The 56,871-nt window shown below is 63.2% G+C and carries 49 protein-coding genes (2 of these 49 running past the window's edge); 19 read left to right on the top strand and 30 right to left on the bottom strand.

Annotation, left to right across the window (positions count from 1 at the left end; all coding sequences use genetic code 11):
• The 8 genes in view from DNK49_RS17075 to DNK49_RS17040 are tightly spaced (at most 16 nt apart) and all read right to left on the bottom strand, a layout consistent with a single transcriptional unit that may run on beyond the window.
• Window positions 1–209: the 5' portion of a hypothetical protein gene (locus DNK49_RS17075; RefSeq protein WP_110527212.1), read on the bottom strand. 1,108 nt of this gene lie to the left of the window's left edge; 209 of the gene's 1,317 nt are visible here — the first part of the coding sequence; it begins with the start codon at window positions 207–209; its stop codon lies beyond the left edge, outside the window.
• The gene (locus DNK49_RS23940) at window positions 206–1,228 is read right to left on the bottom strand and encodes a WD40/YVTN/BNR-like repeat-containing protein (RefSeq protein ID WP_133255117.1); all 1,023 of its coding nucleotides are present in this window, start codon (window positions 1,226–1,228) and stop codon (window positions 206–208) included. The genes DNK49_RS17075 and DNK49_RS23940 overlap by 4 nt, the downstream gene beginning before the upstream one ends.
• Window positions 1,229–1,231: 3 nt before the next feature.
• Window positions 1,232–2,443 carry an HNH/endonuclease VII fold toxin-2 domain-containing protein gene (locus DNK49_RS17065; RefSeq protein WP_110527206.1) on the bottom strand — a complete coding sequence of 404 codons (1,212 nt, stop codon included), beginning with the start codon at window positions 2,441–2,443 and terminating at the stop codon, window positions 1,232–1,234.
• 3 nt (window positions 2,444–2,446) lie between these two features.
• Window positions 2,447–2,836 carry a DUF4150 domain-containing protein gene (locus DNK49_RS17060; protein WP_110527203.1) on the bottom strand — a complete coding sequence of 130 codons (390 nt, stop codon included), beginning with the start codon at window positions 2,834–2,836 and terminating at the stop codon, window positions 2,447–2,449.
• 16 nt (window positions 2,837–2,852) lie between these two features.
• Entirely contained in the window at window positions 2,853–3,881 is a 1,029-nt protein-coding gene (locus DNK49_RS17055; protein ID WP_110527200.1) for a hypothetical protein, read from the bottom strand.
• On the bottom strand, window positions 3,878–4,975 hold the full coding sequence (locus tag DNK49_RS17050) for a DUF2169 family type VI secretion system accessory protein (RefSeq protein WP_110527197.1): 1,098 nt from the start codon (window positions 4,973–4,975) through the stop codon (window positions 3,878–3,880). The genes DNK49_RS17055 and DNK49_RS17050 overlap by 4 nt, the downstream gene beginning before the upstream one ends.
• Before the next feature lie 15 nt (window positions 4,976–4,990).
• Window positions 4,991–5,509 (bottom strand): DUF6484 domain-containing protein, encoded by a 519-nt coding sequence (locus DNK49_RS17045; RefSeq protein ID WP_133255116.1) that lies wholly within the window; start codon window positions 5,507–5,509, stop codon window positions 4,991–4,993.
• Window positions 5,499–7,715, bottom strand: a complete 2,217-nt coding sequence (locus DNK49_RS17040) for a type VI secretion system Vgr family protein (RefSeq protein ID WP_110527191.1) — start codon at window positions 7,713–7,715, stop codon at window positions 5,499–5,501. Before DNK49_RS17040 ends, DNK49_RS17045 begins: the two co-directional genes overlap by 11 nt.
• Window positions 7,716–8,371: 656 nt before the next feature.
• On the opposite strand from DNK49_RS17040, the gene DNK49_RS17035 reads away from it, so the two are divergent.
• The 3 genes from DNK49_RS17035 to DNK49_RS17025 all read left to right on the top strand — a co-directional run bounded on the left by DNK49_RS17035 (window position 8,372) and on the right by DNK49_RS17025 (window position 14,513).
• Window positions 8,372–10,057 (top strand): methyl-accepting chemotaxis protein, encoded by a 1,686-nt coding sequence (locus tag DNK49_RS17035; protein WP_165843358.1) that lies wholly within the window; start codon window positions 8,372–8,374, stop codon window positions 10,055–10,057.
• A gap of 142 nt (window positions 10,058–10,199) precedes the next feature.
• Window positions 10,200–12,032 carry an SLC13 family permease gene (locus DNK49_RS17030; RefSeq protein WP_110527183.1) on the top strand — a complete coding sequence of 611 codons (1,833 nt, stop codon included), beginning with the start codon at window positions 10,200–10,202 and terminating at the stop codon, window positions 12,030–12,032.
• Between the two features lie 117 nt (window positions 12,033–12,149).
• On the top strand, window positions 12,150–14,513 hold the full coding sequence (locus tag DNK49_RS17025; protein WP_110527180.1) for a TonB-dependent receptor: 2,364 nt from the start codon (window positions 12,150–12,152) through the stop codon (window positions 14,511–14,513).
• Between the two features lie 116 nt (window positions 14,514–14,629).
• Here the strand turns inward: DNK49_RS17025 and DNK49_RS17020 are convergent, their stop codons facing one another.
• The 4 genes from DNK49_RS17020 to DNK49_RS17005 form a co-directional block, all read right to left on the bottom strand.
• Window positions 14,630–15,595, bottom strand: a complete 966-nt coding sequence (locus DNK49_RS17020; protein WP_110527177.1) for a PDR/VanB family oxidoreductase — start codon at window positions 15,593–15,595, stop codon at window positions 14,630–14,632.
• A gap of 100 nt (window positions 15,596–15,695) precedes the next feature.
• Entirely contained in the window at window positions 15,696–16,766 is a 1,071-nt protein-coding gene (locus tag DNK49_RS17015) for an aromatic ring-hydroxylating oxygenase subunit alpha (RefSeq protein WP_110527174.1), read from the bottom strand.
• 33 nt (window positions 16,767–16,799) lie between these two features.
• Window positions 16,800–17,831: a TRAP transporter substrate-binding protein gene (locus DNK49_RS17010; protein WP_110527171.1), complete on the bottom strand. Its 1,032-nt coding sequence runs from the start codon at window positions 17,829–17,831 to the stop codon at window positions 16,800–16,802.
• 76 nt (window positions 17,832–17,907) lie between these two features.
• Window positions 17,908–18,693, bottom strand: a complete 786-nt coding sequence (locus tag DNK49_RS17005; protein WP_110527168.1) for a GntR family transcriptional regulator — start codon at window positions 18,691–18,693, stop codon at window positions 17,908–17,910.
• Between the two features lie 296 nt (window positions 18,694–18,989).
• Here DNK49_RS17005 and DNK49_RS17000 point away from each other — a divergent pair, with 296 nt between their 5' ends.
• From DNK49_RS17000 to DNK49_RS16985, 4 genes are all read left to right on the top strand, one after another.
• The gene (locus tag DNK49_RS17000) at window positions 18,990–19,394 is read left to right on the top strand and encodes a thioredoxin family protein (protein WP_110527165.1); all 405 of its coding nucleotides are present in this window, start codon (window positions 18,990–18,992) and stop codon (window positions 19,392–19,394) included.
• Window positions 19,395–19,460: 66 nt separating this feature from the next.
• Window positions 19,461–20,153, top strand: a complete 693-nt coding sequence (locus DNK49_RS16995) for a DUF3334 family protein (RefSeq protein ID WP_110527162.1) — start codon at window positions 19,461–19,463, stop codon at window positions 20,151–20,153.
• 229 nt (window positions 20,154–20,382) lie between these two features.
• Window positions 20,383–23,397 (top strand): ATP-binding protein, encoded by a 3,015-nt coding sequence (locus DNK49_RS16990; protein ID WP_110527252.1) that lies wholly within the window; start codon window positions 20,383–20,385, stop codon window positions 23,395–23,397.
• A 268-nt stretch (window positions 23,398–23,665) separates the two neighbouring features.
• A complete protein-coding gene (locus DNK49_RS16985) occupies window positions 23,666–24,589 on the top strand; it encodes a methylated-DNA--[protein]-cysteine S-methyltransferase (RefSeq protein WP_110527249.1) in 924 nt (307 codons plus the stop codon).
• A 41-nt stretch (window positions 24,590–24,630) separates the two neighbouring features.
• Here DNK49_RS16985 and DNK49_RS16980 read toward each other — a convergent pair whose 3' ends face one another.
• The 3 genes from DNK49_RS16980 to DNK49_RS16970 are packed head-to-tail and all read right to left on the bottom strand — an operon-like array spanning window position 24,631 to window position 26,492.
• Window positions 24,631–25,383: an SDR family oxidoreductase gene (locus DNK49_RS16980; RefSeq protein ID WP_243632416.1), complete on the bottom strand. Its 753-nt coding sequence runs from the start codon at window positions 25,381–25,383 to the stop codon at window positions 24,631–24,633.
• 37 nt (window positions 25,384–25,420) lie between these two features.
• The gene (locus DNK49_RS16975; protein WP_110527156.1) at window positions 25,421–26,152 is read right to left on the bottom strand and encodes an RES family NAD+ phosphorylase; all 732 of its coding nucleotides are present in this window, start codon (window positions 26,150–26,152) and stop codon (window positions 25,421–25,423) included.
• Window positions 26,112–26,492 (bottom strand): antitoxin Xre/MbcA/ParS toxin-binding domain-containing protein, encoded by a 381-nt coding sequence (locus DNK49_RS16970; protein ID WP_110527153.1) that lies wholly within the window; start codon window positions 26,490–26,492, stop codon window positions 26,112–26,114. The genes DNK49_RS16975 and DNK49_RS16970 overlap by 41 nt, the downstream gene beginning before the upstream one ends.
• A gap of 252 nt (window positions 26,493–26,744) precedes the next feature.
• Here DNK49_RS16970 and DNK49_RS16965 point away from each other — a divergent pair, with 252 nt between their 5' ends.
• Window positions 26,745–27,161, top strand: a complete 417-nt coding sequence (locus DNK49_RS16965) for a hypothetical protein (protein WP_110527150.1) — start codon at window positions 26,745–26,747, stop codon at window positions 27,159–27,161.
• Window positions 27,162–27,216: 55 nt separating this feature from the next.
• Here DNK49_RS16965 and DNK49_RS16960 read toward each other — a convergent pair whose 3' ends face one another.
• The 7 genes from DNK49_RS16960 to DNK49_RS16930 form a co-directional block, all read right to left on the bottom strand.
• The gene (locus DNK49_RS16960; protein ID WP_110527147.1) at window positions 27,217–27,513 is read right to left on the bottom strand and encodes a hypothetical protein; all 297 of its coding nucleotides are present in this window, start codon (window positions 27,511–27,513) and stop codon (window positions 27,217–27,219) included.
• Between the two features lie 186 nt (window positions 27,514–27,699).
• A complete protein-coding gene (locus DNK49_RS16955; RefSeq protein ID WP_165843357.1) occupies window positions 27,700–28,473 on the bottom strand; it encodes a GntR family transcriptional regulator in 774 nt (257 codons plus the stop codon).
• Window positions 28,460–29,290, bottom strand: a complete 831-nt coding sequence (locus DNK49_RS16950; protein ID WP_110527142.1) for an ABC transporter ATP-binding protein — start codon at window positions 29,288–29,290, stop codon at window positions 28,460–28,462. The genes DNK49_RS16955 and DNK49_RS16950 overlap by 14 nt, the downstream gene beginning before the upstream one ends.
• Before the next feature lie 16 nt (window positions 29,291–29,306).
• Window positions 29,307–30,101, bottom strand: a complete 795-nt coding sequence (locus DNK49_RS16945; protein WP_110527139.1) for an ABC transporter permease — start codon at window positions 30,099–30,101, stop codon at window positions 29,307–29,309.
• Entirely contained in the window at window positions 30,098–30,805 is a 708-nt protein-coding gene (locus tag DNK49_RS16940; protein WP_110527136.1) for an isochorismatase family protein, read from the bottom strand. The genes DNK49_RS16945 and DNK49_RS16940 overlap by 4 nt, the downstream gene beginning before the upstream one ends.
• A gap of 27 nt (window positions 30,806–30,832) precedes the next feature.
• Window positions 30,833–31,957: an ABC transporter substrate-binding protein gene (locus DNK49_RS16935; protein WP_110527247.1), complete on the bottom strand. Its 1,125-nt coding sequence runs from the start codon at window positions 31,955–31,957 to the stop codon at window positions 30,833–30,835.
• 402 nt (window positions 31,958–32,359) lie between these two features.
• Window positions 32,360–32,788, bottom strand: coding sequence for an HIT family protein (locus tag DNK49_RS16930; protein WP_110527134.1), 429 nt, complete (start codon window positions 32,786–32,788; stop codon window positions 32,360–32,362).
• A 187-nt stretch (window positions 32,789–32,975) separates the two neighbouring features.
• On the opposite strand from DNK49_RS16930, the gene DNK49_RS16925 reads away from it, so the two are divergent.
• Both DNK49_RS16925 and DNK49_RS16920 read left to right on the top strand, forming a co-directional pair.
• Entirely contained in the window at window positions 32,976–33,827 is an 852-nt protein-coding gene (locus DNK49_RS16925) for a tetratricopeptide repeat protein (RefSeq protein ID WP_110527131.1), read from the top strand.
• Window positions 33,824–34,312 (top strand): tetratricopeptide repeat protein, encoded by a 489-nt coding sequence (locus tag DNK49_RS16920; protein WP_110527128.1) that lies wholly within the window; start codon window positions 33,824–33,826, stop codon window positions 34,310–34,312. The genes DNK49_RS16925 and DNK49_RS16920 overlap by 4 nt, the downstream gene beginning before the upstream one ends.
• A 34-nt stretch (window positions 34,313–34,346) precedes the next feature.
• On the opposite strand, the gene DNK49_RS16915 is transcribed toward DNK49_RS16920, so the two are convergent.
• The 4 genes from DNK49_RS16915 to DNK49_RS16900 all read right to left on the bottom strand — a co-directional run bounded on the left by DNK49_RS16915 (window position 34,347) and on the right by DNK49_RS16900 (window position 39,245).
• Window positions 34,347–34,976 carry a response regulator gene (locus DNK49_RS16915; protein WP_110527125.1) on the bottom strand — a complete coding sequence of 210 codons (630 nt, stop codon included), beginning with the start codon at window positions 34,974–34,976 and terminating at the stop codon, window positions 34,347–34,349.
• Complete coding sequence (locus DNK49_RS16910; protein ID WP_243632415.1) at window positions 34,973–36,415, bottom strand: HAMP domain-containing sensor histidine kinase; 1,443 nt, start codon at window positions 36,413–36,415, stop codon at window positions 34,973–34,975. Before DNK49_RS16910 ends, DNK49_RS16915 begins: the two co-directional genes overlap by 4 nt.
• A 92-nt stretch (window positions 36,416–36,507) precedes the next feature.
• On the bottom strand, window positions 36,508–38,199 hold the full coding sequence (gene recJ / locus DNK49_RS16905; RefSeq protein ID WP_110527122.1) for a single-stranded-DNA-specific exonuclease RecJ: 1,692 nt from the start codon (window positions 38,197–38,199) through the stop codon (window positions 36,508–36,510).
• Complete coding sequence (locus DNK49_RS16900) at window positions 38,196–39,245, bottom strand: hypothetical protein (protein ID WP_110527119.1); 1,050 nt, start codon at window positions 39,243–39,245, stop codon at window positions 38,196–38,198. The genes recJ and DNK49_RS16900 overlap by 4 nt, the downstream gene beginning before the upstream one ends.
• 185 nt (window positions 39,246–39,430) lie before the next feature.
• On the opposite strand from DNK49_RS16900, the gene DNK49_RS16895 reads away from it, so the two are divergent.
• The 5 genes from DNK49_RS16895 to lolD all read left to right on the top strand — a co-directional run bounded on the left by DNK49_RS16895 (window position 39,431) and on the right by lolD (window position 47,241).
• Window positions 39,431–40,399, top strand: coding sequence for an ABC transporter substrate-binding protein (locus DNK49_RS16895; RefSeq protein WP_110527116.1), 969 nt, complete (start codon window positions 39,431–39,433; stop codon window positions 40,397–40,399).
• Complete coding sequence (locus tag DNK49_RS16890; protein ID WP_207807019.1) at window positions 40,396–42,912, top strand: putative bifunctional diguanylate cyclase/phosphodiesterase; 2,517 nt, start codon at window positions 40,396–40,398, stop codon at window positions 42,910–42,912. Before DNK49_RS16895 ends, DNK49_RS16890 begins: the two co-directional genes overlap by 4 nt.
• A 158-nt stretch (window positions 42,913–43,070) precedes the next feature.
• Window positions 43,071–45,206 carry a YgiQ family radical SAM protein gene (locus DNK49_RS16885; protein WP_110527241.1) on the top strand — a complete coding sequence of 712 codons (2,136 nt, stop codon included), beginning with the start codon at window positions 43,071–43,073 and terminating at the stop codon, window positions 45,204–45,206.
• Window positions 45,207–45,296: 90 nt separating this feature from the next.
• Window positions 45,297–46,553, top strand: a complete 1,257-nt coding sequence (locus DNK49_RS16880) for a lipoprotein-releasing ABC transporter permease subunit (protein WP_110527113.1) — start codon at window positions 45,297–45,299, stop codon at window positions 46,551–46,553.
• Window positions 46,546–47,241 (top strand): lipoprotein-releasing ABC transporter ATP-binding protein LolD, encoded by a 696-nt coding sequence (lolD, locus tag DNK49_RS16875; protein WP_110527111.1) that lies wholly within the window; start codon window positions 46,546–46,548, stop codon window positions 47,239–47,241. Before DNK49_RS16880 ends, lolD begins: the two co-directional genes overlap by 8 nt.
• Here the strand turns inward: lolD and DNK49_RS16870 are convergent.
• A complete protein-coding gene (locus DNK49_RS16870) occupies window positions 47,229–47,792 on the bottom strand; it encodes a DUF2062 domain-containing protein (protein WP_110527108.1) in 564 nt (187 codons plus the stop codon). The genes lolD and DNK49_RS16870 overlap by 13 nt on opposite strands.
• A 76-nt stretch (window positions 47,793–47,868) precedes the next feature.
• Here DNK49_RS16870 and DNK49_RS16865 point away from each other — a divergent pair, with 76 nt between their 5' ends.
• The 4 genes from DNK49_RS16865 (at window position 47,869) to DNK49_RS16850 (ending at window position 55,722) form a co-directional block, all read left to right on the top strand.
• The gene (locus DNK49_RS16865) at window positions 47,869–50,280 is read left to right on the top strand and encodes a DNA internalization-related competence protein ComEC/Rec2 (protein WP_110527105.1); all 2,412 of its coding nucleotides are present in this window, start codon (window positions 47,869–47,871) and stop codon (window positions 50,278–50,280) included.
• A 100-nt stretch (window positions 50,281–50,380) separates the two neighbouring features.
• Window positions 50,381–52,768 (top strand): serine/threonine protein kinase, encoded by a 2,388-nt coding sequence (locus tag DNK49_RS16860; protein ID WP_110527102.1) that lies wholly within the window; start codon window positions 50,381–50,383, stop codon window positions 52,766–52,768.
• Between the two features lie 90 nt (window positions 52,769–52,858).
• A complete protein-coding gene (locus tag DNK49_RS16855; RefSeq protein WP_110527098.1) occupies window positions 52,859–53,611 on the top strand; it encodes a substrate-binding periplasmic protein in 753 nt (250 codons plus the stop codon).
• Window positions 53,611–55,722, top strand: a complete 2,112-nt coding sequence (locus tag DNK49_RS16850) for a putative bifunctional diguanylate cyclase/phosphodiesterase (RefSeq protein WP_110527095.1) — start codon at window positions 53,611–53,613, stop codon at window positions 55,720–55,722. The genes DNK49_RS16855 and DNK49_RS16850 overlap by 1 nt, the downstream gene beginning before the upstream one ends.
• A gap of 72 nt (window positions 55,723–55,794) precedes the next feature.
• Here the strand turns inward: DNK49_RS16850 and DNK49_RS16845 are convergent, their stop codons facing one another.
• The 3 genes in view from DNK49_RS16845 to ettA are tightly spaced (at most 17 nt apart) and all read right to left on the bottom strand, a layout consistent with a single transcriptional unit that may run on beyond the window.
• Entirely contained in the window at window positions 55,795–56,019 is a 225-nt protein-coding gene (locus DNK49_RS16845; RefSeq protein WP_110527092.1) for a hypothetical protein, read from the bottom strand.
• Window positions 56,016–56,753, bottom strand: coding sequence for a rhodoquinone biosynthesis methyltransferase RquA (rquA, locus tag DNK49_RS16840; RefSeq protein WP_110527090.1), 738 nt, complete (start codon window positions 56,751–56,753; stop codon window positions 56,016–56,018). Before rquA ends, DNK49_RS16845 begins: the two co-directional genes overlap by 4 nt.
• A 17-nt stretch (window positions 56,754–56,770) precedes the next feature.
• On the bottom strand, window positions 56,771–56,871 hold the final stretch of the coding sequence (ettA, locus tag DNK49_RS16835) for an energy-dependent translational throttle protein EttA (protein WP_110527087.1). 1,564 nt of this gene lie beyond the right edge of the window; only the last 101 of its 1,665 coding nucleotides appear in the window; its start codon lies beyond the right edge, outside the window; the stop codon is at window positions 56,771–56,773.

Genomic DNA, 56,871 nt, shown 5'->3' with positions numbered 1-56,871 from the left:
GTTTCCCCGGCCACCTGGGTGCCGTCCAGATGGGCGTCGAGCAGGTGGTCGAAGCGGCGTAGTTCAGCCAGATCGACGAGTGGCGAATGCACCGAGCGGTCGTGCTGGGTCCAGTAGAAGGCGGCGTCGCCCACGTGGCGTTCGACCAGTGGGGGGATGACGGCAGCGGGGTCGCCGTCGTCGCGCTGCGCGAGATCGACCGGGCTCACAGACCGAGCGCCTGTTCCATCTTGAATGTATTGAAGATGAGCTGCCAATCGTTGCCGTCGTGAAAGGCGGCGCCGTGAGTGCCGGCCATGAGCATGACGCCGTCGGCCGCGGAGAGGTTGCCTGCGCACACGGCGATGTCCGAGGGCAGCTCGACGCGCACCAACTGGTCCTCCTCAAGGGACCACAGACCGTAGTCGCTGGTGCACCACAGGCGTCCGGCATGCCACACGATGTCCTTGAAGGGCAGGCTCATGTTGCCGCGCTCGATCATCTCCCAGTGCTTGTCACGACCACGAAAGAGGGTACCCGACTGTGCGCCGATATAGACGAATCCGTCGCCGGCGCAACACACCGATTCGAGCAGCATGTTCGAGGGGAAGGCGATCTGCCGCCACTGTGTTCCGTCGCAATGCCACACGACACCACGGCCGGCCACGGTGTAGAGGTCATCGGGGGCGAAGCCGTCGATGTCGTTGAAACCCATGTTCTCGATGATATCGACGTTGTCGAAGTCTCTCCGGGTCGGAACCGGCAGGTCGAGGCACAGCGATTCCCAGTCGTTGGGGCCGCGCCGGCGGCAGGCGGTGTGGGCGCCGCCCACTACGTACAGTGTTCCGTCAATCATGCGGATGCGGCGGACGCCGCCCCGGAGAGGGCCGTCTTTGCTTTTGGGGATGGGGGATTCGAACTCTTGGATCCCGCCTCCTGTAACCAGTACTTCACCATCTGATGATACGCATACAGCTTTGCTCGTCGGGACTTTCGTGGCTCCGACGACAAATTGTTCGTAGCCTTCAATCTCTACATGCCCCATCCGCTTTTCAGGCTCTTTTTGCGGCATGACCGCGACTACTCGCTTTGTAACGGTTGCCTCGGATATCACGCTTGCTCTTGCTGACTCTTCCACGTTTTTTGCCACAAAGTAGAAGAAGTCTCTGCTCCGAATCGTCGCGTCAGTGAGTGTAAACCCGCGAAGGTGCTCATCAAATTGTTGAGGGGAAATTAGCATTTCAGACATACCTCAGTCTTCAATAGATCCAGATTTTCTCTTTGCCGGCGCCCCGGATTTGGCCGGCATTGGTCCGGTGCACTTGCTTTTGTAATAGGCATCGAGTTGAGCGCGCAGGCATTTGGTGTCGCACTTGGATTCCGGGAAGGTGGCCTGGACGCTCTTGATGCCGAGATCGCGCATTTTTCCGTAGCTGATGGTCTCCGAGGCGCCGATTCCGAACGCCCCTCCGTCCTTGTGGTCCTGAACGCTCCTATCCAATGCTGTGTGAATCTTCCCGTGGGTGCCGTTGCTGTTATTGGCGCCCTCGACGCAGATTGTGGGGGCACCGCCGTGTGAGTAGTTCGAGCAGGCGTCCTTGGCCGCCTCGTCGGGGATCACGTGGTGACCGGTCTGGCCCGGGCAGCAGCCGTCCCCGCCCATGCTGGTGGGCGTGCCGGTCTTGTTGTACGGCACAAGCTTGCAGCGGCGGGCGCGGGTGCACGGATTCAGGCGCGAGAGGATGCCCATACCGTCTGCCATGAGGTCCGTCGGGGATTTTGAGGCGGCGTTACGGGCGAGCTCGGCCAGTTCGCCCTGTGCTTTTTGGGCGATGTCGAGCACGGCGCCCATCTCCTTGATCGCATCGTAGGCCCCGGCGCCGAGTTTGACTGCCTCAACCCCGGTGCTGGCCCAATCCCAGATGTTCCAGGCGGTGGCGCCGATCTCGGTAACGATCGCGCCCACACCGCCGACGGCTGCGCCGGCCAGGCCCACGCCCCACCGCGCGGCCGAACGCACGCCGGCTTTCTTGGCCTTGTCCTTGGCCGCTTCCATGGCGGCGTCCCTGACCTCTTGTCCGACCTGCTCGACCAGGGGCTTGAGTTGGCCGTCGATCGCAGCGCCCAGGTCATCAGCCATCTGGCCGATCTGGTCGTTGAACTCGCCCATCTCGGCGGAGAACTCGCTCGACCCGGGCTTGATCCATAGTCCGTCGCAATGCGACATCCAGCCATTGTCGGCGCTCGGCTTGAAGCCTGCTTTGTCTTTGACCTTGTTGGCCATGCTCTCGAGGGCGGCAACGCGCTTGGCACCGAGCATCTTCTTGAGTGCGGGGTGCTTGTTCTTGTCGGACTTCTCGTGCTCGGGTTTGCATGCCTTGTCGATCTTGTCGAAGTCCTGCTTGCAGGCCTTCTTGACCGCTGGCGTGTCGAGATAGTAATTGGTTGGCGTATTGGCAGCCATGTATTAGCCGTGGTTATGGGTCATCGGATCGGTATGACGGCATACGTTCAGGCCCTCGACCTTGACGTCGGGCGACCAGTCGATGAAGTAGGCCTTGCCGGTGATGACGTGGCTCCTGTCGCCGCGCTTGAAGGCCCAGGTGGCCGGTTCGTTGCCTGTGCTGTTGGCGAGGTAGGACACATCCTTCTTCGCAACCGGCGTGCCGCAGACGAACACGGTGGAGGTGCCGTTTTGCAGGTTGCGGGCAAAGGCGGTATTGGTGTAGGGGACGAGGACGGGGCCGGGCTTCTTGGGCGGCGGGCTCCAGCACGGGTCGGGAAAGGCGGCAGTCGATATACCGTCGGCCGCGCGGGAGCAGAACTCGTCGTCGTTGGCATAGACATGGGTTTCCATGGTGCTTGAGTCCTTGTCAGGGTTGATGGCGTACGATGAGCGCGCAGCGCGCACCCTCGTCACTGGCGAGGTGGATAAGGCCGCAGCGACCCGGTGCGTTGGCATGGGCAAGCAGCCGGTGGAGCCAGGCAAGCATGAGTGGGCCGGTGGCCGCCCCGATCTCGCCTGTGCAGTCGGCAGTGGTGAGGGTGGGAAGTTTGTGCCCACCCGGAACGGCAACCCGAGTCAGTGCATTGGCGGCCTCGCGGGCAAAGAAGCCTTCACCGTTCTGGTCGCTCAGGCGGAAATCGAGGTCGGCAGCATCGGCTCCGGCATCGGCGACAGCCGCGCGGATGGCGTGGCTCAGGCCTTGTGCGCGGCTCGGTACGCTGCCGTCCGGGCGTCCGGATTCCTGGCCTTGTCCGATGCCGATGACGTGCAACCCCGATGTATCTGGACGGGAACGTTCGAGCAAGACGGCCGCAGCGGCTTCGCCTGGAATGAACCCGTCACGGTTGCCGGGCACCAGCAGGCGCTCTTCACTCAGGTAGTGGTTGATGCTGGCTGCATTGAGGTAGCTGTCGAGGCCGACCACGAGCACCCCCGGTAACTGCTCCTGGTCAAGAAGCTGGCGCGCAAGGGCCAGTCCCGTGCCCAAGGCGGCGCGATCACCTGGAATGATCCTGGAATGAGGGGGGAATGTGCGGTCGAGTGCGGCCTGGGCTGCGCGAGCTGTTTCGAACTGTGCGCGCTCCTCGCTCATCGGCCGACTGAGTGAGGCCGTCAGCAAGAGAATGGGAATCGAGTGTCGCTCGGTCGCCGCGATTGACGCCAGGCACGCCTCAATTGCCCGTGCAGCCCAACGAGCAAGACGGGGCGCACCCCAGATATCTGTTTCGGGCAGACGCGCGATACGCACGGGCGAACCGTCTTCTGCTACAAAAGTGCTTTCCTGAAAATGGTCGAGCCCCGCGCGTAAGGCACACGCGCTTGCTTCGGCCGTGTAGCCTACCGCGCAACAGATGCCGCTGGCTGAAACACGCAGGGATTGCGCCGGTGCTGTCATGCAGGTGTCTCCCCGCAGCCCGGGCAGCTGTGATCGTCCAGCCCTAGGCTGCGGGCGCGCCACCACTCCGGTTCGATCGGCCCGACGGCGATGGTGTCAAATTCTTGCAGGCGGCGCCGGATGGGGCTGCTGGCCCGCCACACGGCTGAGAAGCGCCCGGCGTCGGTTTCGAAGAACAGAGTGTCGACGACGGCATCGATCTGCTCGGTGCTGTAGTCGGTACGCAGGATGCGGACCTTCACCCCGTCCAACTGCGGAAGCGAGAAGGTGAGTGCGGGACACGATGGCAGGAGATGGTTCAGGCGCACGGTTTCTCCGCCACGGGGATAGTCGATCTGCTGGTCCTCGGGGGCGCACTGATGGAAGCGGTCGTCAAAGTCTTCAGGGAGAAAGGGGGCGACGTTACGGCGCCAAGCGTCGTCGTAGGTGCCGGCATAGTCTTGGCGCGGTTGATAGTGACGGCCGATGGCACTCAGCGCAACGGGTTGGTTGCGGCCGTCGGGGCGTTTGATCGGATCGTCGGGATGCTCGAGGTTGGCCACGGGCGCGCCGACGAGCTCGCGTGCGGTGTTGGGGCCTCCCCAGCCCAGTCCGTCGGGGTTGGTGAGCAAGGCCTCGGTCAGCGTTTTCCCGTTGGCGTCGTAGCTTTGCGAGCCGCCAAAGGCATGGCCGAAGTGCAGTGGCATGCGAATGAATGGCTCGGGTTTGGATGGCGTGAGTCCGAGCAGGCCGCGTGTCCAATTACGTGGGCCGAAGACGCGAATCCGCTTACTGAGCGCGCCGACCTGCACCGCCAGGTCCAGTTGGCGGATGGGATGCTCCGACGGCGCATGGGCACAAGCATCGAACAGAACGTCGCAGCGGGGTTTGAAGCGCGCGAAGTCATCGCCATACCGCATAGCCGAGCGCCCGGGCTCGCCGTGGTAGGCATCGGCCACTACCAAGGGCTGCGGCGGCAGGGGGCGGGGGCGTTGGCGTGGCGCTGGAATACGCCAACTCGCCTTGGCAACGATGACCAGATGCTCGCGCCCCGTTACATCGATTGCCGTCGTAATAGAGCTGGCAAGGTGCTTGGAGATACAGACAAGTTCCATGGATCGGTTTCAGCTTCAGTTGATCTGCACTGAGCCACCGCGGATGCGTTGCCCTGCCTCGGCGTGGCTGGTAATGTAGCGTCCGTGCAGGTGGATGTGGCCGTCAGCCTGCAGCAAGATGACGGCGTCACCGCAGCGAAGCTCCAACTCGCTCTGTGCCTCGATCATGACGCGTTCGCCGCTGCGGTCGATACGCAGCGACCTGGAAACGGGCTCAGCGTCGAGCATGAAGCCCAGGATCACTGGTTGTTGTGGGTCGCCATGGGTGAAACCGAGTGCCACCGCTCGACCGACATCCTTGGGGGTAAGTGCAACCAGTGTGGCTGCGGGGATATTCGTCAGTGAGAAGCAGTTGATCCCAACTCGGGCTTTCCCGCAGGCGTCAAGCATTTCCAGGGTACCCAGACTCAACCCTTCGACCTTGTCTGGATGTGGGCGAGGCGTCGTCGCCCGACTAAGGAAGCGGTCAAGTGGGGCGTCCTCGTTTGGCTGTGCGGGCAATGTCGAGTCGGGCGGCAGGATATTAGTTTTCAAGGACTTTGGCCCCCTTGATCGTGATGTTGCCATCGGCCTTGATGACCTGCTCTCCTGTGAAAGTGCTCTGAAAGTCATGACCAAGCACGGTAATCGTGCCGTCGCTCTTGAGCGTGATGGTGCTCTGACCCACCGTCAGGGTGATGGAGTCGGCATCCATGGTGATGCTCGATCCGCTGCCGCCCCCGCTCGCGCCGCCGACCGGTGCGCCGGTAAATGACATGACTTGCGGCGTCGCGCCGCCGCTACTGCCGCTGCCCCCTACTTTCAGGCTGTACTGGGTGCCCACGGTGGTCGATTTGTTCTTGCCGATCTTAGCCGACTGGTTCATACCGACAACGGTGTTCATGGCCAGGCCGACGTTCAGGCTGTAGCCCATGCCGACGTTCTCCATGCGGCCCATGCCCACGTTCTGCATATAGGCCATGCCGATGGTTTCGGTCTTGAACTTGCCGACCTTGACCGACCAGTTCTTGCCGATGCGGTCGGTCTCGTTCTGGTCGATGGTCTTCTTGCGGCTCTTGTGGACGGTGACCGACTCGTTGCCGTCGACGGTTTCGGTGCGGTTCTTGTGGACGGTGATGGTTTCGTTGGCATCGACCGTCTCGGTGCGGTCGCGCTTGACGTGTGTGGTCTCGTCGCGGTCGATGGTCTTGGTGCGGTCCTGGCCGACCCAGTGGGTCTCGTCGAGCTCGACCTCGATGTCCTGGTTGCGCTCTGCGTGGATCCACAGCTGCTCGGCGCCCTTCAGATCCTCGAAGCGGATGGCGTTGGCGTTGGCGGCGGATCCGCCCAGGGAGGAGCGGGTGAGAAAGCCCGACTGGGTCTTGTTGGCGGGCAGGGCCCAGGGGGGCATCTGCTCGGCGTTATAGACGCGCCCGGTGATGATGGGCCGGTCGGGGTCGCCGTGCTCGAAATCGACGATGACCTCTTGGCCGATGCGCGGCAGGTGGATGGCGCCGAAGTTGCTGCCGGCCCAGGGTTGTGCGACGCGGATCCAGCAGGTGTCGGTGCCGTCTTTCTTGCCGTAGCGGTCCCAGAAGAAGTGAACCTTGACGCGGCCGTACTGGTCGGTGTGGATCTCCTCGCCCGGGGGGCCGACGACGACGGCGGTCTGGGGGCCACGGGTGCGCGGCTTGGGGGTGGCAAGCGGCGGGCGGAAGGGGCGGTTGGCCGGCATCGCCTCGATGCTGAGCCGAAAGCTGCTCGGCTGGGCGGCGTCGCTGCCTTCGTAGGTGTTGTCGGTGATGTCGTAGTGGGCGGCGGTGATCAGCAGCTCGCGGTTCTGGTCGTCGCGCGGATGCTCGGTGAGGCTGAAGATGTAGCCGGGGGCGGCACCGCGCACACGGCCTTCGAGCAGCACGGTTTCCTGCTCGGTCTGCAGACGCTCGAGGGTGTTGGCGGCGTAGCTGTTGCCGTTGGGCAGCTCGGTGTAGTCGCCCGGGTAGGCGAAGCGCTGGTACTGGTCGAACAGGTGGCCGCGCGGATCGACGAAGCGGGTGGTGAGATCGGCGCGCGGCTTGGTGAAGTCGTAGTCGGTGTGCTCGAGCTGGCCGGTCTCGACCTGACGGGTGAGGCGCCAGGCATCGAAGTGGTCCTCGGTGGCGCGGGCCTCGCCGGGGGCGTAGAAGGGCACTGAGGCGTAGCCGGGAAAGGGCTGGTGGATGGTGAAGTGGTCGGCCAGCACCATGGTCTCGCCGCCCGCGGCGTGCTCGAACCAGAAGAAGATGCCCTCGTGCTCGAGCTGGCGGCAGATGAACTCGAAGTCGGTGTCGCCGTGCTGGGTGAGGTAGGTCCAGGTCTTGTAGGTCTGCTTCAGGCGCACGTCGAAGCGCACCGCGTTCTCGCCCAGCACCTGGCTGACGATGTCGGGGACGGTCTTGTTCTGCCAGATACGGAAGTCGGCACGGCGCGAGGCGTGCCACAGGCGCGGGGCGACGGTGGCCTCGTACACCCAGTAGCGGCCCTCGCGGCCAATGGCCGAGAAGTTGATCATGCTGCCCGACAGGTAGCGCGTGCCCCGACGGTCGGTCTCGAGCTCGATCGCGCACCGCTCGCCGATCATGGCCTGGCAGTCGAGGTTCTTGTCGTTAGCGTGGAAGCGGACGTGGAATTGATACAGCGAGGACAGCGCTTCGCGTCCTGCCACGCTCACGGCCCACAGTGCGTCGCCCAGCGGGGTGTGGGCAATGAGAAGACGGTTCATGTTGAATGAATTGGAAAATGCTTTATGAATTCTAAATCAATAAACCAAAATGGCATACTCCGAGATTCGCTTTCATTGGGCTTGAGTCGTCGGTGGTGGGGGCGCGTGATATCGAACATGCGACGACGTACAAGGGAGGTGCTCGATCAAGAGGCCAGCCGATTGACGAGGGGCCCCGCAGCGTGACCTCTTGTCTTGATCCATCCGCCTATGAAGCGCAATCGATGCGTAGCGCTCAGAACATGTGCCACGTAGATCTACATGGGCACGAGGAACCTAAGCGTCGTTCTGCCTCTTCTTGGGATACTCGAGTTTCAAGGGGATGCTCAAGAAGCGCTGCTTTTTCAGGGCTGGATAGCAGCTCAGTAGTCCTGTTGGTGCTGTGTTTTCAGGCCACCACCGAACTGCAACCAATCATGGGCAGGTCAATGGGGAAATAGGGGGTCAAGGCAATTGCCGCCTGCGTACTTCTTCCTTGTGATGCGCGAAATCCGCAGATGGACGGGAACTTTCCGCTATGACTTTGTCGGAAGAGACGCGATATCAGTAGATGTTCAAGTTCTGCTGGTCTTGGCCGTTACAACATGGGTCCCCGTGCTGGGGAGACCTGCAGGATTTATAACTTCTGTAATAGACGGTGCGCACAGGGAGATTTTATGAAGGACATGAGTTTGCGTGCCCTGCTGATGCTGGGGTTCGGGGCGATGCTTGCCCTGCTGATCGTGATTGGCGGGTTTGCAGTCGTCAGCGAACGGAGCATGACGACGGATATCCATGAATTGGCGGAGCGTCGGATTCCGGCGATGGCCGGCTATGGTGCGCTGAACATGGAGCGGATGAGGATTCGAGCCCAGACGCTGGAAGTACCGCCGTTGCGAATTCCGTCTCCCCAGACGACCGCCGTTCTCGACGGTGTCATCAAGGCCCGCGCGGATTCGTGGCGGGTTGTGGATCAGTTGATCGTCGACGTCGAGAAGCTGCCACGCCTTTCCGCCGAGGCCCAGCGTCAGTACGACGAGATGCGCGGACATTACGCAGAGTGGCGGCGTCACTATGTGGGTCTGGATCAGTCCGTCGTTGCGCTTCGCGAAGCGTCGGTGGCGGAGGATTACGTCCGTTTCGACGAGATGCTGAATCGTTTCCAGACCCAGCTTGAACAGATGTTGCCGGCCTCCCGTACCTTGGGGGTGTCGCTCGATCAGCTCGCCGCGCGTCAGGTTGCACGCGCCCAGGAGGCTGCGGCAGAGGCGGTTTCCGGCGGCGAACGTGCCTTGCTGCTGACGACGGTGCTGATGGGGATGGGTGTGGTGATCGGTATCGCGATTGCCTTGATGATCCATCGTTCGGTGATGCGTCAGGTCGGTGGAGAACCCGCTTATGCCAATTCGGTGCTGCAGCGGGTGGCCGGTGGCGACCTGACGGTGGACATCGCGCTGGCTGCGGGTGACCGCACGAGCATGTTGTACTCGCTGCGGGAGATGGTCGGCCAGTTGCGTTCGATGATCGGCATCATCAGTGACAACTCTTCGCAGATTGCCGCCGCCAGCGAACAGCTCTCTGCCGCGTCCGACAGCATTGCCACTGCCAGTGAGGAGCAGTCCCAGGCGGCAACCTCGATGGCCGCCTCGGTCGAGGAGATGACGGTCAGCATCAACCATGTATCCAGCTCGGCAACCGATGCAGACCGCATGGCGCGCCAGTCGGGCGAGGCCGCAAACACCGGTTCGAGTGCGATCCGCAGTGTCGTGAGCGACATCAACCGGATCGCGCGAGAGGTGTCTTCTGCTGCAGAGACCATCGAGGATCTTGGCAAGCATTCGCGCGAGATCGCCTCGGTGGTCAATATCATCAAGGAAGTGGCTGACCAGACCAATCTGCTGGCGCTCAATGCCGCAATCGAGGCTGCGCGCGCGGGCGAGCAGGGGCGTGGGTTTGCGGTGGTGGCCGACGAAGTCCGCAAGCTGGCCGAGCGGACATCGAGTTCGACCGAGGAGATTGCCCGTATCGTCGGTCAGATCCACACCGAAACCGAGCGTGCGGTGCAGACGATGCGCAGGCAGAGCGAGAGCGTGCGCAGCAGTGTGGAGTTGTCCGACCGTGCCGGCACGGCGATCGAGAACATCAATGGCAGCTCGCAGGAAGTGGTGAGTGCAGTGGGCGAGATTTCCTCCGCGCTGGTCGAGCAGTCCACTGCCAGTACCGAGATTGCGCGCAATGTGGAGCAGATTGCGACGATGAGCGAATCCAACAGCACTGCGGTGCGTCAGGCCGCCGCCGCTGCAAGGGATCTGTCCTCCCGTGCGGCGAATCTGCAGGAAGTGGTTGGTCGCTTCAGGGTTTGATTCGGCTGCGCTGTGAAGCGCTGCCGCGTGCTGACGGCGCCTTCTGCGGGTAAGATGCGGCGCGGAACCGGCAATACGCGTGGCCAAAGGGCCTGGATCGCGAGTTGCCGGTTCTGCTTTTTGCGTCTGCCCTTCAATTGTCATGAATCCTGAAATTTTCTGGGTGTTCGGGCTGCTGGCGCTGTGCGTCGGCTGCTTCGTTGCCAACCGCCCCCGTACGGATGTGGTGGCGCTGTGCGCGCTGCTTGCGCTGGTACTGGGGGGCACGGTGTCGGTCAGCGAAGCGCTCGCCGGCTTCAGCGAGCCAAGCGTGATCCTGATTGCCGCCTTCTTCGTCATTGGCGAGGGATTGGTGCGCACCGGAGTGGCGTTTCGGGTAGGGGACTGGCTGGTTGCGCGCGCCGGCAGCAACGAAGCGCGCCTGCTGGTATTGCTGATGCTGGCGGTGGCCCTGCTGGGGTCGGTGATGAGTTCGACCGGCGTGGTGGCGATCTTCATTCCCGTGGCACTGAGTATTGCCGCGCGCATCGGTGCTCAGCCGCGCCGGCTGATGATGCCGCTGGCCTTTGCTGCGCTGATGAGCGGCATGCTCACCCTGGTTGGCACGCCGCCGAACATGGTGGTGAATGCCGAGTTGCACCGCGCCGGGCATGCGGGCTTTGGTTTCTTTGACTTTACGCCCGCCGGGCTGGTGGTGCTGGCGCTGGGCGTGGGCTACATGCTGCTGGTGCGCGGGTGGCTCAGCGGCCCCGCGCAGGCTGAGACGCCGGTACGCAGTCGCCGCCGCCGCTTGCGCGAGCTGGCCGAAGACTATCAGTTGTTGCATCGAGCGCGGCGCATGATGGTGGCCACCCATTCGCCGATGATCGGCCATACCCTGGGTGAGTTGCAGTTGCGCGCCCGCTACGGCGCCAACATCGTTGCCATTGAACGTAGCCGTCAGTTCGGCAGGGTGATGCTGACGACCGCGGCCAACCGCGAGATTCTGGCCGGCGATGTCATCCTGATCGATTTCGCCCGCGGTGAAGAGGATATCGCCCGCTTTGCCAATGAGATGTGTCTGCAGGACAGAGCGTTTCGTGACGACTACTTTGCCGATCTGTCACGCGAGCTTGGCTTGGCCGAGGTGCTGGTGCCGCCCGGCTCGGGGTTGATCGGCAAGTCCATCCTCGAGTTGCGCATGCGCTCGCAACGGGGCATCAATGTGATGGGGCTGCGCCGTAACGGCCAGTCGCTGGCTGACAATCTGCTGCACGAAAAGCTGAAGATGGGCGATACGCTGCTGATTGCCGGTACCTGGAAATCCATCCGCTTGTTGCATGCCCAGGCGCACGACTTTCTGGTGCTGACCTTACCTGCCGAGATGGATGAGGCGGCGCCGGCGGCACGGCGTGCCCCCCACGCCCTGATCTGTCTGGCGGTGACGGTTGCGCTGATGATCAGCGGGGTGGTGCCAAACGTGATTGCGGCGCTGATTGGCTGTGTGCTGATGGGCGCGATGCGTTGTATCGACATGGACAGTGCGTATCGCAGCATCCACTGGCAGAGCCTGATCCTCATCGTCGGCATGCTGCCATTTGCGACCGCGTTGCAAAAGACCGGCGGTATCGACTACCTGGTTGGCGGCGTGCTGGCCTTGACCGGCGAGGGCTCACCGCGTGGTGTGATGGCCGCCTTGTTTGTGCTGACTGCGGTGGTCGGCCTGTTCATCTCCAACACGGCAACGGCGGTGTTGATGGCGCCGATCGGGCTGGGCCTCGCTGCTCAACTGGGTGTTTCGCCCTATCCGTTTGCGATGACGGTTGCGCTGGCAGCATCGGCGGCCTTCATGACCCCGGTGTCGTCACCGGTCAACACGCTGGTGCTGGGGCCGGGGGACTACCGCTTTGGGGATTTCGTGCGCATCGGGGTGCCGTTTACCGTGGTGGTCATGCTGGTGTGTGTCGGGCTGTTGCCGGTGTTGTTTCCGTTCTAGCGCGCGTATTGCGTCAGCACGCATCCTTGCACGTCGGGAAAACTTCCCGGGTTTTTCCGACGGCAATCCTGGAAAATCGACCGGACAATCCTCTCAATAACAGGTCGAGACACCACCATGAAGTTGCATGCCACCGCAGGACGCAAGGCCCCGAATCTGCGCCCCCGTCATCTGGTCCTGGCCGTACTGGCCGCCTGTCAGGGCAATGTCTTTGCCGCAGAGCCCCTGACCCGCCTGGAGGCGGTCGAGGTCATCGGTACGACGCCCCTGCATGGCATCGAGTTGCCGCTGGAGAGAGTCCCCGCAAATGTGCAACTTGTCCGGGACAAGGCGCTCGACGATCAGCACAGCCTCACCATTGCGGATTTCATGGCTGACAACCTCGCCGGGGTGAATGTCAACGACACCCAGAACAACCCCTTTCAGCCCAATGTGAATTACCGCGGGTTCACCGCATCGCCACTGCTGGGAACGCCGCAGGGGCTGTCGGTGTATCAGGATGGCGTACGGATCAACGAGCCGTTTGGCGACGTGGTGAGCTGGGACCTGATCCCGGTCAATGCGCTTGCCGGCATGACGATGATGCCGGGCTCGAACCCGCTGTTCGGGCTAAACACCCTGGGCGGCGCCATTTCGATGCAGACCAAGCGGGGGCATACCCACCGGGGCGGTGCGGTGGAGTTGTCCGGTGGTGCCTGGGGGCGATACAACGCTCAGGTGGAATATGGCGGGGCCAGTGCGAACGGGGTGGATTACTTCCTTGCGGGCAATTACTTCGACGAGGATGGCTGGCGCGACGCGTCTCCCTCGGAGGTTCGGCAACTGTTCGGGCAGGTGGGCTGGCGCAATGACAGGACCGATCTCAATCTGACCCTGACACTGGCTGACAACGACCTGATCGGTAACGGGCTGGTGCAGCGCGAGTTTCTCCGCACGCAGGGCTGGGACGCGATCAATACCAAGCCCGATCAGACCAGGAACCGGCTGGCCTTCCTCAACTTCAATGCCAGCCACTGGATCAACGACACGACCATGCTCAGTGGCAATGCCTACTACCGTGATGCGCACACGCGTACGCTCAATGGTGATGGCAACGATGACATCGATCCGGACGACGCGGGCTTCGACCTCGACGCCTGTGTGCCCGGCGCTGATGAGGACGACGCCGAGGTCTCCTGCAGCGGGGCGCTGAACCGCAGCAAGTCGCGGCGTATCGGGTACGGCGCCAGCGGCCAGATCAACTTCAATCATGATGTGATGGGGCATCAGAACCTGCTCATCGTTGGATTGGGCTATGACCGCAGCCGTACCGATTTCGAGCAGGCCACCGAGTTCGGACGCTTGAATGCAGCGCGCGGCATCGACGGCATTGGTGTGTTCGGTGACGAGGGTGAGGTGGAACTGCGTGGCGTGAACCGGACCTGGAGCGTGTTCGCGACCGATACCTTCTCGTTCAACGACGTCTATCACCTGACCATTTCCGGACGCTACAACCATACCCGGGTAGAGAATCGTGACCAGCTGATTCCGGATCCCGGCAACCCCGAGTCGCTGACTGGAGATCACACCTTCCAGCGTTTCAATCCCGCGATTGGGCTGGCGATCACCCCGAACAAGAATGTGTCGCTCTACGCCAGTTACAACGAGGGGAGCCGTGCGCCGACGGCGATCGAACTGGGCTGTGCCAACCCGGATCAGCCGTGCAAGCTGCCCAATGCCATGGCGGGTGACCCACCCCTCGACATGGTGGTCTCCAGAACCCTCGAGGCCGGCGTGCGCGGCAAGACCGGCAACGGCGTCGCCTACAACGCCAGCCTGTACCGCACCCAGAATACCGACGACATCCAGTTCATCGCGGCCAATTCGACCGGGGCGGGGTACTTCTCCAACGTGGGCAGGACCCGTCGCGAAGGGGTGGATCTTGGCTTGAGCGGTGAAATGGGCGCCTTCCGCTGGGCCGCCAGTTACAGCTACATCAAGGCGACCTATCAGTCGAATTTCTCCATTGCCAACGAGGTGAACTCGAGCGCGGTCGATACCGATGGCGACGGCGAAGGGGATACCATCCGCGTCCGCAAGGGCGACACCCTGCCGGGTATTCCGCGTCATCAGCTGAAGCTGCGTGGCGAATGGCAGGCCTTGCCGAACTGGACCCTCGGCGCCAACATCGTGGCCTTCTCCAGCCAATATTCCCACGGCAACGAGAACAATGATCACCAAGGGGCAGGCGCCAAGGTGAGTGGCTATACGGTGGTGAACCTGGACACCCGCTACACCATTCCGAACAGTGGTTGGCAGCTCTTTGCCAAGGTCACCAATCTGTTCGACCGCAAGTACCAGACCGGCGGCATGCTGGGCGAGACCTTCTTCGAAGCGAATGGCAGCTACATGGGCGGGGACGACGCGTTCTCGGCGCTGGTGGCGCCGGGCGCACCGCGTGCGGCATGGGTCGGGGTGCGCTACGCGTTCGACAGGCCGTGAGGGATGAAGCCCGCCTTTGAGAACGGCGTGGAGGACGGCATGCAGCATGCCGTCCTTTAGGTCTGCGGGCCTGGATGGGGACGACAGCTGAGCCGTGCGCAGCGCGTACCCTCCCTCTACAGATCGAGTATCAGCAAGGGTGATCTGGCCCGTGAGCAGCAGGGAAGGAACTGGTCGTTTGCGGCCTGTTCCTCCGGGGTCAGGTAGGCGTCGCGGTGATCGGGCTCGCCCGCAAGAATACGGGTGAGGCAGGTGCCGCACACGCCTTGTTCGCATGAGGTGGGGACTTCCACGCCGGCTGCGGCGAGCGCGGTGGTCACGGTCTGGTTGGCGGCGACGGTGAGGGTGCGTCCGGAGCTGGCCAGACGGACTTCGAAAGCCGTGTCGCCATCCGACTGCTGTAGTTCGGCGGCGAAGAACTCGTAATGCAATTGTGTTTCGGGCCAGCCACTGGATCGTGCTGTGGCCAGTACCGCATCCATGAAGCCTTTGGGCCCACACACGTAGAGATGCGTGCCGGGCTCGGGTGCGGCAAGCACCTTGGCCAGGTCGAAGCGCTGCGCTGCGGCGCCGTCATCAAAATGCATCTGTACGCGTGACGCGAAGCTCGAGTTGCGGATGCGTTGCAGGAAGGCGGTGCGTTCGGGGGAGCGGGTGCAGTAATGCATCTCGAACTCGGCGCCGCTGATCGCCAGCCGCTCGGCCATGCACAGGATCGGGGTGACGCCGATGCCGCCAGCCAGCAACAGGCTGTGTTGCGCTTCATGCGCAAGCGGGAAGTGATTTTTGGGGCCGGAGATCTGCAGCAGGTCGCCTTCATGCACGCTGTCGTGCATTGCCTGCGAACCGCCGCGCGAGGCGGGGTCGCGCAGCACGCCGATGAGATAGCGGTGACGCTCGCCAGGGTCGTTGCAGAGCGAATATTGTCGGATGATGCCATTGGGCAGGTGGACGTCGATATGGGCGCCTGCCGAGAACGCGGGCAGGGGGCTGCCGTCGGCGGCGACCAGTTCGAAGATCTGGATGTCGGTCGCTTCTGCCGCCTTGCGGGCGACGCGGACCTTGAGGGTTGCGGTGCTCATTATGTTGTCTCTGCGGCGGGTGCAGCGCAGACGCGCGGTTCATGGCTGCACCCGGGAACGGGGTTGGGGACGGGATTGGAGGAGTGCGCTCGGCGCGCGCTCAGTGGGTCGTCAGCGCTTCCGCGACGGTCGAGCCGGTGCCTGCCTGTTCCGCATCGATCACCCGCTCGATTACACGGCGTGCCTGCACGCCACCCGTGTCGATGTTGAGCTTGAGCAGGCTGCGGCCGGGCCACTGCAACAGGTTCTTCTGCTGGCGCTCGAGCATCTCCAGGTCCTCGGCGAAGATCTTGCCCTGGCCTTCCCGGATCTGGGCCGTCAGTGCGGCGTCCTCGGGTTTGAAGCTGCGTGCCATGCCCCAGAAGTACCAGATCGAGTGTTCCGTTTCGGGGGTGATGAAGTCCACCACGGTGCTGGACGCCTTGGCCTGGGCAGGCGCGTCGTAGCCACCGTGGCCGGCGAGGGCGACGCCAACCTCGATCATTACGTGCGACGGGGGGGTGAAACGGCAGATCTGCCAGCGGTCCACCGGCTGATCGTCGGGCAGGCCGTTGGCGCGCAAGGCCATCTTCCAGAACGGTGGCGCCTCGATTCCATCCATGTAGCGGCTGGTGATGACGGTGTCGCCCTCGGTGCGGGTGGTGCAGGGGGTTTCGTCGATCTCCTTCTGGCCGATACTGGTCGAATGCACATAGGTCTCGTGAGTGAGATCCATCAGGTTGTCGATCATCAGCCGGTAGTCGCAGGCGATGTGGTACAGGCCGCCGCCATAGGCCCAGGCCGGATTGTTGGCCCAATGCAGGTCGGGAATCAGCGCCGGGTCGGCAAGTGCCGGGTCGCCGGGCCAGATCCAGACAAAGCCATGCCGCTCCACCACTGGGAAACTGCGTACGGGTGGAAAGCCGCGCACCCGTTGTCCGGGCATGTGTACGGTCTTGCCGTCACAGCCCATTTCCAGCCCGTGATAGCCGCAGACGAGTTTGCCGTCCTGAACGAAACCCAGCGACAGCGGCGCGCCGCGATGTGGGCACCAGTCCTCCAGCGCGGCAACGCGGTCTGCTGCCGGACGGTAGAACACCACTGCCTCGCCGCAGATGCGGCGGCCCAGCGGCTTGCTGTCGATTTCGTCGGGGGTGCAGCCGACGTACCAGGTGTTCATCGGAAATGTCATGGGTGTGCCTCCTCGGATATGGGCTTCTGGCGTTCAGGGTTTGGCGTAGCGTGCGACCAGGGCGGCTGCCGCGTCGTAGTGTTGTTGTCCGTTGGCGACTTCGCGGGTCCATTCCTCGGTGACGCTGCGGGTGGCGGCTTGCCACTTCAGCATCTCTTCCGGCGTGATCGCATAGACAGCATTGCCGCGCGCGACCGTCATTTCGCGTGCCGCGGTATCGGCCGGTTCGAACTGCGCCGCGATCCAGGCTGAGGTGTCGCGACCACTGTTGTCGTCGATGACCTTACGGAGATCGTCGGGCAGGCTGTCGTACTTCTTGCGGTTCATGACGAAGATCATGGTTGCAGCCAGCATGGTGCGGTCGCCAGCCGCTTCGGCGTGGAAGCGGGTCAGCTCGTGGGTCTTGGTCGGGGGAACCACTTCCCACGGAACCAAGGCACCGCCGATCACCCCCTTGGCGAGGCTTTCCGGCATCTGCGGCACCGGCATGCCCACCGGCGTGGCGCCCAGCGCGGCCAGCATCTTGTTGCCCAGGCGCGAAGGCGCCCGCACCTTGAGACCCTTGAAATCGTCCAGGTTGCGCACTTCGCGATCACGGAAGTGGAACACATAGGGGCCGGTCACCCAGGTGCCAATGGGCTTGAGTCCGGCGAATTCGCTCATTGCGTTGTGTTCGACGAAATCCCACAGCGCGCGCGACGAGGATTCGCGGTCGGAGGTGAAGAAAGGCAGTTCGAACACTTCGGACAGCGGGAAGCGGCCCGGTGTCCATCCCGGCAGTGTCCAGGTGATGTCGGCGATGCCATCACGTGCTTGCTGCAACAACTGGGCAGGGGCGCCACCGAGCGACATGGCCGGATAAATCTGGCACTTCATGCGCCCGCCGGACTGCACTTCGATGCGCTCGCACCAGGGCACGATGAAGCGCGTGTGGGCGGCCGACATGGGCGGCAGCGAGTGTGCGAGCTTGAGCACGACGGGTTCGGATGGGGTTGCCGCCTGCGTCACCAGTGGGGCACAGGCCAGGATCAACGCGGTGAGCGGCAGGATACGGGGTGTCTGCATGGGGGTCTCCTCGTCTTGTTGGTGTGAGATTGAAACGCTGCGGGTGTTGTATGGGCGTGAGTCGTAGGGATGTGAGTCAGGTGTCCTGCACGATCAGCCGCCCGCCGGGGATGAGGTCCATGACCCGGGGGTTGTCCAGCGTGGCCTGGAGGTTGCGATGGGCGATGCGGGCGTGCTCGCGCATCAGGGCTTCAGCGCGTGCGCCCTCGCGCCGGGCAATGGCGTCGACCACTGCGCGGTGCTGGGTGTTGGCGGTCTGCAGGGTACGCAATGCGTCCGGGGCAGCGGCCTGTACACGGATGAATCCGCTGGGCGACGCGAACGGCAGCGCGTTGCCACGCAGCACCTGGCGCTGTACGACTTCGCTTCGACAGGCTGCAGCCAGCAGGTCGTGGAAACGGGCGTTGGTGTCCACATAGGCCTCGAAGCGTGCCTCGTCGAGTTCGCCCGCGTCCAGGATGGCGTCGATGCGATCCACGCACTCGTTCATGGCCTGCAAGTCGGCATCCGACACGCCGCGCTCGGCCGCAAGACGGGCCGCGAGACCTTCGAGGGTGCCACGGATCTCGATGGCGTCGCGGATCTCGTCGATGGAAAAGGCGCGTACCCGGAAACCGCCGGAACGAATCGGCTCAAGCAGTCCTTCCTGCTGCAGGTGCTGGAGTGCGGCGCGGATTGGCGTGCGGGAGATGCCGGTCAGTTCGGCGACTGCGGGTTCTGATACCCGCTCGCCCGCCGGCAGATGACCGTCAAGAATCATTTCACGCAGGCGCAACTGCGCACGCACGGTCTGGGAGGCGGTGGCATCCGGCTCGTCAGCCTGAGAGGCAGGCAAGGCTTCCTTTGGTGATGTTCGAACCATCGTACTGCTCCAGTGAAGGGGATGTTGATGGGGTGGAGACGTACTGCTGGGGTCAGTTTGTATACAACTATATCCAAAAAATAAAAAAAACCGTCAAAATTTTATTGTTTTTATTTGGTGTGTATACACATCGATCGGGTGAGGGTGGGTGATCCTCCTGAAGGGGAGCGCTTGGGGGGGCGCGTCCAGCTTTTCCGGGGGGCGCATCTGTGGCAGTGTTCGGCTTCGGACGAAGAGCTGCAGATGGGTTTGCCGCATCGCGCCGACCCACGTTTCCTGTGCCTTGGGGAGGGCCGATGTCATCTGTTCGATCTGTTGCGGCGCTCGAGGCCGGCGCGTTTGCGGGGCAGCATCACGTTGTGGTGGCGTTCTGTGCCGACTGGTGTGGCACCTGCCGCGATTTTCGTCCGGTGCTGGAGCGGCTGTCGGCCGCACACGAGCAGCTGGGCTTCCTGTGGGTCGATATCGAGGACGATGCCGCAGTGGCGGGCGATATCGAGGTCGAGAGCTTTCCGTCCCTGCTCATCCTGCGTGAGGGGCGCCCGGTGTACTTCGGAACGTCGCTGCCGCTTGAAGAGGTTGTGGACCGTCTGATCCGCTCGGCTTTATCGAGCCCGGTGCCGCTGTCACCGGCGCCGGAGGAAGTCTGGTCGTTTGGTGCGCTGCTTGTCGATCCTGCTCCGACGACCGGTGCGGTGTGAGCTGCAGCAGCAGTCGGTGTCTGTGCTATACATATCGACTTCCTACCTGCCGTGAGTGGTTGCACGATGTCCAAAAAACAAGAAGCGCAAGTGGTGTTCGGTACCGAAGACATTCTCCGCAGTCTGTGCGACTCCGTCAGCAAGGTGCTGTCGGTGGCCTCCAATAGCCCGATCCGCTATTCGAGCATGGTGCAGCGCATTGGCCGTACCTGCCTCAAGCCGGATATCGGCTGCTTCGTATTGTTTGACGGTGGGTTTTCCGGGCTGGTGGTGATCAACTTCTCCGGTCAGGCTGCCATGGAGCTTTACGAGCGCTACATGCTGAGCATGGGCATGTCGCAGTCGGATCTTGCGAGCTCGTTTACCTCGGATGAGGTCAGCAATGTGATGGGCGAGCTGATGAACCAGATCGTGGGCGACTTTACCGGCAAGGTGGCCCGTGAGCTCGATACCCACATCACCCAGAACCAGCCCAAGATGCTGGCGCTGAACAAGCAGGTGATGCTCAGCGTGGATACCAACCTGGAAAAGCCGGAAGCCCGGCGGGTGACGTTCTACACCGGCGCCAACAACATCTTTTATCTCGAACTGGCGATCGACCGCACCGAGTTCATCAAGCTGAACGATTTCGAGCCGAAGGCCGAGGTCGATCCCGACGAGTTGATGGCGCAGGTCAACGACGCTTCAGAACACGCGCCTCAAGCGCAGATCGAGCAGACGGAAGACCACGACGAGTTGCTGAAGTCCTTGGGCATGTAAGCCCGCCTGGGGGCGCGTTGCGGCGGACGGGCCCCAGCGAAGGACTTTCCATGGCCTGCGACCGGAACGTGCGGCCTTGATGCACCTGTTCTGTGCAGGATATCGACCTTCGTATTAGACTTTTCTTACGATCTGGGACACTATTCGCACTTTTTACGACGGTTTGCACCGGTTTGGTGCAATTCGGGCGCCCGTTCTGGCGCGTTCGTCGAATCTGCTGTACCCGATCATGACTCTTCCGGCTCCGCCCCAGCCTGTGCCCAATGCCGCAAACGCCACACCGCCCCATTGGTTGCGGTTTGTGCTGCCCCTGATCGTGCTGGCCATGTCGCTGGGGGCGCTGGGTTCGGTCGCTTACGGCTATCTGGCTGAAGAGATCCGTCGTGAAACCCATCGTACGCTAGCCGTCATCGCGGAGCAGAAGCGGCAACGTATCGAGGACTGGTTGGGGGGTATCCGGACAGATGCCGAACTCTACTTTGCTGAACAGACTCAGTTCGACGCACTTTATCGACGTTGGGTTGATGACGGGCGGAGCGACGCCGCGCTGATGGCGCGCATGTCCGACAGCCTGGCCCAGCTTGCACATGTGCGGGGCTGGAAAGGGGTCGTATTGTTCGATGCTGCAGGCCGATCGGTGCTCGAGCTTGGGGATGCCGATATCGGTGAGCATTCGGCCATGGTGACCGACGTCCTGAGTTTGCCGCGGATCGAACTGGTCGACCTGCATCTGAATCGACACAGCGAGCCCGAATTCGGCATGTTGGTGCCAGTTGGAGGGCGCGGTGGACGTCCGAACGGCGTGGTCTATATCAGCCTGGATGCACGCGCTGTGCTGTATCCCCTCGTCGAGTCGTGGCCGGTGCCGACTCAAACGGCTGAAACCTACCTCGTTCGCCGTGAAGATGGCGGAGTCCGTTTCCTGACACCCTTGCGCCATCAGCAGCAGGCGGCCCTGGTGCTGACACGGCCGTTGAGCGCACCGAACCTTCCCGCTGCACAGGCGGTACAGGGCGCAAGAGGCATCATCGCCGGAGGCCTCGATTATCGTGAAGTCGGGGTGCTGGCCTATGCGGCCGCGGTGAAGGGCACACCTTGGTTGATGATGGCGGAGATCGACGAACGCGAAGCCTATGCCCGCATCCGTTCGATGGCGATCGCGACGGCCGTAGTGGTGGGGCTTGGACTGGCGATGCTGTGCTGGGGGGCCTATCTGCTGTGGCGGCGCAATCGCCAGCGTCAGGAGCTGGCTGCCTTGAACGCCCAACGTGCGGCGGAACGGCGGTTCAGGGTGATCTTCGAACAGGCGCCGTTGGGCGTGGCCTTGCTGGATCCGGCCAGCGGACGATTCACCGAGTCCAATCAACGTTTTGCCGAGATCGTTGGACGGTCGCAGGAGGAACTGGTGGGGCTCGATCCGATCACCATCACCCATCCGGACGACGTCGCGGAAAGCCGGGACCGGATTGGCCGGCTGCAGGCGGGAGAGATCGCAGGTTACCGCCTGAACAAGCGTTACCTGCGACCGGATGGCGAGGTTGTGTGGATCAGCCTGACCTTTGCCCCCGTGCAGGTTGATGCGGAAGAGGCGCCGCGTTTCCTGGCCATTGCCGAGGACATCACCGCACGCCGGCTGATGGAGCAGCGATTGCAGGAGGCATCCGAGGCCGCACAGGCGGCCAATGCGGCAAAGAGCGAGTTTCTTGCACACATGAGCCATGAGATCCGCACACCGATGAATGCGGTGCTGGGGCTCGCTCAGGTGCTTGAGCGTGAGCCGTTGTCGGCCAACCAGCGCGACATGGTCGAGCGCATCCGCACCGCGGGGCAGTCCTTGCTGACCATCCTCAACGACGTGCTCGATCTGTCCAAGATCGAAGCCGGGCAGTTGCGGCTGGAGGAGCATCCTTTTGCCCTCGACCGCCTGCTGGCTCATGTGGATAGCCTGATGGGGCAGGCCGCGCGTGCCAAGGGTTTGTCGCTGCGCATCGAATCGCCTCGTCCGCCGGTCGGCATGCTGCTGGGTGACGGGCTCCGTGTTGAGCAGATCCTGTTCAATCTGACGGGGAACGCCATCAAGTTTACCGAACAGGGTGAGGTTGTCGTTTTCGTGCATTGTCATGAAGCCGACGGTCGATCCTTGCGATTGCGCTTCGAGGTGCGCGATACCGGTATCGGGGTCACGGCGGATGCGCTGGCACGGCTATTTACGCCATTTACCCAGGCGGATGGTGGCATTGGTCGTCGCTTTGGCGGCACCGGCCTGGGGCTGTCGATCTGCAAGCGCCTGGTTGAACTGATGGGAGGTGAGATCGGTGCCGAGAGCCAGCCGGGCGCAGGCAGCATGTTCTGGTTCGAGCTGGATCTGCGCCGCGCGGATGAGGCTGCCCAGGTACCTACCCCGATCCAGGCTCCGGCGATCATGCCGGCCGGGCCACGATTGCAGGGTGCGCAGGTGTTGGTGGTCGACGACAGCGCAATGAACCGGGACCTGGTCGAACGCGCCTTGCGCCTGGAGGGCGCAGTGGCCACGCTGGCGGCTGATGGTCAGCAGGCGCTGGAGTTGCTGCGTTCTCGCCCCCAGGGCTTCGATGCGGTGCTGATGGACGTGCAGATGCCTGTCATGGATGGCTTGACCGCCATGCGCAAGATTCGCGGAGAACTTGGTCTGATCGATCTGCCGCTCGTCGCATTCACCGCCGGGGTGAGGGACGAGCAACAGCTGGCGGCACGGGCTGCGGGTGCGGATGACGTGCTGCCCAAACCGATGGATCTGGAACACCTGACGACCGTGCTTGAACGCTGGATCAGTCGTCCGGCCCCGATGCCGGTCGCACCCGCGCTTGTTGAGCCTGTGTCGCCACGGATGCAGGATGTCGGCGAGCCCATTCCCGAACTGGCCGGTATCGACCGCGATCGAGTCGTGCAGCGCCTGGGCGAGGATCGGGAAATGTTCCTTGGCGTGCTTGCGCTGTTCGTCGACGAGTATGCCGATGCCGAAGCGAAGACGCGTCACGACCTCGAGCGTGGCGATCGCGATGTCGCCGCACGGCGCATGCACACCTTGCGCAGCAGTGCCGGCTTCCTGTGTGCCCTCGACGTGATGGCGCTTGCCGAGGAACTGGAGGAAGCGATCGACCGCGGCGACAGTGACCTGGACGCCTTGCTCGCGGCATTGGGGGGCGACATTGCAGAAATCGTCGAGGCGGCTGCGCCTTGGTTGCCGGCGACGGTGTCTGCATGAGTCCCCGGCGCTTCCTGGCCCTGTGCCCCTAACCCAGCGCAGGCCGGTGTGGCGGGCTCATCCATGCTTGATCACTGCCCGAGCTGATTCCTTTTTTGTTGACGGAAGTGGCTGCAATGACGGGGCAGGCGGGTTTGAGGGCCCGGCTTGAGGATCAGTTCATGCTTGGCGTCGGGGTCGCGGTCTGGCTTGAATGCGCAAGAATCGGTTTGCATCGTCGCTCGTCTGCTTGCACAGTGATGTCGTCTCCTTCCTGGGTGAAACAAGCATGAGTCGGCATACCGTTGGACAGTTGTCATCAGAACCTGCGGTTTCTTCGTTGGGCGACGAGGCCTGCGCTTTGTCGCTGGAAGTCCAATCGCGTCATTTTGCGGTCATTGCCCGGGCGATCGGGTACATCCGTGCTCATGCACATCGACAACCCGACTTGAACGAGATTGCGCATGCCGTCCACCTCAGTCCCCATCACTTGCAACGGCTGTTTGCCGGCTGGGCCGGTGTGTCTCCAAAACGATTCCTGCAGTTCCTGACCAAGGAGCGTGCTCGACAGTTGTTGATGTCGCGCTTCGATGTGATGAGCGTAGCGCATGAAACAGGTCTGAGCAGCACTAGCCGCCTGCATGATCTGATGATCACTTGCGAGGCCATGTCTCCGGGTGAGATCAAGTCTGGCGGCGCGGGGCTCGATGTCCGTCACGGCCTTGCGCCATCGCCTTTCGGTCCTGCATTGATCGCATGGACTTCGCGTGGCATCTGCCACCTGGCATTCTGCGACGAGGCCCCCCTGGATGCACTGCGCGAACTTGCCGGCCTCTGGCCTGCAGCGTCGCTGATCCGCGATGATGGGGGGGCGGCCGCTTTACTTGAGAAGGTTTTCCCTGAACACCCCTGTCCTGGCAGGCTGCATCTGCTGCTGCGTGGCACCAATTTCCAGATCAAGGTGTGGGAGGCGCTGATCCGTATCGAGCCGGGGCAACTCGTCTCCTATGGCGCAATTGCAAGAGCCTCGGCTTCACCCCGTGCGCAACGCGCCGTCGGCAGCGCGCTTGCGGCCAACACCATCGCCTATCTGATCCCTTGCCATCGCGTGATCCGCGAGTCCGGTGAGGTCGGCAACTTCCGCTGGGGCAGTGAGCGCAAGCTGGCGATGCAGGGCTGGGAAGCCGGTCGACAGGTGACCGGCCCTGAGTAGCAGGTGTGTGAGGTGTGCAGTCGGACGGCGCGATGCCTTGATCAGCGTCCGCCGGCGACGTCGAGGATGGCTCCGGTGGTGTAGGAGGCTTCTTCCGACAACAGCCAGAGCACCGCGCGTGCCACTTCGTCCGGCTCGCCACCGCGCTGCATCGGAACGCCGGTCCTGAGCCGTTCGACCCGCCCCGGTTCGCCGCCGAGTGCATGGATGTCGGTACGGATGAGGCCGGGAGCAACGGCGTTGACGCGGATGCCTTCGGCGGCGACTTCCTTGGCCAGACCGAGAGTCAGTGTATCGATGGCCGCTTTGGATGCCGCATAGTCAACGTATTCGCCGGGTGAAGCCAGCCGGGCGGCGCGCGAGGATAGATTGACGATTGCGCCGCCGCGTCCGCCATGGCGGGTGGACATGCGTCTGACGGCCTCGCGGGCACACAGGAAGCTGCCGAGCACATTGGTTTCGAACACGCGGCGGAGGCGATCGGCGCTCATGTCTTCCACCCGCATCTGGGTCTCCAGTGTGCCTGCATTGTTGACCAGCGCATCCAGGCCGCCACACCGGGCATCGACTTCGGCAAAAAGGCGCAGGATGTCCGGCTCATGACTGATGTCGGCCTGAACGGCGAAGGCTGTGGTGCCACCGCTGGTGATGTCTGCGATGACCGCTTCGGCTGCCTGTCGGTCGCTACGATACGAGATGCATACGGTGTACCCCCGGGTAGCGGCAAGATGGGCGATAGCGGCGCCGATGCCGCGCGAGCCACCAGTGATCAACATGGAGCGGAGGGGGCGCACGGTGTTCTCCTGAGTGCTTGAAGGCGCTTGGGCTGGATCAATCTGAAAACTCGAAGGTCCAGCGTTCATGCGCCAGATCCCTCTGCCAGACAATCTGATGAGGAGGCCGGATCAGCAAGGTCCACCCTTGCTGATGATTGCGGAAGGCGTCGTCCACGGCACGGAATACCTGCGGTGATAGCAGCGCCAGGCAGAATCCACCGGGGTGGCGCACTGACTCGTAGCGGATGGCTTCCAGGGCGGCGGTGCGTGCGGTTTCGGCAAGTTGCTGGGTGGCGGTGTAGTCGGAGGGGTGGGTCCAGTGGGGGCGGTCGTTGACCAAGGGGGGCTGGCTCAGGTCGATGGCGCGTGATGTCGCCGCCCAGAATTCGAACAGTGTGATGGGGACGGACTTGCTGCGGTCACGCAGGAAGTGGCTGTCATTCCAGAAACGTAGCCGCCAGTAGCCACTTTCGGCACAGGCTGTTTCACGTGATTCCGCGCCGTAGAACACGCCGGGATCGCGATGGCGGCGAAAACGCGAACCCCCTGGCAGCGGCCAGTAGCGGAAGGGCGTGGCGAGCAGCCAGTGCAAGCCCTCGGCCTCGGGCGGCAGCCTGGGTTTGTTCTCTTCGAGGATGTCTTCGAGCAGTTTTTGCGCATCGAGATTGCCGTCGACCAGACCCATGGTGGCGACCTGGTGCTGGGCTTCCACCGCGCGCCAGCCCGAGCCCGACCATGTGCGTGCTTCAGACGCGAGCGCGGTGGGTGTCCAGGTAGTCGCAGACATTGAGCAAGCCGTCGATACGTTTGATGACATCGATCGGGCGCTGGCCGAAGAAGGCATCGTTGGCCGAACGTAGCCAGCCCCGGGCCAGCGCCTCATCGCCACCGACCAGCGAGAACAGCGAGCGGTAGAGGCGCACCAGATGGGTGGAGAGTTCCCACTCCTTACCGGTTTCCTTGAGGTTGTAGCTGCCGTGCAGCAACCGGGAGGCGGTAGGCTGGCTGACACCGACGATCTGGCCAATTTCGGTCGGGCCGATTTCCAGCCGGCCAGCAACCTGCGAGAGGGCTTGGGACAGCACCTTTGCACGGTCTGCCGTGGGTCTGGGGGCGCGCTTCAACATGGCGACTCCTGTCGAATCAGGGATTTATTTCATTCTATAGAATGAAACGGCGAATTCAAGCTTATTTTTTTGCGCTGAGACGAGAAGGTCGATGGCAAGCGCGCGCTAAGCTCCGGTTCGCTGGAAGCAACGGGAAGGTCCAGTGGATCCGAAAAAATGCCATGAAAATGTAAATTAAATATTTACGTTTTTCTTCTTGGCATCATACTGCGCATCCTCTATTTTTCATTAAAAGACCAAGGAGGGGACGACATGACACATCGGCAACGCGTGGCAACCTGGCTGGAGCTGGCCGTGGCGCCAGAATGGCGCAGAAAGACGATGCGGGTTCAGGTGCATCCGATCGGCTGCGACGAAGACCAATGCTATACCCTGACCATGGATGGTCGCTGCCTGTGCACGGGCTCGGGACAGCTGACGACCTTTCGTGGCAGGCCGGCGGTCGAGCGCTTCCTGCGTATGGCACGGGTCGAACATTTCGAGTTTGGCGAGCCGGAGCCGGATCTGCGCCGCTATCCACGTGGACATTACTGCCTTGCGCTAGGGCGACAGAACACCTTGTGCTCCTGCGACGCCGCGGGCGATTGCGAGGGGGATCTGGTATGTGAACGCAACGTCGTGCCACTTGCTCCGTCGCAGGAGCAAGCCGGCGCTCCGAGGCCAAACTGACTGTTGAACGTCTGTCTGACTGGGGGCAGGCACAGTCAGGCGAGGTGGACGCCCGCTAACCAAGTCCGTGCCTTTGCATCCATGCCCGGAAATCCGCCGGGTCGCCGGCATGACGCAAACGCTGGATGTGCAGCACCATGTTTTCGGTCATGGTGTGGGCCGCGATGGCGGCCATGACCTCCAGGCGCTCTTCGGCGGAAAGCCCCTGCGCTCGAAGGCGATCATCGACGTCACAAAAGTGGTTCGCCATCAGGCTGCGGGCGACATTCTCGTCCAGACGCAGGGTGGCGAAGTCGATGCTGTCTTCGGCCTCGATTTCGGTCATCAGCGATTCAATGGTTTGCGGGGTCATGGCGGCGCTCCTCTTTCGGTGCTGCGTGTGAAGGGAAGACAGCATGCGCTGCGACAAGTGCCGGACGGGCTCTCATCGCGTGCTTCATTCCAACGCAGGATTCGTTCCAGGAGCGCGTCACATGAAAGCCCGGCCGTCGTCCCGGGGGGAGGCCGAAGGGCTCAGGCGTGCGAACGCCGGCAGGTTTCAGTTAGCGTGCCGCGGCGGCTTGCTGTGCAGCTCGTCCGCGCCAGTGTCGCCGTGAAGCTGTGCATACAAGCCCATCACCACCGTCTTGATGCCACTGACGTGATCTGCAACATGCCGGGCCGCGGCGTCGGCATCGCCGCGGCGGCAGGCATCGAGGATGTGGCGGTGATCCTCATTGGAGCTGCGGTTGAAGCCCATCATCGACAGCTGCATGAAGGACATGCGCTGGATATAGCCTTGCAGCATGGTCAGGATCTGCATTGACAACGGCATGTCGGCGGCTTCGTACAGGATCTGATGAAAGCGGCTGTTCAGCCTGGAAAAGGTCCAGGCGTTGCGCTCCTGCGCCATGCGTTCCACCAGTTCCGCGGCCTCCTTCAGGGCGGCTTCGCTCAGCCGCGCAACCGCGGCACGCATCAGCAGCGGTTCCACCATCTGGCGCAGGTCGAAGGCTTCGCGAAGCTGGGCCAGGGTCAGCTCCTTGACCACCGCGCCGCGGTTGTGCGGAAGCTCGACAAAGCCATAGGCTTCGAGTGTACGTAGCGCTTCGCGGACCGGAATCTTGCTGACGCCAAGCTCCAGCGCGAGATCGTCCTGGCGCAACGCACGACCAGGGGCGAACACCCCGCGGATGATGGCTTGTTGCAGCAACTGGACGATGTCGTCGGTACTGAGGCGTTCGTCCGCCCCGCTGCCGAGGCTGCGCCGGTGTTCTGCGACCAGGCGGCCGAAAGGGGTGAGCGCGGGTGCGGCAGGTTCAGCGGCTGACATGCTTGTCATGGGCCTGGTGGATCTCGTCGCGGATATAGGCGCAGATTTCGCTGAACAGGGCTTCGTCCTGCATGGTGTCGATGCGCGGCCGGGCAAAGGGAATGCGGATGTCGGCAACGATGCGCGAGGGGCGGGCGGTCATCACCAGCACGCGGTCGGACAGGAAAACCGCCTCGCGGATGCTGTGGGTGATGAAGATCGCGGTTTTGTGCACCTCGTCCCACAGCTTGGCCAAGGCCAGATTCATGTCGTCGCGGGTGATGGCATCAAGCGCCGAAAACGGCTCGTCCATCATCAGCAGGCGCGGGTCATTGATCAGACCACGGCATATCGCCACGCGCTGGCGCATGCCACCCGAGAGCTCCGCCGGGCGTTTGTCGCGAAAGTCCCACAAGCCGGTCAGGCGCAGCAGGCGCTCGGCTTCGGCTAGATAGTCGGCAACGACCCGTTTCTGGGTGCGGATGGGAAACAGCACGTTGTCCAGCACGCTCTTCCAGGGCAGCAGGGTCGGGTCCTGGAACACATAGCCAAAATCACGCCGCGGTGCGGTGATGGGGGCGCCACCAACCAGGATGCGGCCGCCGGTCGGGGTTTCAAGTCCGCCAATCATCGACATCAGGGTGCTCTTGCCACAGCCGCTGGGGCCGACCAGGCTGACGAAATCGCCTTCATCGATGTCGAAGTCGGCATGCTCCACCGCGTGGACGTCGCCGTTGCGGGTGCGGTAGGTCTTGTTGACGTCTTGTATCGACAGATAGCTGGCGCCGCGATCGTCGGCGGTGCTGCGGGTTTGCAGCCATTCGGGTTGCGGGTTCATGGGCAGATTCTTTTTGTCAGGCACCGAAACGGGTACGGGTCCAGCGTTCGGCGAGGGCGACCAGTCCGTAAAAGACCAGACCAAACACACACAACACAGTGATGGTGGCGAGGATCAGCGCGGTATCGGCTTGCGAGGAGGCAAACAGGATCAGATAGCCCAGTCCGGCCTGCGAGGTAATGAATTCGCCGACAATGACGCCGATGATGGCGAAGGTGGTGGCGATCTTCATGCCGCTGAACACATAGGGCAGGGCATGCGGCAGGCGTACCGACGCAAACACCTGCCAGTTCGATGCGGTCAGTGCACGGCATAGGCGCAACAGCGACTTGTCGACGTTGTCGAGGCCGGCCAGCGTGGCAACCACGATCGGAAAGAAACTGATGAATACCGAGAAAGCGAGCCGCGACTCGAAGCCGATTCCCAGCCAGACGATGAACAGCGGCGCGAGTGCGATCTTGGGGATGAGCTGGAACAACACGACGTTGGGATAGAGCATGCTGCGCATGGTGTGCGAGGCACTGAGCAGTGCGGCCAGCCCGATGCCAAGTACCGAGGCGATCAGGAAGCCTGCGACACTTTCCCAGGCGGTGGGCCAGGCGTGTTGCAGCAGCACCGGCAGGCTTTCCTGCAGGCGGCTCCAGATGGCCGATGGTGCGGGCAGCAGTACCTCCTTGATCGAGAAGACGTGCGTGACGCCTTCCCACAGCAGCAATACAGCGAGCGCAAAGCCGACCGGCATCAGGATCTGGCGGCTGAGGCCGTCGATGTCCTGCGCCTCGATGCCGAGGAGGCGGTGGATGAGCTTCATTCGACCTCCGCCGGCTTGCGTCGCTGGGCAAGGCCGTTGAGGGCCTCGACCACCTGGGCGGTGGAACAGGTCCAGCCGAAGAACTTCTGGATATTGAACACGCTGGCGTCAAAAATGTACTGTGGTCCGGCCTGGGCGGTGGCGTCGGCCACCATCAGGGCAAAGAATTCGCGGTGAAAGGCGTCGCGCACGGCCGTCTCGACACAGACATTGGTGTTGACCCCGACGAAGATCAGGGTGGTGATGCCGTGTGCGCGCAGCATCAGCTCAAGAGGGGTACCGGCAAAGGCGCCGTAACGCGGCTTGTCGATCACGGGCTCGCCCGGCAGGGGCGCCAGCGGCTCGACAATGGCATGGCCCCAAGTTCCGCGGATCAGCAGCTGTACTTCAGGGTGGGCGCGCATGTACTTGAGCGGATTGGATTTATGCCACATCGGCGAGCTGGCGGGGCCGGCCTCGGCCAGCCCCGGGCTCCAGCCGTTCTGAACATGCACCACCATCAAACCGGCTTGTCTGGCCGCGCCCAGCACCGCTGCCGCGCGTTCGATCACCGCCGGGGAGCCGGAGATGTCGAAACCGAGGCGGTCGAGGTAGCCGCCCGGCGACAGGTAGTCGTTCTGCATGTCGATGACCACCAGCGCGGTCTGTTCCGGCCTGGTGTCGAGTGCTTCGGGTTCGGCTGGCAGGGTGAGGGTATCAGTCATGTTTGTGGTGGTTCAGCGGGCGTCTGGTCAGGCGCCGATCATCTTCAGGTAGGGGGCGACGTTACCGCGGATCAGGGCCAGATCATCTGCCGCCAGTTTGATCTTGCCGGCAAACCGGTTGCTGACCAACTCTTCCGCCACCGGCAGTTTGCCATCGGCGGGCAGTGCGCCGGCCTGACTGGCAAGTTTGATCATGTCGGCAACCTTGCCAATGTCGCTGTAACCAAGGCCGTTGTTCACTGCCTCGTCGGCCAGCATCGTGGCCTGAGCCAGGCCCTGGGAGATTCTGGCGTTGTCCTTGCCGCCCTTGGCCAGTGCAATTTCGGGCTGATCCTTGTACAGGATCTCGAGTGACTCTTCGGGGTTCTTCAGGGTGTACAGCACCGATTCGAGAATGCCGTCCACCATCGCCTGACACAGGCCGGGGTCAGCGTTGATGGTGTCGCGCAAGGCAATGATCTGGGCGGCATACAGGCCGACGCCCGACTTTGCCCAGGGGATGAAGCGCGTCTCGACATTGAGCGAAGACAGCACCGGCAGACTAGACGAGCCGATGGCCGTGATCGCATCGACCTGCTTTTCCATCAGCGCGCGCTCGATCATGCGGGCATCAAGTTGCTGACGGGTAACGGTGTTCAGATCGATGCCGGTCTTGGCCGCGAAGGCCGGCCAGTAGGGGGCTTCGGCCGAGGTCGCGACGATGCCGACGCGCTTGCCCTCGAAATCCTTGGGGGCCTGGATCGGGGAATCGGCCAGTACGATGTTGCCCATCAGTGCGTCGTAGCCCACCGTGGCCATGGCCTGCAGCGGCAGGCCACGGGCAGCGTTGACCAGGGTGCCGCCAAAGAACACCACACCAAAGTCGAACTGTTTGTTACCCACTGCTTGCGCCGAGGCAACCGAACCATTGCCGCGTGATACGGACAGGTCGATACCGCGCGATTTGAAGAAGCCCTTTGCCTTGCCGACAATCGGCCAGTAGTTGGAGCCATTGACCACCCAAGGCAGCACCAGGCTGACGCTGCGGGTTTGGGCAAAGGCCGGGGCGAAGGGGACGCTGGCCAGCGTAGCGCCTGCAGCTGCGGCCATTTTCAGGACCTGGCGACGGGTGATCAGGTTGGAACCGGGGGTCAGGCGGGCGGAATCCTTCATTGCGTACTCCGGAGTGGATGTGAGTGGGTGGCGCTATCGAAGTAGTAAAAATCGTATACGACTTCAGATAAAAAAAGGGGCACTCGATGCATGCATGCTTCGTGCCAGTGGATCAGATCGGCGTCGCGATGCGGATACGGAGTGAGCCTGGTCTTGCACGGGGCATACATGGGCTTGGCCAACGCTTCCCGGCCCGTTTGTCCCTTGTGCTGGAACGGTGTTCGCAACGCGGTGAGTTGCCCCTCCACTCACAACGCGGCGTGTGCTGCGGGTGCAAGTCAGAAAAGCGCGCAAGCGGGGTGCCTGCGCGAACCGATATGGTGCGTAACGGGCTATCTGCACCAATCAGGGGCTCAGTCGACCGGGTTCGGTGGCTGACACCCCTGTCTGGCGTCAACCGGTTCAGACTGGGTTGGCGAGCGCGGCGATGATCTTTTCGGCCAGCGCAGCGAGTTCGGCAGGGTCGGCCTTGTCGCGACCATGGGCACGCAGCGGAACATCCGGGTAGCGAGGGATGATGTGAAAATGCACGTGAGGAACCGTCTGCCCGGCCACTGCACCGTTGAACTGCGAGATCAGCAGCCCTTCGGCACCGGTTGCCTGCTGGACCGCGTTCGCCAGCTTGCGGGTGCTGAGGATGGTGGCGGCAAGCGAAGCGTCCGACATGTCGGTGATGAACTCGGCTGGCGCCTTGGGCAACACCAGGGTGTGACCGACGGACTGCGGCATGATGTCGAGGAAGGCCAGGGTGTCAGCATTTTCATAGAGGCGGACGCAGGGCAGTTCTCCGCGCAGGATGCGGGCGAATACATTGTTGTTGTCGTAAGCCATGTGATCTTCCGTGTGGGAGTTGCGGACGGGGGCAGGACGGTGCCTGCATGGCGCCCGATTATATCGGCCATGGCCTATCCACACCATGAAGCGGGGCCAGAGGCCGGGGGTATTGTGCGGGCGATTTGCCCGGGACGTGACGCGGTGCGGCTTTCTAGAATCGGTGCATCGATTCAGGGAGGTGGCGATGAAGGCAATCAAGGTGGCAGGGGTGCTGGGTGCGTTGCTGTCCGTGCTGACGCAGGCGGTTGGCGCGGCGACGGTGGAGCGTACGCTGAGTGCCGGACCGGAGCGTGTGTGGACTGCGGTCCTGGGTAGCGGGGTGCCCGTGCTGGCGGTCGATCATGAGCGCTTTGAGGCGACCATTGTGCTGGATGATGCCATGCCAGTGAGCGTATCGGTGGATTGGGATGAGGCGGACGGAGGCTCACGCCTGGCAGGGACGGGGGAGTCCGCGGATTCCGAAGGATTCCGGCGGTGGGTCGAGGGGGTTGAGCGGGTCGCGCTGGAGCAGGTGCAGCGTAACCGCTACTGTCGTGGTCTGCGGCCCGATCCGCGTCATGACGAGGTGCCGGAACCCAGCCTCGAGGCCGCGACCGATTGCGGGCTGAGCACTGGCAATTTTTCGTCCGCATTGCTCGAGCTGGAGAAATGTGGCGATCATGAGACCACGCTGAAGCTGCTCAGCCTGTGTTCGCATCAGAACCATGCAGGTGGTCTGGTGCGCATTTCCCAGCTGTACGAGATTGGTGCCGCCGTGCCCCGGCGCGCGGAGCGTGCGGCGCATTTTCTGGCGCGGGCGGCCTCGGCGGACAATACCGAGTATCACATCAGTGCCAAGACGCTGTACGCCACTGCCTTGTATTTTGGTGTTGGCGTGCCGGTGGATCGGCCCCGCGCGCTGGCCTTGTTCCAGACGGCTGCAAGCCTTGGTGATAGCGCGGCAGGCGAGTTTCTGCGAACCGGCACGCATGCAGCGTGGCGACGCATCGATGGTAGCCTGTTCCGTGATCCGGACTTTGTGGAGCTGCGGCGATGAAAACCGTTGCCCTGCGTGGCTTGCTTGCCTTGTCGTTGCTGCTGCAGGGGCCCGTCGCACTGGCGGAAGATGAGGGGGATCTCAGCTACCGCCACTTTGTAGACAGCCCACGTCGGATCAAATGTCTGTATGGTTACGTCGCCGAGAAAACTGGCGACCACGTATCTGCAGTCAGGATTTTCGAGGACTGCATTGCGCGCTGGAACGATGTGTATTCGATGATCTGGCTGGCACAGATGCTGGAATCGGGCGTAGGGGTTGCCCGCGACGAAGCCCGTGCCGCGCGGCTGATGGAGCGCGGGGCTATGAGCGATGAGGTGGGTGGCTATGCGACCCTGGCGCGCTATCACTGGGGGATGGCATTGGCGCAGGGACGAGGTGTGGATGCCGACCCGGCACGCGCAAGACATTGGCTGCAGCGCGCCGCGGACGAGGGCGATGTATTGGCCGCAGACGCCCTGCTGCGCTGGGGCGCGACGGATTGAGCGCGGTCGGATCGGTATCCGCGTGATCTGCCCGTCAGTTGCCAAAGCCGACGCGGCGGGCGAGGCGGACCAGTTCGAAGTCGTTAGCGGCGCCGAGCTTGGCCTTGATCTGATAGTGGGTGTTATGCACGGTCTTGGGACTGAGTGACAGGGTGGTGGCAATGTCCGCAACCGACCGGCCGTCCAGCAGCAGGCGCAGGATCTCGCTCTCGCGTGGTGTCAGCAGGTCGGAAGGGCCGCGTTCGCCCTCTCCGCGCAATTGGCGAACTTCCTGCGCAAGGTCGGGGCTGATGAAGGTGCGCCGTCCGGCCACGGTGCTGACGGCCTGCAGCAATACCTCTGGCGGACTGCTTTTGGTGACATAACCCAGGGCGCCGGCTTCCAGCGCACGGAGTGCCCACAGTGCATCGCGATGCATGCTGAAGGCCAGCAGGCGGGCGGTGTGGTCGCGCTGGCGAATGCGCGCGATCACTTCCAGTCCGCCAAGGTCGGGCAGCGCCAGGTCCACAATGCAGAGGTCGGGCTGGCGTTCGCGCCACAGGCGCATGCCGTCTTCGCCGGTGCCTGCCTCACCAATCACCGTCATCGTGCCTTGCAGTTCCAGCAAGCGGCGATACCCTTGCCGGACGACGGCATGGTCGTCGATCAGCAGCAACTGGATCATGTGGCGCCCCGCGTGCCTGCCGGGAGTTCGACCCGTAACTGCGTGCCTCGTCCCGGCGCGCTGATCCACGCCACCGTACCGCCCAGTGCGGAAGCCCGTTCGCGGATACCCAGTCGCCCATGTCCCTCCGATGCGGGAGCAGCGGTGTCGCCTTTGCCGTCATCGCGGATGGACAGGCTCAAGCGCTCGCCATTGCATTGAAGATCGATCTCGATCTGGCTGGCATCGGCGTGACGAAGGGCATTGGTCAGCCCTTCCTGAACGATGCGGTACAGATGGATGGTCAGCGTCGGTTCGAGCGTCTCGAACAGGCCCTGATGATGGAATTGAATGCTGGGCGTGCCACTGTGCATGCGCTTGCAGTCGGCAATCAGTTGCTCCAGTCCGGCGATCAGACCGAAGGCCTCCAGCCTTGGCGGGCGTAGACGGTGAACGATGTTCTGGATGCTCTCGTGCATGCGGGCGAGGGTTTCGCCCAGGCTGTCCAGCACGGACGTCAGCTGCACGTGAGCGGTCGACGCGGCCAGCGACTGCCTGAGGTAGGCGGCGTCGGCACGCAGCGAGGTCAGGTGTTGCCCCATGTCGTCATGCAGTTCGCGGGCCAGGTAGTGGCGCTCGTCCTCGCGGACATCGAGCAGATGTGTTGCAAGCCTGCGCTCGGCGGCTCGGGTTGTGGCCAGTTGGGCAGCAAGGCTGTTGAATTCGTTTGCGATCCGGCGGAATTCATCGAGCTCGAAGGCGGGCAGGCGCACCGTGGTGTCGCCGCCCTCGAGCCGGCCGATGGCGGCAAGGATCTGGTCGGCGGGACGCAAGGCGCGGCGGACGGGGCGCACGATCATCGTTGCCAGCATCGCCAATGCAGCCCAGCCGGCCAGCACCAGATACATCGACGACAGCCAGCGCGAGGCTTCGGTATGCCAGTCCGGCCGAACATGAATATGGCCGACCGCGACGCCGGGCGCACGCAGCAAGGGGCGGACGCTGGTGTCGGCTGGTGTGTTCAGGACCTCCAGCCAGTGGGCAAGTATCCCTGCACCCGGGCGAGGGGGGGAAGGGCGCACGCAGGCAGCGCCAATCTGCCGTGACCACAGGTCTTCCACTTGCACACAGAACGCCAGCCGACGTGCGAGGGGGGCCAGCACGGCAAGATCCACCCGGATGGATTCGCGGTTGAACACGTCGGCCTGGCGGGGCTGATCCTGGTTCAGCAATTGCTGGATGACGGCTGCAGTGTCGGGTGTGTCCGTCAGCGCCTGTTGCCGGATCTGCCAGCCGTGCGCTGCCAGCAACAGCAGCGTCAGAAGGCAGGCGAAGGCCAGCAGTCGTTGCAGCAGGCTGCGCTGCAGATCCAGCGCCGCACCGGCAGGGCCGGTCGAGGCGGCGGAGGGTGGGTGTGCAGGCGTGGGGCTTGTGGGCGGCAGGACGGTATCGGCTGGCATGGTGCGCTATCTTGGCGCGTGTGCCCTGCCGGCGGAAGTCCCGGATGACGTGCCGGGCAAATTGCCCGGCGTTTTGTCCGGCAGCCTGGGCGTCAGGCGGGTTCGAAGTGTTCCAGCATCAACTGCACGCTGGAGACCCCGTTGTATTCATTGACCGACAGCTTGTAGGCCGCACGGATGTCACCCGGGGCGCCGCCGGCGTGATTGAACTGGATGGCGTCGTAGCGAACCCCTTGGCGGGACAACTCGAGCTTGAGGTGCCGGTCCTTGAGCAGGCGCTGGCGCTCGACACGGAAGACGTCGTCGAATACCGGGGCGGGAAAGCCCTGACCCCAGATTTCCTGATCGAGCAAGCGGGCAACCTCCAGGCTCATGTAGCCGCCCTCGAGCGCGCCGTCTGTGTCGATCCGTCGCTGCAGGTCCGCAGGCTCGAGCAGACTGCTGACGACGTCCTCGAACACGATGCGGAAGCGGTCGAGATGGTGCTCGAGGATGGTCAGGCCGGCCGCCATTGCGTGACCACCGAAGCGGACGATCAGGTCGGGTTCACGTTTGGTGACCACATCCAGCGCATCACGCAGATGCAGGCCGGGGATGGAGCGGCCGGAACCCTTCAGTTCGCCCTCGTTGCCGCGCGCAAAGGCGATGGTGGGGCGATGCAGTCGTTCCTTGATGCGGCCGGCCACAATGCCGATGACGCCTTGGTGCCAGTCGGGTTCGAACAGGGCGATGCTGGCCTTGTTGCCCGCATCGAACTCCTCCAGGCGTAGTAAGGCGGCTTCCTGCATGTCGGCCTCGATCGAGCGTCGCTCGCGGTTGAGGCGGTCGAGCTCCTGAGCGATGTTCATCGCCCGGCCGGCGTCGTCGGTAATCAGGCATTCGATACCCAGGCTCATGTCCGACAGCCGGCCGGCGGCATTGAGCCGCGGGCCGAGGGCAAAGCCCATGTCGAAGGCGCTGGCGCGTGCCGGGTCGCGCCCGGCAATGGCGAATAGCGCCCGGATGCCCGGCTGCATGCGGCCGGCGCGCATGCGCTGCAGGCCTTGTGAGACCAGGATGCGGTTGTTGTGATCGAGCTTGACCACGTCGGCGACAGTGCCAAGCGCGACCAGGTCGAGCAGCTCGGCCAGGTTCGGCTCCTTGCGCTCGGCAAAGGCGCCGCGTTCGCGCAACTCGGCACGCAGGGCCAGCATGGTGTAGAACATCGCCCCGACGCCGGCCAGGGCCTTGCTGGGGAAGTCGCAACCGGGCTGATTGGGATTGACGATGACATCGGCCTCGGGCAGTACATCTCCGGGCAGGTGGTGGTCGGTGATGACTGTTGCCATGCCGTGAGCACGGGCGGCAGCGATTCCTTCCACACTGGCAATGCCGTTGTCCACGGTAATCAGCACATCGGGTTCGAGGCGGGCGGCGATCTCGACCATCGGCGGGGTCAGGCCGTAGCCCAGGGTGATGCGGTCCGGCACCAGGTAGTGCACGTCGGCGCCGAAGGCGCGCAAGGCCCGGATGCCTACAGCGCAGGCGGTGGCGCCATCGCAGTCATAGTCGGCAACGATGACCATGCGGGCGCCTGCCTCGATGGCGTCGGCCAGCAGTTGTGCGGCTTCACGTGTACCGGTCAGTGCATCTGGCGGCAGCAGTGCCTTGAGTGAGGTGTCGAGCTCGTGCTTGCTGCGGATGCCGCGCGCGGCGTAAAGGCGTGCAAGCAGGGGATGGATACCGCCATCGGTCAGGGCAGTGAGGGCGCGCTGTGGAATCTGGCGTGGCTGGATACGGGTCATGGTGCGGCAGCGTCGGGCAGGTGAGGCGGTGGGGCAAGCGATTTGAGCAGCGCATCGAGCTCCAGTGGTTTGCGCCAGAAGTGCCAGTGATCGCGTGCGCCCGCGTGCAGTTGCAAGGTGAACCGGTCGCCGGGGGCGGTCAGGGTCAGCGTTCGAAGTTTCCCTTGCCGAAGCGCGCTGGCCAGTGGGGCAAACCAGTCCCGTTCCAGTTCGATCAGGGATTGGCGCCAGCGGTCGAGATCGAGTTGGCGCGCCGGCAGCAGCAGGCGCTCCACCACCACCAGGGTGTTAGCGTTCAATGCGCTTGCCAGGTCGGGCGTGCGGGTCGGTAGACCCGCGGTGACGCCCAGGCCCAGGGCAAGCGGCCCTTCGGCCTGAACCGCGGCAAAGCTGCAGGGTCTCGGTTGCGGGGGCGTGCCTGCCCCCCATGGCCACAAGCTGTTGATGGGGCGCTTGCCGCTGGCTTCTCGTGCCTGGTTGAGCGGATGATTGTGCAGCACGATCTGCAACTCGTTCAAGATACGCTGCCACAGGCGGCCGTCGTCACCCTCCGGCAGGAAGTGCTTGATCGGTCGTCCGACCACATCGTGCAGCGGGTAGAGGCGGGCCGAAGTAGGCTCATTCAGGCGCAGGTACCAGCGCGTGGGGCTGGCAAGCTCGAAATGACCGAGATCGCCAAAGGTGTCATTCAGGGCGACAACGAGACCATGTGCTTCTGCCGGTTCGATGTCGTCATCGGGAAACTCGCCCAGCAGCAGATGTTCGCGGGCAAATGACAGATTGACCGGATCCGCGCACAGGTAGTGAGCGTCATCCGCGGGTGGCAGGCACGACTCACCCCGACGGCGAAGGTCGGCGAGGGCGGTCGACGCCTGGGCGTCGCCGAACAGGCGCAGCAGTTGAGTGTGATAAGGCTCGAACTCGACATGCGTCATCCGGCCTTTGCCGAGCAAGTGGGCGAGGGCGGGCAGGGCAAGTCCTGCAGCAGGGCCGACAAGGCTGGCGGCTGGCCACAGCAGGCCGGGAATGATCAGGTGGATGTGCATCGGGGCGTCTTGCTTCAGTCGGTCGCGAGTCTAGCACGCCACCACCACCCCTCCGGATTCCAGTGGAGGCTTGATCGGCGTCAGCCAATGCCCATTCTGGGGCTTGTCGGGAGAACAAGCCTTGTTACAATCCGGAAGTCCCTATTCCCTGTCGAGCGTGTGGTTTGAACTCCGTCTGGCGATGCATGCGCGTTCCTGCTTCATGGCTGCTCGGCATTGTCGGGATCTGCCTGCTGGCAGCTTGTGGTGGTGGCTACGAAGCCCCCCTGCGTGTCGGTGTCAACAACTGGCCGGGCTACGGAACCTTGCTCTACGCTCGTGATCTGGGGGCTTATGACGGGGCGCCGGTCAGGCTGGTAGAGCTTGCGTCATCCACGCAGGTCATGGATGCGCTCAAGGTCGGCAAGCTCGATGCAGCAGGGTTGACGCTGGATGAGGTCCTCAAACTGGTGCACGACGGCGTACCGCTCTCCATCGTATGGGCCATGGATGTTTCGGCAGGTGCGGACGCCTTGCTGGTACGCCCGGAAATCACCCAGCTATCCGACCTCGTCGGCAAACGCATTGGCGTGGAGCAGACCGCGCTTGGCGCCTACATGCTGGATGCGGCATTGCGGGCGGGGGGGCTGAAGGCCTGGGACGTCGATGTCGTCCCCATGCCGATTGACGAGCACGTCGATGCCTTCCTGCAGCGCAAGGTCGACGCCGTGGTCAGTTTCGAGCCTGTCATCCAGCAGTTACGTAGCGCAGATGCACGCGTCCTGTTCGACAGCCGGAGCATCCCGGGTGAGATTGTCGATGTGCTCGCAGTCCGGCGGGACGTTCTCGAGTGCTGTGAAGATCGCGTACGTCGTCTGCTGAAGGGACAGATCGAGGCGATGAGGCGGCTGCGCGAGACGCCACAGCACGCGATCGCAGCAATGACACCCCGTAGTGGACTCACGGAGGATGAATTCCAGGCTGCACTGGATGGCCTGATCATCCCGGATGTCGAGGCCAATGCGGCCTTGCTCGATGGTGCCTCGGCTTCTTTGGGGGCAACGGTCGAGCGACTTGCAGACATCATGCTTGAGCGTGGCCTGCTGGTGCGCCCGCCTGAGGTCTCGGGCTTGCTGGATGGTCGCTTTGTGCGCATCGAAGGGCGTGCGCGATGAGCCCGGGCAACGCTGGAAACCGTGACCATTCGTATTGGGTCGGCAGCCTGAGGGTGTGGTTGCCACTGGTTCTGTCGCTGGTATTTGGCCTCGTGTTCGTTGTCTTGATGGTGGTGGAGTACCGCAATCACGAACGTGCACTCGAACGTTTTGTCGAGGCGCAATCCAGGCCTGAACTCCTTGGCGTCCAGCGTCAGCTGGAAAATGCGCTCAGGCGCGGCGAGGGCGGCAGCACGGACAGCATTGTCAGTGAGCTGGGCTTGAATCCTGCGGTCAATCATGCGGCACTGGTCGACGATGCCGACAAGGTGATCGCCGCGACGCAGTTTGCGTGGCGGGGCAGGTCGGTGGCGCAGGTCCTCGATCGCTTTCCCGAGCGGGAGATGGCTGTGGCCCGGCAGCAGTCGAGTGAGCTGCTCTGGTTTGACAAGGGGTCTGATGGCGTCAGGCGGTTGATGGCCGTGGCGCCGGTGACGCTGGGTTTGCTGCCTGGCGAAATCCGCAGCTACCGGACGGGCGTGTTGCTGATTGAATACGACCTGGCACCGATTGCTGCCGAGGCGGTGGCACACTTCCGCCAGCAGTCCCTGCTGTTTGGATTGGTTGCGCTGTTGGCGCTGGTGGTGTTGGGAATCATCCTGCGCACGCATGTCTATCGACCTGTCATGGCTTTGTGCGAGGGCATGGCACAGGTCGGTAAGGGGGCGTTTCAGCGCATACCGCGTTTTCGTGGTGGCGGTGAATTCAAGGTGCTGGCCGATGCCCTGACAGCGATGGCAGAGTCGCTAAAACGGAAGGTCGACGAGCTTGCGGATAGCGAGGCGCGCTTCAGGCAGCTGTCGGATGCCTCGTTCGAGGCCATCCTGATTCATCAGGATGGCGTGATCGTCGATGCCAATCGGGCGGCTGAAGCGCTTTATGAGAGCGATCCGGGGGGACTGGTCGGGCGTGATATCTACGAGCTTGTGGCGCCGGAGCAGCGTGAGTTGGTGCGCCGTCGGGCACAAGAAGGGCTGGAAGGTGCCTGGGAAGTCGAGTTCGTGTCGCCGTCAGGGGTCAGGATTCCGGCCGAGATCAAGGTCAAGCAGAGTCGTGCCGACAACGTGTTGCGCCGGATCGTTGCCATACGCGACATTCGCGAACGCCTTCAGGCGCAGGATGAGATACGTCGTCTGGCCTATTTCGATGCGCTGACCAGTCTGCCCAACCGGCGCCAGTTTCTGGAGCGGGTGCGGGCCGAGCTCGATGAGGTAGATCGTCTGAATCATCGTGCTGCCGTACTCACTTTCAACCTGGATGGTTTCTCGTCGGTCAATGACTCCCTCGGTATGGCCGCCGGCGATGAGGTGTTGCGGACAATTGCGCGGCGCCTGAATATCCTGCGCCACGAAAAGGACCTGGTCGCACGCATCGATGGTGATACCTTTGCCATCCTGCTTGCCGATCTTGCCGGCGATCTGGAAGCGGCATCCGCCGAGGCGGCTCGTGAGGCGGAGAGGTTCATCGAGAGCATCATGGCGCCGGTGGAAGTTGGCGGGACTGATCTGCATTTCAAGGCGGGTGCGGGTGTGGTGATGATTCCCAACGACAGTCGCGACCCGCCCGAGTTACTGCGCGAGGCGGAAACCGCGATGAACCGGGCCAAGGAGGCGAACGACAGCCGGGTCCACTTCTTTGCCCATGCACTGCAGGAGGCGGCAGGTGCGCGTCTGGCCTTGCGCAACGATCTGACGCGCAGCCTGAAGCAGGGGGGAGAGTTGCTGCTGCACTATCAGCCTCAGGTGGATGCGCAGGGACGCATGCTGGGTATGGAGGCACTGGTGCGCTGGCAGCATCCGGTCCGTGGCTTGATTCCGCCTGGGCTCTTCATCCCCGAGGCAGAGGCGTCGGGCTTGATCGTACCGCTGGGCAACTGGGTGCTGGAAGAGGCGGTGCGCTGCCTGAAGCGCTGGCAGGAGATGGGTTTGGCCAAGGGGCTGACCATGGGTGTCAACGTCAGTCCCCGTCAGTTCCGCGAAGGCGATTTCATCCACCGGCTGGAGGATGTGCTGGCCCGGGTCGGTGTGGATGCGCTTTCGATCGAACTCGAACTGACCGAGTCCGTGGTCGCGGACGATCTGGACGCCACCGTGGAGACCATGCGTGCGCTGCGCGAGCGTGGCATCCGCTTTGCGCTGGATGATTTTGGTACCGGTTATTCCAGTCTGGCTTACCTGCGGCGGCTGCCGTTTGAAACCCTTAAGATCGATCGCTCCTTCGTCATGGATATCGGCGTCGGCCCGGTCGAAGGCGAAGGCAAGTCGCCGGCCGTTCTGATCGACGCGATCGTCGCCATGGCGCATGAGCTCGATCTTCGTGTGCTGGCAGAGGGGGTCGAGACCCAGGGCCAGATTGACTACCTCGTTGAAGCCGGCTGCGACGTATTTCAGGGCTACTTTTTCGGAAAACCCGCGCCAGCGGAGCAGATCGAGGCACGTCTGCGTGCTGCCCGGGGTGAGGTTGCCGGCGCCTGATGGTCCTGTTGGCGCCTGATCAACGGGCGATTTGGTAAAAAGGTGCAAGGCCGGGGCGCGGCAGGCGGGTCGGGACCGATACAATGGCGCCCATCATGAGTGCCGCCGTTTCCATATTGCCTGTCGTTGCCGCCAAACGTGCGGCGCCTTTCCTGCCGATGTCCCGTGCCGAAATGCAGGCACTGGGCTGGGACGCCTGTGATGTCGTCCTTGTCACAGGCGATGCCTATATCGATCACCCCAGCTTTGGCATGGCCCTGGTTGGCCGTCTGCTGGAGGCGCATGGCTTTCGCGTCGGCATCATCAGCCAGCCGGACTGGCAGTCTGCCGATCCCTTCCGTGCGCTGGGCCGGCCGCGGCTGTATTTCGGCATCACCGCCGGCAACATGGATTCGATGGTCAATCGTTACACCTCGGATCGCAAGATCCGTTCGGACGACGCCTACACACCCGGCGCCTTGCCCGACAAGCGGCCGGACCGGGCCGTCACGGTGTATGCGCAGCGCGCCCGGGAGGCGTTTCCGGGTGTCAATGTGGTGATTGGCTCGATCGAAGCGTCGTTGCGCCGCATCGCACACTACGATTACTGGTCGGACAAGGTTCGGCGTTCGGTGCTGCCGGATTCCAAGGCCGACATCCTGTTGTTCGGCAACGCCGAGCGTGCGCTGGTGGCCTTGACGCAGCGGCTGGCGGCGGGTGAGGCAATCGACGCGATCCGAGATCTTCGCGGCACTGCCTTCATGGTCAGGCCAGACTGGCGCCCGGAAGGCTGGGTGGAAGTGGCCTCGACCGCGATCGACCGCCCCGGTCGCATCGATAGCCATCCTGATCCCTATGCGATGGAGCCTGTCGCGGCTGCGACGAAGCCCGCTGCCGATGGTGCCCAGCCAATTCGCATCATGCCGCTGGCCGAGCGGGTGGCGAGCCGGCGCGCGGCGCGCGAACATACCGTGGTGCGCCTGCCGGCCTATGAGCAGGTCAAGGACGATGCAGTGCTGTACGCGCACGCTTCAAGGGTGTTTCACCTGGAGTCCAACCCCGGCAACGCGCGGGCCATGGTGCAGCGTCATGGCGAAGGCCCCGGCGCGCGGGATGTCTGGCTGAACCCGCCGCCGGTTCCGCTCGAGACCGTGGAAATGGATTTTGTCTACGGACTGCCCTATGCCCGTCAGCCGCATCCCGCCTATGGCGGGGCGCGGATCCCTGCCTGGGACATGATCAAGTTTTCGATCAACATCATGCGAGGCTGTTTTGGTGGCTGTACCTTCTGTTCGATCACCGAGCACGAAGGGCGCATCATCCAGAGCCGTTCGGAAGCGTCCATCCTGCGGGAAATCGAGGAAATCCGTGACAAGTCGCCGGATTTCAAGGGACATATCTCCGATCTGGGCGGGCCGACCGCCAACATGTACCGGATGGCGTGCAAGGATCCCGAGATCGAGCATTCCTGTCGCCGGCTGTCCTGTGTCTACCCGGGTATCTGCGAGAACCTCGGCACCGATCACGGTCCGCTGATCCAGTTGTACCGCAAGGCGCGGGCGATTCCCGGGGTCAAGCGCATCACCATTGGCTCGGGCCTGCGTTACGACCTTGCGGTGCGCTCGCCGGAGTACGTAAAGGAGTTGGTCACCCACCATGTGTCTGGTCTGCTCAAGATCGCGCCCGAGCACAGCGAGGACGGGCCACTTTCAAAGATGATGAAGCCAGGCATGGGGGCCTACGAGGCTTTCCGCGTGCTGTTCGAGAAGTACTCGAAGGAGGCGGGCAAGAAGCAGCATCTGGTGCCGTACTTCATTGCCGCACATCCTGGTACCACCGACGAGGACATGCTCAACCTCGCCCTCTGGCTGAAAGAGAACGACTTCCGTCTGGATCAGGTGCAGACCTTCCTGCCGACGCCGATGGCGCTGGCGACGACGATGTACCACACTCGCAAGAATCCGCTGAAGAAAGTCTCGGCTGAATCGGAGGCAGTGGAAACGGTGCGTACCGGCAAGCTGCGCAAGCTGCACAAGGCGTTCCTGCGCTGGCACGATCCGGACAACTGGCCGATCCTGCGCGAGGGCTTGATGCGGATGGGGCGGGCTGACTTGATCGGCAACGGGCCTGGCTGCCTGGTGCCGCGACATCAGCCGGCCAGTGCAGCCACGCCCGCTCATGCCGGCTCGCGCCGTCGTGTCGAGCAGGCGGCGCCCAATGGCCGGTCCGCGCCCGCCCGACGCGGATCCGCACCTGCGCGCGACCACCTGGCGAAGCCTGCCGGGCCGCGTGGCGCCCGCTCCCCAAAACGTTGATTCCGTTGATTCGCACCGGCTTTTCTCTGCGGCAGTCAAGGCTGCCGCATTTATCATGGCGCCCCGTGTGCCCATTCGGTAACTGATCAGATGCGTTATGAATTTCTCGTGGGGCTGCGTTACACCCGCTCGCGCAAGCGTGCGCAGGGGCGTAACCGCTTCATCTCCTTTATTTCGCTTGTCTCCATGCTGGGCATCGCGCTCGGTGTCGCGGCATTGATCGTGGTGCTGTCGGTGATGAACGGGTTTCAGGAGGAGTTGCGCACCCGCATTCTTGGCGTCGCTTCGCACGTGCAGGTGCAGGCGTTCGATAGCGAACTGCGCTCGTGGCAGCAAGTAGCCGAGCAAGCCAGCCGCCATCCTTCGGTCAAGGCGGCTGCGCCCTATGTGCAGGAGCAGGGCATGCTGTCGTTCGACGAGGCAGTGCGCGGCACCATGGTGCGAGGGGTGATTCCGGCGCTGGAAGAGACCGTGGCGGATTTCGCCCAGCACATGAAGGCCGGCCGCTTTGACGCGCTGCAGGCCGGCCGCTTCGGCATTGTGCTTGGGCGGGACCTGGCGCTGGCCTTGCGTGTAGGGATGGGTGACAAGGTGACGCTGATCGCGCCCCAGGGCCTGGTGACGCCGGCAGCCGTGCTGCCACGGGTGAAGCAGTTCGAAGTGGTCGGCATCTTCGAAGCCGGCATGTACGAATACGACTCCGGTCTGGCGCTGATTCACATTGCCGATGCCCAGGCCTTGTATCGCATGGGTGATGGGGTCAGTGGTGTCCGGCTCAAGCTCGATGACCTGTTTGCCGCACCCCGGGTCGCGCGGGAGCTGATCCGTTACATCGAGGAGCCGGGTCTCGGCATCAGCGACTGGACGCGCAGCCACGCGAACTTCTTCCGCGCGGTGGCACTGGAAAAAACCATGATGACGCTGATCCTGTTCCTGATCGTCGGCGTTGCGGCGTTCAACATCGTGTCCACGCTGGTGATGGCGGTACAGGAAAAATACGCCGACATCGCCATCCTGCGGACATTGGGGGCCAGTCCCGGGTCGATCATGACGATCTTCGTGCTGCAGGGTTCGATCATCGGCTTGGTGGGACTGCTGGCGGGGCTGGGTGGCGGGCTGGCGATCGCACACAACCTGGACGTAGTGATCCCGGCGCTCGAGACCCTGACCGGCGCAACCTTGTGGAACAAGGAGATCTACTACATCAACGAACTGCCGTCCAAGGTACTGGCGAGCGACGTGGTGACCATCCTGAGCGTGTCTTTCGTGCTGACGCTGGTGGCCGCCTTGTACCCCAGCTGGCGGGCATCCAAGGTCAATCCGGCGGAGGCGCTGCGTTATGAATAAGGCGAACGAAGTCCCGGTGCTGGCGTGCGAGGGTCTGGAAAAGCAGTTCCGCGAGGGGCTGGATGCGGTAAAGGTGCTGGGCGGCGTCAGCCTGTCGGTTGCGCGCGGCGAGCGACTGGCGATCGTCGGTGCATCGGGTTCCGGCAAGAGTACCTTGCTGCATCTGCTGGGTGGCCTGGATGTGCCGAGTGCCGGCACGGTCAGTCTGATGGGGCAGGATTTTTCCACGCTGAGTGACCGCACCCGGGGCGAACTGCGTAATCGCGCGCTGGGTTTCGTGTACCAGTTTCACCATCTGCTGCCAGAGTTTTCCGCGCTCGAGAATGTCGCCATGCCGCTATACATCCGGCGCATGGCCAAGGCCGAGGCGGACGAGCGCGCGGCGGCGATGCTGGGCGAGGTGGGGCTGGCGCATCGGCTGGATCACGCACCGGGAGAGTTGTCCGGCGGCGAACGTCAGCGTGCGGCCATTGCCCGGGCTCTGGTGAGCGAGCCCGCGTGCGTGCTGGCCGACGAGCCAACTGGCAATCTGGACCGGCGCACCGCAGACGGGGTGTTCGACCTGATGCTGTCGCTCAATGAGCGCTTGTCCACCAGCTTCGTGATTGTCACCCATGACGAGTCGATGGCACGTCGCGCCCAGCGCATGTTGCGGCTGGAGGACGGCATGCTGGTTCAAGGCGGCTGATTGCCCCTGCGCGCGGCATTGCGTGCCAGGCGGCGGTGCCAGTGCCGCACCAGCCAGGCGCGCCAGCTGATGCGCACCAGCAGATAGCCGGTCAAGGCCAGACCACTGGCCAGCAGTACCAGACCCAGTGCCAGCGGCTTGCCCAGCCCGGCCATCCAGTCGGCCAGCGCCAGGGACCAGCCGGCAATGTCCATGCCCACCATTTCGGGTGGTGCGGCGAAAGCGTGACCGCCACCATTGATTGCCCAGCTACCGATGCCGTAGGCCAGAACATAGAGTGGGACGATGGTGAAGGGGTTGGTGTAGAGGGTTGCGATCAGGGCCAGTGGCAGGTTGACCCGGAACAGCACGCAAGCGATGGCTGCGCTCAACATCTGCAATGGCCCGGGTACCAGACCGCAGAACAGCCCCACGGCGATGGCCCCTGCAGCCGAGCGCCGGTTCAGGTACCACAGCCGCGGGTGCAGCAGCGTGCTGGCGAATGGGCGCAACCAGCGGTTGTCACGCACCGCATCGTGTCGGGGAAGATAGCGCCGCAGTTTTCGTTTCATGGGAGGCGATTCTAACGTAGCGATGCCCCGCCAAGGCTTGCTCCGGGTGTGCTCGTCCATGCATGATGTTGTGCATATGGCATATCTGATCTTCGCCTTCGGCCTGGGTGTGTGGGCGCTGCAGCAGCAGGCCGAGTTACCGCCCGTACTCGGCCATGGAGGCGCAGTCTGCCTTGTTGCAGGCGTGCTGACTGGAATGGCCGCACGCTACCGGCGTCGCCGGCCGCCGGTCAGGATGGCGCTGGCCATGGGCATGCTGTGCTGCGCGTTTCTGGCGGGCTTTGCCTACGCGGCCTGGCGTGCCGAGATTCGCCTTGCGGATCGTCTGGACGGCACCCTGGAGGGGCGGGACGTCCGTATCGTCGGCGTGGTGGAGGATCTGCCCCAGGCGGTAACTGACGGGGTGCGCTTTGCCTTTCGCGTGGAGCAGGCCGAAGCGGGAGTGCCGCAGCGCATCCAGTTGTCGTGGTATCGGCCGCGTCGCAGCGAGGATCCGCCGCCACAGGTTTCGCCGGGTGAGCGCTGGCGCTTTACCGTACGCCTCAAACGCCCGCACGGAGCAGCGGTGCCGGGTGGATTCGACTATGAGGTCTGGCTGCTGGAGCGCAATTTGCGCGCGACCGGCCAGGTGCGTGCGCTCGACGAGGCTGAGCGTGTCGATGTCGATGCGGGCGGCCTCATGGAGGCGGTGCATCGGCAGCGCGACCGCATCCGCAAGGCCTTCGCGGCAGCGTTGCCCGATGCGCCTCACGTTGGTGTGTTGATTGCACTGGCCGTTGGCGATCAGCGCTCGATCGACGCTGCGCATTGGGACACCTTCCGTCGCACGGGTGTCAGTCACCTTGTGGCCATCTCTGGTCTGCATGTATCCCTGCTGGCGCTGATGGTGGGAGGGTTGTGTGCCGTGATCTGGCGCCGGATTTCGTGGCTGGTGCTGAGACTGCCGGTACGCAAGGCGTCGATCCTGAGCGCGGCGATTGCGGCGACCGTCTATGCCTTGCTGGCTGGCATGGGCGTGCCGGTGCAGCGTGCGCTGATCATGCTGCTTGTCGCCGCGGTGGCGCTGTTCCTGGGGCGTCAGACGGGTGGCTTCAGGAGCTGGGCGCTGGCCTTGCTGGTGGTTCTGCTGGTGGATCCATGGGCTGTGTTGTCAGCCGGGTTCTGGCTGTCGTTTGGCGCCGTCGGGGTGATTCTCTACGTCATGGCGGGCCGGGTGCGGGCCGAGGCGGGCTGGAAGTCGGCGATCCGGATTCAACTCGCGATCACGTTGGCAACCATCCCGATCCTGCTTGTGCTGTTTCAGTCCTTCTCCCTGGTCGGGCCTTTGGCCAACGCGGTGGGGATTCCGCTGGTGAGCTTTCTGATTGCGCCGCTTGTGCTGCTTGGAATGCCTTGGCCGGAGAGCGGTTTGCTGTGGATCGCACATGGCCTGACCGCGTTGATGATGAACTGGTTCGAGATACTGGCGGCTTCGTCGCTCGCCTTGTGGCAGCAGGCCAGGCCGCCGCTTGGGCTGACGCTGGCTGGCTGCATCGCCGTTGGTGTGTTGCTGTTGCCGCGGCCGGCGCCTGGCAAGTTGGCGGCGCTCGTTGTAGTGCTGGCCTTGCTGGGGTGGAAAGCACCCCGTCCGCCAGTTGGAAGCTTTGTTGCTACCGTGCTCGACGTCGGCCAGGGGCTGGCCGTTCATGTGCAGACTGCAGGGCACGATCTGCTTTACGACGCCGGACCGCCTTTCGGGGCAAGCAGTGACGCGGGAGAACGCAGTGTTCTGCCCTATCTGAGCGCCATCGGTGTTCGCTGGCTGGACCGGCTGTTGTTGTCGCATGATGACGCCGACCACATCGGCGGCGCGGCCAGCGTGCTGAGGTCAATACCGGTTGGCGAGGTGCTGGCGGGGGAGATGACCGCCGGCATGCGGGTAGCTGAGGGGCTGGCGGCTGAACTGCCAGTCCGCCTTTGCACCGATGAAGTGCATTGGGAGTGGGACGGTGTCCGTTTCGAGATCCTTTCGCCGAATGCGGGCGGGGTGGTGGCAAGGCGCAATAATGACCAGTCCTGTGTCCTGCGTGTCAGCCGGACCGGGCCGCTGCAAGGGGCCGATCACGAGACGCATTTGGCGGCCTTGCTGCCGGGAGAGGGTGTGCTGTTGCTGGTCGGTGACATCGAGAGCGCTGGCGAACGGGCATTGCTGGCAAGGGATGCGCCGGGGCTGGCAAGCTCGGCGATCGTCGTGGCCCATCACGGCAGCCGGTCGTCGTCGACTGCCAGTTTTGTCGATGCGGTGTTGCCGGAGGCTGCGGTGTTCTCCGTGGGTCATCTCAATCCCTTTGGCCATCCCCACCCGCAGGTGTGGGCGCGCTGGGCCGAGGCGGGTGCCCGAAACTGGCGCACGGACAGTCAGGGCTCTGTCTTGTTGCGCTTCGCAGAGGAGGGTTTGCATGTCGATGCAGAACGAGTGCGGCGCCCTCGCTACTGGCACGGAAAATAATTCGGTCAATATGCGTCGCGGACTCGACGGATTATGTATTTTGTAATAGGTTAGAAGCACGGCACGGGGCAGTCGGGCCGCTATCAACAAAACGATAAGAATGATGCGCAAGATCGGTCGGTTCAACATCCAGCGCGAACTCGGGCGTGGGGCCCAGAGCGTCGTTTATCTTGCCTTCGATCCTCAACTCGAGCGTGAGGTCGCGGTCAAGACCTTGCACTTTGACGAGCAGCGCAAAGGGCAAAGCGAGGCTTTGCTGAACGAGGCGCGCATCGTCAGCAGGTTGCGTCATCCAGGCATCGTGCCGATCTTCGAGGCCGGTGAGGTTAACGCCGATCCCTATCTGGTGTTCGAGTATGTGCCGGGCGAGAGTCTTGCGCAGTTGATGGAGCGCGAAGGGGCGATCGATGCCGGACGCGCAGCGGCCCTGATGGTGCAGATCCTGGCCGCGGTCGGCAAGGCGCATGCCGAAGGAGTGATACATCGCGATCTCAAGCCCAGCAACGTGCTGCTGGACGAGGATGGCACGCCGCGCGTGATGGATTTCGGCATTGCCCGGCGTGTTACTGGCGGCAAGGCTGCCGGCGGCGCGTTCTCGGGTACGCCTGCCTATATGGCCCCGGAGTACATCCTGAACCGGGAGGTCACCGAGCGCGGCGATGTGTTCGCTGCGGGGGTGATTCTGATCGAGTTGCTGACCGGGCGGAGACTGTTTGTCGGTGACGATGTCGATCAGGTGATGCAGCAGGTTGCCGCCGAGCCCATTGTGCTGCCGGCGAATGCCGAAATCGATCAGCGCCTGGCAGGCATCGTGCTGCGTGCGGTGGAGCGTGATCCAGCATTGCGATACTCATCGGCGGCCGAGTTTCAACAGGCGCTGGAGACGTGGCTGGATCCGGAGGAGGACGCGGCCACCCAGGAAGCACGACAGAGCACCGTGGACTTCCTGCTGCGGCGCATGCGCCACAAGAGCGATTTCCCGGCGCTGTCGGAGTCGGTGACGGCAATCAACCGGATCGCCTCGAGCGAGTCGGAGAGCATCGGCAAACTGTCTGAGTCCATCCTCAAGGATTTTTCGCTGACCAACAAGCTGCTCAAGCTGGTGAACTCGGTGTACTACCGCCAGGCCGGTGGTGGCAACATCAGCACGGTGTCGCGGGCAATTGTCGTGCTGGGTTTCGATGCTGTGCGCAATATCGCGATCACGGTACTGTTGTTCGAGCATCTGCAGAACAAGAACAATGCGGCGCAGTTGAAGGAGGAGTTCCTGCGCGCCAATCTCGCTGCCATCCTGGCAAGAGACCTTGCCCAGCTGATGCAGTCGCGTGATCTTGAGCAGGCCTACATCTGCGCGATTTTCCATAATCTTGGGCGCTTGCTGGCTCAGTTCTACTTTCCCGAGGAGAGCGACGAGATCCGTCGCATGGTGGCGCGCAAGGAATGCACCGAGGATGCGGCAACGCACCGGATACTGGGCATTACCTACGAGATTCTGGGGATCGGCATCGCCCGTAGCTGGGGCTTTCCGGGGCTGATCGTCGACAGCATGCGCAAGCTCGGCTTTGGTCCGGTGCGCAAGCCGGCGACGCAACAGGAGCGTCTGCGCGCATTAGCGGCATTCTCCAATGAAATCTGTGGGTCGATTGCACAGGCCAGCGCGGAAGAACGCGATCGTGACCTGCGCCGCATCGCAGCGCGTTTCGCCGATGCCTTGCCCGGTGCCGGCACGCGCCTGCGCGAGACGGTGCTGCGAGCCATCGAAGAGCTGAACGATTTTGCCCGCATCATCCGCATCAACCCGGGCCAGACGCAGTTCGGGCAGCAGTTGCTGCGCTTTGGCGATGCGCCGACGATTGTGCCGGGTGCCCGGTCGCGTACGCTGGAGGAGGGCGGTATCGCAGCGGCCGTGCTGGGCAACCGGCCAACCGCGGCGCTGCAGACCGGTAATTTTGGTCCCGAGGGCAGCAAGGCGGCCGACACCGAGGCGGTGCTCTCGGCCGGGATCCAGGACATCAGCAATACACTGGTCGAGGACTTCAAGCTCAACGACGTCCTGCGCATCATCCTCGAGACGATGTACCGTGCAATGGGTTTCAACCGGGTGTTGCTGTGTATTCGCGATGCGCGCACCAATACCATGCAGGGTCGCTTCGGTTTTGGTCCAGAGGTTGCAGAGCTGGCGAAGAAGTTCCGTTTCCCACTTAGCTTCACACCGGACATCTTTCATGTGGCAACGTCCAAGAGTGCGGACATCCTGATCTCCGACGTCAATGATCCGAAGATTGCCGACCGCATTCCGGCATGGTTTCGAGAAAGTGTTCCCGCGCAGACTTTCGTGCTGTTACCACTGACGATCAAGCAGAAGCCCGTCGCACTGATCTACGCGGACAAGACGTTGGCGGGTGAGATCGTGATCTCGGAAAAAGAGTTGTCCCTGCTGCGGACCTTACGCAATCAGGCCGTCCTTGCGATCAAGCAGGGGGGCTGAGCGAGCAGTTCTTCACGGTGTCGACGAGCACCCGGTTAGACTGAGTCCAGAGCACTGTTATTTCATACTAAAGTAATACAGAATCGCGCCATGAAGCGATTCCTGTATCCGGCCCTGTTGTTGCCCCTGCTGTTTCTCCCCGCGCCCGTACCCGCAGAGGAGCCGCCCCTGCTCGTGCTGGTGACGCCACGCTCGCTGCCCTTCTCTTCGCTGGATGAAGAAGGACGGGTACAGGGCTTCAATGTCGATGTTGGTCAGGCGATCTGCCGGGAGTTGAAGCGGGCCTGCCGTTTCGAAACCCGACGCTTTCCGGAAATCATTCCCGAGCTGGCAGAGGGCCGCGCGGCATTGGGGCTGGCGAATTTTCTCAAGACGCCTGAACGCGCTCGACTGGTAGGGTTTTCCGTTCCGTACTGGCGGTCAAGTTCGATCTTTGTGGGCCGGGCGGGCGCTTCCCTTGAAGAGGCTCGCAGGCGCACCTGCGTGATTGCAGGTTCGGTGCAGCAGGCCTGGCTGACCGTGCCCGAGCGTGGTCATGGTGTTGAACTGATTCCGCTGGACTCCAATCAGGCCGTGCTCGACACCTTGCAGCGAGGGGGCTGCTCTGCAGCCTTGCTGCCCTTGATGCAGGCGTTTCCGTTCCTGCAGACGGAGGTCGGGAAGGGGTTTGGCTTTCTGGGTACACCGATTGCCGAAGACGGTCTGGGGGGAAGCGTTCATATCGCGGTGCGCCAAGGTGACAAGGCCTTGCTGGAAGCCGTCGATCGCGCCATTCTCCGGATGATTGCCAGTGGTGAGCATGAAGCCCTGGCGCGGCGTTACTTTCCCTTCAGCATTCTCTGATGAGCGCCGTTCAGCCTGCTAAATCCGCTGGCGATGACGCTGCACGACGCCTGTCGTTGCGCAAACTCGCCTTCTGGGTGCCGGTGTGGTCGACCCTGATGTTGGTGCTGGGGGTTGTCGTCGTGGTGCTGATGTCCGATTCGGTCATCCGTCTTGCCGAGAGTGTTGGCGGACGAACCGCCACGCGGCAGATGGAGGCCTTGCGTGCAGTCGGCAATCTGGAGCGTTTGATCGCGCTGGGCGACCATTTCAACAGCGAGCGCGATCCGGCGCGGTGGCGCGAAGCCGGCCTGACGATGCAGGCGCTTGCGGCCCACCCCTCGATTGCGTCCTTGGCGGGGCGCTCCAGCGTGGTCGCGGAAACCTTCGATACGGTTGCGGTCATGATGGCCTGGCGGAGTCGTGAAGTCTCTCCCGAGGTCCTGCCTGCCGAAGCCGAGGCGCTGCAGCGGCAGCGTGAAGTGATGTGGCAAAGCCGTCGTGCGGCTTTGAAAGAAGTGGCTGACAAGGAAGCGGTCCGGGTGGTCAGCGAACATACCCGGGCCGCTGACGAGATCGCGGACGGCATGCGTTCGGTACTGATGGTGACCCTTGGCGGGGCAATCATCGTTGCGGTGTCCGGCATGTTGCTGATCCTGCTGGTACGTCGCCAGGTCGTTGCCCCCTTGGTCAGTCTGTCCGATTATCTGCACCAGTTGCGCAAGGGGGCGCAGACCTTGCCTGCGCTACCGCGCGCGCGCAGTGTGGAGATGGGCGCCGTGGTTGATGCGGCAGGCGTGCTTGCCGCCTCGCAGCAGGCGCTGGAACATGCGGCGCTGCATGACACGCTGACGGGGTTGTCGAACCGTTACGGTCTCGAAGCCCGGCTGGAGCAGGCAATGGCTTATGCGCGGCGCCACGGCAAGCGGCTGGCGGTGATGTTTGTGGATCTGGACCGCTTCAAGACCATCAACGACTCGTTTGGACACAACAGCGGGGACGATCTGCTGCGGATCATTGCCGACCGCTATCGTGCCTGTCTGCGCGATACCGATCTGGTGGCACGGCTCGGCGGCGATGAGTTCGTCGTGGTCATGAATGAACTCGACAATGCCAGTGATGCGATACCGGTGGTACGCAAGCTATTGGAGGCGACCGGGCGCGAGATGAATCTGGGGCAGATGTCCTTGCGCCTGACCGCGTCGGTGGGTATCGCGCTGTTTCCCGACAATGGCGAGGATGTGAGTACCCTGATGAAGCATGCCGACATCGCCATGTATCACGTCAAGGCACGCGGGCGGTCGGGTTTCCAGTTCTTCGATGCCGCAATGCATGCGGCAGTGGCGGAGCGGCTGTCGGTGGAAACCTCCCTGATCGATGCCTTGCGACGCAATGAGTTTCAGCTTCACTACCAACCGCAGATGAGTGCTGATGGCACCCGGGTGGTCGCCGTCGAAGCCTTGATCCGCTGGCGGCGCGCCGATGGCAGCATGGTGTCTCCGGCCGACTTCATCCCGGTGGCCGAGGAATGTGGCATGATCCTGCCGATTGGCGAATGGGTGCTGCGCCAAGCCCTGAAGACACTGCATGGCTGGCGATGCAAGGGTTTGCGCGATATCCGGATGGCGGTCAATCTGTCGGTGTTGCAGTTGCGTGATGTCGGGTTGCCTGCGTTGCTCAAGCGTCTGTTGGCCGAGTTCGATATTCCACCCGAGGCGCTGGAACTGGAGGTGACGGAATCAATGGCGATGAGTGACCCGGAAAAGACCATTGCCATCCTGCATGATCTGCGTGCGCTGGGGGTGTCACTGTCGATCGACGATTTCGGCACCGGCTACTCGTCTCTGGCCTATCTCAAGCTGTTTCCGATCGATCGTCTGAAGCTGGATCGCACTTTCGTGCGTGACATCGAAGCGGATTCGGCCGATGCCGACATCTGCACGGCCACGGTGGTGATGGCGCACAGCCTGAAGCTGCAGTTGGTGGCCGAAGGCGTTGAAACGTGCGCCCAGTTTGATTTTCTGCGCAAGCTGGGTTGCGATCTGTTGCAGGGCTATTACTTCCACCGTCCCCTGAGCGCAGCGGCCGTCGAGACCCTGCTGCTGTCTCAGCAAGCACAGATCGCCGCCTGAGCGATCATGAGCTTGCCGTGCCGTGCCGTGCCTTGCGGGGCCCGTGCCCCTTGGGTCTGGCCCGGATCCCGCTTAGCGGCCGGCCTTCTTTACGGTCTTCGGGCCGTACTTCTTGAACACCGAGCGTGCGTCTTCTTCCGCGCGTGCCTGGGTGCATAGGCTGGGGTCGTCGTCGTGGGCGGAAAAGAAATCGTCCGCCTGGGCACGCATGACCATGTCGACGGCGTCTTTCTCGCTTTGGTCGTAGCGTTCGTAGATCAGGGTGGTGACTTCGTCCAGATGCTCTTCGTAGGTCATGGCTGTCGGCGTGAAGGTGGGAATTCGGTGAGGCTGCGTCGGGTGGCAACGACGTGCTGGTACAGGCCGCCGAACAGGGTGCGGCGATGCCAGTCGAAATCGGTCGCCTGGGGGGAAAGGCTATCGATTGGCGTATCGAGCAGCGAGGTGGCGTAGGGTTCGAGCAGGCGGAACACCAGGGACATCAACGGTGCCAGTGGGTTGAGCCGGCTGGGTCGGTGATAGTCCACGAAGACGGCCTTGCCGCCCGGCCCAACCGCCGACAACAGGTTGTCAACAATACGGCTGCGTTGCTCGGCCGGAACTTCGTGCAGCAGGAAGAAGCAGCAAACTCCCTGGTAGCGCTTGCCCAGCGGTAGGGTCAGATCGCCCCGCCGGCTGCGAACCTGCGGGTAGGCCGACAGCTTGCGGCGGACGTTGGCGATCTGGATGGGGGCCACATCGACAATCTCGAGTTGCCCCGTGTTGCCGACCTGGTGGGCCAGCATCTCGGAAAAACGACCATACACACAGGCGGCCTGCAGGATGCGCTGTCCCGGCTCGAACTCCGCCGCCGCAGCACGCATCAGCCGCCCGGCGTTGCCCCACAGGATGCTCGACACCACCAAGCTGTTGTCCAGCCAGCGCAGGTTTCGCGGGTTGAGATAGGCCCAGCTGTAAGTCTCGCTCAAGTACGAGGGTACGGATTCGACGGACGGACCGGGGGCGAGGGCTTCGGACTGGGCGGCACTCATGTCGCGGGGGCCGGCGGTCAGCGTGCGATCGGCTTGTAGCGGATACGCTTGGGCTTGGCTCCTTCCTCGCCCAGCCGCTTCTTCTTGTCCTCTTCGTATTCCTGGTAGTTGCCGGCGA

This window comes from Parazoarcus communis SWub3 = DSM 12120, from assembly GCF_003226565.1.
Classification (GTDB): Bacteria; Pseudomonadota; Gammaproteobacteria; order Burkholderiales; family Rhodocyclaceae; genus Parazoarcus; species Parazoarcus communis.
The sequence above is the reverse complement of the archived record's forward strand: the minus strand, read 5'-3'. Positions and strand labels throughout refer to the sequence as shown.

Coding starts and splice junctions, on each gene's coding strand:
- DNK49_RS23940 (WP_133255117.1), bottom strand. CDS start 1,228: ATGTCTGAAATGCTAATTTCCCCTCAACAATTTGATGAGCACCTTCGC.
- DNK49_RS17065 (WP_110527206.1), bottom strand. CDS start 2,443: ATGGCTGCCAATACGCCAACCAATTACTATCTCGACACGCCAGCGGTC.
- DNK49_RS17060 (WP_110527203.1), bottom strand. CDS start 2,836: ATGGAAACCCATGTCTATGCCAACGACGACGAGTTCTGCTCCCGCGCG.
- DNK49_RS17055 (WP_110527200.1), bottom strand. CDS start 3,881: ATGACAGCACCGGCGCAATCCCTGCGTGTTTCAGCCAGCGGCATCTGT.
- DNK49_RS17050 (WP_110527197.1), bottom strand. CDS start 4,975: ATGGAACTTGTCTGTATCTCCAAGCACCTTGCCAGCTCTATTACGACG.
- DNK49_RS17040 (WP_110527191.1), bottom strand. CDS start 7,715: ATGAACCGTCTTCTCATTGCCCACACCCCGCTGGGCGACGCACTGTGG.
- DNK49_RS17035 (WP_165843358.1), top strand. CDS start 8,372: ATGAAGGACATGAGTTTGCGTGCCCTGCTGATGCTGGGGTTCGGGGCG.
- DNK49_RS17030 (WP_110527183.1), top strand. CDS start 10,200: ATGAATCCTGAAATTTTCTGGGTGTTCGGGCTGCTGGCGCTGTGCGTC.
- DNK49_RS17025 (WP_110527180.1), top strand. CDS start 12,150: ATGAAGTTGCATGCCACCGCAGGACGCAAGGCCCCGAATCTGCGCCCC.
- DNK49_RS17020 (WP_110527177.1), bottom strand. CDS start 15,595: ATGAGCACCGCAACCCTCAAGGTCCGCGTCGCCCGCAAGGCGGCAGAA.
- DNK49_RS17015 (WP_110527174.1), bottom strand. CDS start 16,766: ATGACATTTCCGATGAACACCTGGTACGTCGGCTGCACCCCCGACGAA.
- DNK49_RS17010 (WP_110527171.1), bottom strand. CDS start 17,831: ATGCAGACACCCCGTATCCTGCCGCTCACCGCGTTGATCCTGGCCTGT.
- DNK49_RS17005 (WP_110527168.1), bottom strand. CDS start 18,693: ATGGTTCGAACATCACCAAAGGAAGCCTTGCCTGCCTCTCAGGCTGAC.
- DNK49_RS17000 (WP_110527165.1), top strand. CDS start 18,990: ATGTCATCTGTTCGATCTGTTGCGGCGCTCGAGGCCGGCGCGTTTGCG.
- DNK49_RS16995 (WP_110527162.1), top strand. CDS start 19,461: ATGTCCAAAAAACAAGAAGCGCAAGTGGTGTTCGGTACCGAAGACATT.
- DNK49_RS16990 (WP_110527252.1), top strand. CDS start 20,383: ATGACTCTTCCGGCTCCGCCCCAGCCTGTGCCCAATGCCGCAAACGCC.
- DNK49_RS16985 (WP_110527249.1), top strand. CDS start 23,666: ATGAGTCGGCATACCGTTGGACAGTTGTCATCAGAACCTGCGGTTTCT.
- DNK49_RS16975 (WP_110527156.1), bottom strand. CDS start 26,152: ATGTCTGCGACTACCTGGACACCCACCGCGCTCGCGTCTGAAGCACGC.
- DNK49_RS16970 (WP_110527153.1), bottom strand. CDS start 26,492: ATGTTGAAGCGCGCCCCCAGACCCACGGCAGACCGTGCAAAGGTGCTG.
- DNK49_RS16965 (WP_110527150.1), top strand. CDS start 26,745: ATGACACATCGGCAACGCGTGGCAACCTGGCTGGAGCTGGCCGTGGCG.
- DNK49_RS16960 (WP_110527147.1), bottom strand. CDS start 27,513: ATGACCCCGCAAACCATTGAATCGCTGATGACCGAAATCGAGGCCGAA.
- DNK49_RS16955 (WP_165843357.1), bottom strand. CDS start 28,473: ATGTCAGCCGCTGAACCTGCCGCACCCGCGCTCACCCCTTTCGGCCGC.
- DNK49_RS16950 (WP_110527142.1), bottom strand. CDS start 29,290: ATGAACCCGCAACCCGAATGGCTGCAAACCCGCAGCACCGCCGACGAT.
- DNK49_RS16945 (WP_110527139.1), bottom strand. CDS start 30,101: ATGAAGCTCATCCACCGCCTCCTCGGCATCGAGGCGCAGGACATCGAC.
- DNK49_RS16940 (WP_110527136.1), bottom strand. CDS start 30,805: ATGACTGATACCCTCACCCTGCCAGCCGAACCCGAAGCACTCGACACC.
- DNK49_RS16935 (WP_110527247.1), bottom strand. CDS start 31,957: ATGAAGGATTCCGCCCGCCTGACCCCCGGTTCCAACCTGATCACCCGT.
- DNK49_RS16930 (WP_110527134.1), bottom strand. CDS start 32,788: ATGGCTTACGACAACAACAATGTATTCGCCCGCATCCTGCGCGGAGAA.
- DNK49_RS16925 (WP_110527131.1), top strand. CDS start 32,976: ATGAAGGCAATCAAGGTGGCAGGGGTGCTGGGTGCGTTGCTGTCCGTG.
- DNK49_RS16920 (WP_110527128.1), top strand. CDS start 33,824: ATGAAAACCGTTGCCCTGCGTGGCTTGCTTGCCTTGTCGTTGCTGCTG.
- DNK49_RS16915 (WP_110527125.1), bottom strand. CDS start 34,976: ATGATCCAGTTGCTGCTGATCGACGACCATGCCGTCGTCCGGCAAGGG.
- DNK49_RS16910 (WP_243632415.1), bottom strand. CDS start 36,415: ATGCCAGCCGATACCGTCCTGCCGCCCACAAGCCCCACGCCTGCACAC.
- recJ (WP_110527122.1), bottom strand. CDS start 38,199: ATGACCCGTATCCAGCCACGCCAGATTCCACAGCGCGCCCTCACTGCC.
- DNK49_RS16900 (WP_110527119.1), bottom strand. CDS start 39,245: ATGCACATCCACCTGATCATTCCCGGCCTGCTGTGGCCAGCCGCCAGC.
- DNK49_RS16895 (WP_110527116.1), top strand. CDS start 39,431: ATGCGCGTTCCTGCTTCATGGCTGCTCGGCATTGTCGGGATCTGCCTG.
- DNK49_RS16890 (WP_207807019.1), top strand. CDS start 40,396: ATGAGCCCGGGCAACGCTGGAAACCGTGACCATTCGTATTGGGTCGGC.
- DNK49_RS16885 (WP_110527241.1), top strand. CDS start 43,071: ATGTCCCGTGCCGAAATGCAGGCACTGGGCTGGGACGCCTGTGATGTC.
- DNK49_RS16880 (WP_110527113.1), top strand. CDS start 45,297: ATGCGTTATGAATTTCTCGTGGGGCTGCGTTACACCCGCTCGCGCAAG.
- lolD (WP_110527111.1), top strand. CDS start 46,546: ATGAATAAGGCGAACGAAGTCCCGGTGCTGGCGTGCGAGGGTCTGGAA.
- DNK49_RS16870 (WP_110527108.1), bottom strand. CDS start 47,792: ATGAAACGAAAACTGCGGCGCTATCTTCCCCGACACGATGCGGTGCGT.
- DNK49_RS16865 (WP_110527105.1), top strand. CDS start 47,869: ATGGCATATCTGATCTTCGCCTTCGGCCTGGGTGTGTGGGCGCTGCAG.
- DNK49_RS16860 (WP_110527102.1), top strand. CDS start 50,381: ATGATGCGCAAGATCGGTCGGTTCAACATCCAGCGCGAACTCGGGCGT.
- DNK49_RS16855 (WP_110527098.1), top strand. CDS start 52,859: ATGAAGCGATTCCTGTATCCGGCCCTGTTGTTGCCCCTGCTGTTTCTC.
- DNK49_RS16850 (WP_110527095.1), top strand. CDS start 53,611: ATGAGCGCCGTTCAGCCTGCTAAATCCGCTGGCGATGACGCTGCACGA.
- DNK49_RS16845 (WP_110527092.1), bottom strand. CDS start 56,019: ATGACCTACGAAGAGCATCTGGACGAAGTCACCACCCTGATCTACGAA.
- rquA (WP_110527090.1), bottom strand. CDS start 56,753: ATGAGTGCCGCCCAGTCCGAAGCCCTCGCCCCCGGTCCGTCCGTCGAA.